Annotated in this window: 49 protein-coding genes and 1 pseudogene (1 of these 50 running past the window's edge); 12 read left to right on the top strand and 38 right to left on the bottom strand. The window is 38.5% G+C overall.

Translation table 11 applies throughout. From position 1 onward, the window contains the following. On the bottom strand, nt 1-577 hold the 5' end (the start) of the coding sequence (locus tag AC25Y6_RS15035; RefSeq protein WP_488143593.1) for an aldehyde dehydrogenase. It extends 908 nt beyond the left edge of the window; the window shows 577 of its 1,485 coding nt (coding positions 1-577); its start codon is at nt 575-577; its stop codon lies beyond the left edge, outside the window. A gap of 597 nt (nt 578-1,174) precedes the next feature. Beyond that, on the bottom strand, nt 1,175-2,068 hold the full coding sequence (locus AC25Y6_RS15030) for an NERD domain-containing protein (protein WP_488143592.1): 894 nt from the start codon (nt 2,066-2,068) through the stop codon (nt 1,175-1,177). A 181-nt stretch (nt 2,069-2,249) separates the two neighbouring features. Between AC25Y6_RS15030 and AC25Y6_RS15025 the strand changes: the two genes are divergently transcribed. Together AC25Y6_RS15025 and AC25Y6_RS15020 are read left to right on the top strand one after the other, a co-directional pair. Next, a complete protein-coding gene (locus AC25Y6_RS15025; RefSeq protein WP_488143591.1) occupies nt 2,250-2,447 on the top strand; it encodes a hypothetical protein in 198 nt (65 codons plus the stop codon). 121 nt (nt 2,448-2,568) lie between these two features. Beyond that, nucleotides 2,569-2,787, top strand: coding sequence for a DUF2922 domain-containing protein (locus tag AC25Y6_RS15020; RefSeq protein WP_488143590.1), 219 nt, complete (start codon nt 2,569-2,571; stop codon nt 2,785-2,787). A 240-nt stretch (nt 2,788-3,027) separates the two neighbouring features. Here AC25Y6_RS15020 and AC25Y6_RS15015 read toward each other — a convergent pair whose 3' ends face one another. The 6 genes from AC25Y6_RS15015 to AC25Y6_RS14990 form a co-directional block, all read right to left on the bottom strand. Continuing rightward, nucleotides 3,028-4,674 (bottom strand): DUF2075 domain-containing protein, encoded by a 1,647-nt coding sequence (locus AC25Y6_RS15015; protein ID WP_488143589.1) that lies wholly within the window; start codon nt 4,672-4,674, stop codon nt 3,028-3,030. An 844-nt stretch (nt 4,675-5,518) separates the two neighbouring features. Then, entirely contained in the window at nt 5,519-5,707 is a 189-nt protein-coding gene (locus AC25Y6_RS15010; RefSeq protein WP_488143588.1) for a hypothetical protein, read from the bottom strand. Continuing rightward, nucleotides 5,704-5,874 carry a hypothetical protein gene (locus AC25Y6_RS15005; protein ID WP_488143587.1) on the bottom strand — a complete coding sequence of 57 codons (171 nt, stop codon included), beginning with the start codon at nt 5,872-5,874 and terminating at the stop codon, nt 5,704-5,706. Before AC25Y6_RS15005 ends, AC25Y6_RS15010 begins: the two co-directional genes overlap by 4 nt. A 1,006-nt stretch (nt 5,875-6,880) precedes the next feature. Next, complete coding sequence (locus tag AC25Y6_RS15000) at nt 6,881-7,672, bottom strand: putative hydro-lyase (protein ID WP_488143586.1); 792 nt, start codon at nt 7,670-7,672, stop codon at nt 6,881-6,883. A gap of 26 nt (nt 7,673-7,698) precedes the next feature. Beyond that, on the bottom strand, nt 7,699-8,916 hold the full coding sequence (locus AC25Y6_RS14995; RefSeq protein WP_488143585.1) for an NRAMP family divalent metal transporter: 1,218 nt from the start codon (nt 8,914-8,916) through the stop codon (nt 7,699-7,701). Further along, complete coding sequence (locus tag AC25Y6_RS14990) at nt 8,917-9,693, bottom strand: LamB/YcsF family protein (RefSeq protein WP_488143584.1); 777 nt, start codon at nt 9,691-9,693, stop codon at nt 8,917-8,919. A 281-nt stretch (nt 9,694-9,974) separates the two neighbouring features. Between AC25Y6_RS14990 and pxpB the strand changes: the two genes are divergently transcribed. Beyond that, a complete protein-coding gene (gene pxpB / locus AC25Y6_RS14985) occupies nt 9,975-10,709 on the top strand; it encodes a 5-oxoprolinase subunit PxpB (protein WP_488143583.1) in 735 nt (244 codons plus the stop codon). Further along, entirely contained in the window at nt 10,706-11,698 is a 993-nt protein-coding gene (locus AC25Y6_RS14980; RefSeq protein WP_488143582.1) for a 5-oxoprolinase subunit C family protein, read from the top strand. The genes pxpB and AC25Y6_RS14980 overlap by 4 nt, the downstream gene beginning before the upstream one ends. 88 nt (nt 11,699-11,786) lie before the next feature. Here the strand turns inward: AC25Y6_RS14980 and AC25Y6_RS14975 are convergent, their stop codons facing one another. Then, nucleotides 11,787-12,545 carry an IclR family transcriptional regulator gene (locus tag AC25Y6_RS14975; RefSeq protein ID WP_488143603.1) on the bottom strand — a complete coding sequence of 253 codons (759 nt, stop codon included), beginning with the start codon at nt 12,543-12,545 and terminating at the stop codon, nt 11,787-11,789. A 1,560-nt stretch (nt 12,546-14,105) separates the two neighbouring features. Here AC25Y6_RS14975 and AC25Y6_RS14970 point away from each other — a divergent pair. Beyond that, a complete protein-coding gene (locus AC25Y6_RS14970) occupies nt 14,106-14,747 on the top strand; it encodes an SDR family oxidoreductase (RefSeq protein ID WP_488143602.1) in 642 nt (213 codons plus the stop codon). Nucleotides 14,748-14,888: 141 nt separating this feature from the next. Here the strand turns inward: AC25Y6_RS14970 and AC25Y6_RS14965 are convergent, their stop codons facing one another. Then, nucleotides 14,889-15,596, bottom strand: coding sequence for a DUF421 domain-containing protein (locus AC25Y6_RS14965; protein ID WP_488143581.1), 708 nt, complete (start codon nt 15,594-15,596; stop codon nt 14,889-14,891). A 125-nt stretch (nt 15,597-15,721) separates the two neighbouring features. Here AC25Y6_RS14965 and AC25Y6_RS14960 point away from each other — a divergent pair, with 125 nt between their 5' ends. Next, entirely contained in the window at nt 15,722-15,955 is a 234-nt protein-coding gene (locus AC25Y6_RS14960) for a hypothetical protein (RefSeq protein WP_488143580.1), read from the top strand. Nucleotides 15,956-16,784: 829 nt separating this feature from the next. Here AC25Y6_RS14960 and AC25Y6_RS14955 read toward each other — a convergent pair. Further along, entirely contained in the window at nt 16,785-17,033 is a 249-nt protein-coding gene (locus tag AC25Y6_RS14955; RefSeq protein WP_482100576.1) for a hypothetical protein, read from the bottom strand. A gap of 1,263 nt (nt 17,034-18,296) precedes the next feature. Between AC25Y6_RS14955 and AC25Y6_RS14950 the strand changes: the two genes are divergently transcribed. Next, nucleotides 18,297-19,442 carry a YsnF/AvaK domain-containing protein gene (locus tag AC25Y6_RS14950; RefSeq protein ID WP_488143579.1) on the top strand — a complete coding sequence of 382 codons (1,146 nt, stop codon included), beginning with the start codon at nt 18,297-18,299 and terminating at the stop codon, nt 19,440-19,442. A 334-nt stretch (nt 19,443-19,776) separates the two neighbouring features. On the opposite strand, the gene AC25Y6_RS14945 is transcribed toward AC25Y6_RS14950, so the two are convergent. Then, on the bottom strand, nt 19,777-21,078 hold the full coding sequence (locus AC25Y6_RS14945; protein ID WP_488143578.1) for a DUF4179 domain-containing protein: 1,302 nt from the start codon (nt 21,076-21,078) through the stop codon (nt 19,777-19,779). A gap of 16 nt (nt 21,079-21,094) precedes the next feature. Next, nucleotides 21,095-21,568, bottom strand: a complete 474-nt coding sequence (locus tag AC25Y6_RS14940) for an RNA polymerase sigma factor (RefSeq protein WP_488143577.1) — start codon at nt 21,566-21,568, stop codon at nt 21,095-21,097. Nucleotides 21,569-21,935: 367 nt separating this feature from the next. Between AC25Y6_RS14940 and AC25Y6_RS14935 the strand changes: the two genes are divergently transcribed. Then, nucleotides 21,936-22,709: a VCBS repeat-containing protein gene (locus AC25Y6_RS14935; protein WP_488143576.1), complete on the top strand. Its 774-nt coding sequence runs from the start codon at nt 21,936-21,938 to the stop codon at nt 22,707-22,709. 121 nt (nt 22,710-22,830) lie between these two features. On the opposite strand, the gene AC25Y6_RS14930 is transcribed toward AC25Y6_RS14935, so the two are convergent. Then, nucleotides 22,831-24,975, bottom strand: coding sequence for a transglycosylase domain-containing protein (locus AC25Y6_RS14930; RefSeq protein ID WP_488143601.1), 2,145 nt, complete (start codon nt 24,973-24,975; stop codon nt 22,831-22,833). Nucleotides 24,976-25,483: 508 nt separating this feature from the next. Here AC25Y6_RS14930 and AC25Y6_RS14925 point away from each other — a divergent pair. Together AC25Y6_RS14925 and AC25Y6_RS14920 are read left to right on the top strand one after the other, a co-directional pair. Then, nucleotides 25,484-26,413 carry an ABC transporter ATP-binding protein gene (locus AC25Y6_RS14925; RefSeq protein ID WP_488143575.1) on the top strand — a complete coding sequence of 310 codons (930 nt, stop codon included), beginning with the start codon at nt 25,484-25,486 and terminating at the stop codon, nt 26,411-26,413. Beyond that, nucleotides 26,397-27,254: an ABC transporter permease gene (locus tag AC25Y6_RS14920; RefSeq protein WP_488143574.1), complete on the top strand. Its 858-nt coding sequence runs from the start codon at nt 26,397-26,399 to the stop codon at nt 27,252-27,254. The genes AC25Y6_RS14925 and AC25Y6_RS14920 overlap by 17 nt, the downstream gene beginning before the upstream one ends. A 293-nt stretch (nt 27,255-27,547) precedes the next feature. Here the strand turns inward: AC25Y6_RS14920 and AC25Y6_RS14915 are convergent, their stop codons facing one another. From AC25Y6_RS14915 to AC25Y6_RS14875, 9 genes are all read right to left on the bottom strand, one after another. Beyond that, nucleotides 27,548-28,249 carry an ABC transporter ATP-binding protein gene (locus tag AC25Y6_RS14915; RefSeq protein ID WP_488143573.1) on the bottom strand — a complete coding sequence of 234 codons (702 nt, stop codon included), beginning with the start codon at nt 28,247-28,249 and terminating at the stop codon, nt 27,548-27,550. A gap of 11 nt (nt 28,250-28,260) precedes the next feature. After that, complete coding sequence (locus tag AC25Y6_RS14910) at nt 28,261-29,037, bottom strand: ABC transporter ATP-binding protein (protein WP_488143572.1); 777 nt, start codon at nt 29,035-29,037, stop codon at nt 28,261-28,263. A gap of 18 nt (nt 29,038-29,055) precedes the next feature. Further along, on the bottom strand, nt 29,056-30,294 hold the full coding sequence (locus AC25Y6_RS14905; RefSeq protein ID WP_488143600.1) for a branched-chain amino acid ABC transporter permease: 1,239 nt from the start codon (nt 30,292-30,294) through the stop codon (nt 29,056-29,058). A 57-nt stretch (nt 30,295-30,351) separates the two neighbouring features. Next, complete coding sequence (locus AC25Y6_RS14900; protein ID WP_488143571.1) at nt 30,352-31,338, bottom strand: branched-chain amino acid ABC transporter permease; 987 nt, start codon at nt 31,336-31,338, stop codon at nt 30,352-30,354. A 338-nt stretch (nt 31,339-31,676) separates the two neighbouring features. Further along, nucleotides 31,677-32,873 carry a branched-chain amino acid ABC transporter substrate-binding protein gene (locus tag AC25Y6_RS14895; RefSeq protein ID WP_482104020.1) on the bottom strand — a complete coding sequence of 399 codons (1,197 nt, stop codon included), beginning with the start codon at nt 32,871-32,873 and terminating at the stop codon, nt 31,677-31,679. Nucleotides 32,874-33,440: 567 nt separating this feature from the next. Next, on the bottom strand, nt 33,441-34,943 hold the full coding sequence (locus AC25Y6_RS14890) for an NCS1 family transporter (RefSeq protein WP_488143570.1): 1,503 nt from the start codon (nt 34,941-34,943) through the stop codon (nt 33,441-33,443). A gap of 189 nt (nt 34,944-35,132) precedes the next feature. Continuing rightward, the gene (locus AC25Y6_RS14885; protein WP_488143569.1) at nt 35,133-36,920 is read right to left on the bottom strand and encodes a hydantoinase B/oxoprolinase family protein; all 1,788 of its coding nucleotides are present in this window, start codon (nt 36,918-36,920) and stop codon (nt 35,133-35,135) included. 16 nt (nt 36,921-36,936) lie between these two features. Beyond that, entirely contained in the window at nt 36,937-39,072 is a 2,136-nt protein-coding gene (locus tag AC25Y6_RS14880) for a hydantoinase/oxoprolinase family protein (RefSeq protein WP_488143568.1), read from the bottom strand. 481 nt (nt 39,073-39,553) lie between these two features. Next, nucleotides 39,554-40,891, bottom strand: coding sequence for an ArgE/DapE family deacylase (locus AC25Y6_RS14875; protein WP_482100564.1), 1,338 nt, complete (start codon nt 40,889-40,891; stop codon nt 39,554-39,556). A gap of 179 nt (nt 40,892-41,070) precedes the next feature. Here AC25Y6_RS14875 and AC25Y6_RS14870 point away from each other — a divergent pair, with 179 nt between their 5' ends. Further along, nucleotides 41,071-41,988: a LysR substrate-binding domain-containing protein gene (locus AC25Y6_RS14870; protein ID WP_488143567.1), complete on the top strand. Its 918-nt coding sequence runs from the start codon at nt 41,071-41,073 to the stop codon at nt 41,986-41,988. Between the two features lie 226 nt (nt 41,989-42,214). Here the strand turns inward: AC25Y6_RS14870 and AC25Y6_RS14865 are convergent, their stop codons facing one another. The 15 genes and pseudogenes from AC25Y6_RS14865 to AC25Y6_RS14795 form a co-directional block, all read right to left on the bottom strand. Continuing rightward, a complete protein-coding gene (locus tag AC25Y6_RS14865) occupies nt 42,215-43,177 on the bottom strand; it encodes a 3-hydroxyacyl-CoA dehydrogenase family protein (RefSeq protein WP_488143566.1) in 963 nt (320 codons plus the stop codon). Nucleotides 43,178-43,293: 116 nt separating this feature from the next. Further along, nucleotides 43,294-44,640 (bottom strand): MFS transporter, encoded by a 1,347-nt coding sequence (locus AC25Y6_RS14860; protein ID WP_488143565.1) that lies wholly within the window; start codon nt 44,638-44,640, stop codon nt 43,294-43,296. 184 nt (nt 44,641-44,824) lie between these two features. Then, entirely contained in the window at nt 44,825-46,168 is a 1,344-nt protein-coding gene (locus AC25Y6_RS14855) for an MFS transporter (protein WP_488143599.1), read from the bottom strand. Between the two features lie 68 nt (nt 46,169-46,236). Continuing rightward, a complete protein-coding gene (locus AC25Y6_RS14850) occupies nt 46,237-47,259 on the bottom strand; it encodes an amidohydrolase family protein (RefSeq protein ID WP_482104012.1) in 1,023 nt (340 codons plus the stop codon). Nucleotides 47,260-47,372: 113 nt separating this feature from the next. Continuing rightward, nucleotides 47,373-48,383, bottom strand: coding sequence for a VOC family protein (locus AC25Y6_RS14845; protein WP_488139274.1), 1,011 nt, complete (start codon nt 48,381-48,383; stop codon nt 47,373-47,375). A gap of 71 nt (nt 48,384-48,454) precedes the next feature. Beyond that, nucleotides 48,455-48,673, bottom strand: coding sequence for a 4-oxalocrotonate tautomerase (locus AC25Y6_RS14840; protein WP_482100616.1), 219 nt, complete (start codon nt 48,671-48,673; stop codon nt 48,455-48,457). After that, on the bottom strand, nt 48,674-49,462 hold the full coding sequence (locus AC25Y6_RS14835) for a 2-keto-4-pentenoate hydratase (protein WP_488143564.1): 789 nt from the start codon (nt 49,460-49,462) through the stop codon (nt 48,674-48,676). 12 nt (nt 49,463-49,474) lie between these two features. Next, nucleotides 49,475-50,500, bottom strand: coding sequence for a 4-hydroxy-2-oxovalerate aldolase (dmpG, locus tag AC25Y6_RS14830; protein WP_488143563.1), 1,026 nt, complete (start codon nt 50,498-50,500; stop codon nt 49,475-49,477). A 20-nt stretch (nt 50,501-50,520) separates the two neighbouring features. Further along, nucleotides 50,521-51,402: an acetaldehyde dehydrogenase (acetylating) gene (locus AC25Y6_RS14825; protein ID WP_482104007.1), complete on the bottom strand. Its 882-nt coding sequence runs from the start codon at nt 51,400-51,402 to the stop codon at nt 50,521-50,523. A gap of 20 nt (nt 51,403-51,422) precedes the next feature. Next, nucleotides 51,423-52,211 (bottom strand): 2-keto-4-pentenoate hydratase, encoded by a 789-nt coding sequence (locus tag AC25Y6_RS14820; protein WP_482100555.1) that lies wholly within the window; start codon nt 52,209-52,211, stop codon nt 51,423-51,425. Between the two features lie 16 nt (nt 52,212-52,227). Next, nucleotides 52,228-52,377, bottom strand: a pseudogene (locus AC25Y6_RS14815) (aldehyde dehydrogenase family protein); the annotation flags it as partial. 2 nt (nt 52,378-52,379) lie between these two features. Continuing rightward, a complete protein-coding gene (locus tag AC25Y6_RS14810; protein WP_482100554.1) occupies nt 52,380-52,628 on the bottom strand; it encodes a ferredoxin in 249 nt (82 codons plus the stop codon). 94 nt (nt 52,629-52,722) lie between these two features. Beyond that, nucleotides 52,723-53,763: an NAD(P)/FAD-dependent oxidoreductase gene (locus tag AC25Y6_RS14805; RefSeq protein ID WP_488143562.1), complete on the bottom strand. Its 1,041-nt coding sequence runs from the start codon at nt 53,761-53,763 to the stop codon at nt 52,723-52,725. Nucleotides 53,764-53,850: 87 nt separating this feature from the next. Then, nucleotides 53,851-54,330, bottom strand: a complete 480-nt coding sequence (locus tag AC25Y6_RS14800) for an aromatic-ring-hydroxylating dioxygenase subunit beta (protein ID WP_482100552.1) — start codon at nt 54,328-54,330, stop codon at nt 53,851-53,853. Continuing rightward, entirely contained in the window at nt 54,327-55,598 is a 1,272-nt protein-coding gene (locus tag AC25Y6_RS14795; RefSeq protein WP_482100551.1) for an aromatic ring-hydroxylating oxygenase subunit alpha, read from the bottom strand. The genes AC25Y6_RS14800 and AC25Y6_RS14795 overlap by 4 nt, the downstream gene beginning before the upstream one ends. 874 nt (nt 55,599-56,472) lie before the next feature. On the opposite strand from AC25Y6_RS14795, the gene AC25Y6_RS14790 reads away from it, so the two are divergent. Beyond that, nucleotides 56,473-57,363 (top strand): LysR family transcriptional regulator, encoded by an 891-nt coding sequence (locus AC25Y6_RS14790; RefSeq protein WP_482104003.1) that lies wholly within the window; start codon nt 56,473-56,475, stop codon nt 57,361-57,363. Nucleotides 57,364-57,671: the final 308 nt, after the last annotated feature.

The raw sequence follows: 57,671 nt of genomic DNA, 5'->3' as shown, positions 1-57,671 counted from the left end.
CAGATGGCTTTATAACTACTGTACAGCCGGCTGCTAAAGCTGGGGCTAATTTCCAAGTTAATAAGAATAATGGAAGATTCCACGGCTGGATTAATCCAACGACTCCAATTGGACGACGATATCCGTAGTTAATCGCATTATGCGTATCATCTTGGTATGCTTCTGTTCCTACAGACGTCACGTAATCCGCATAGAATTGGAAGTTTGCTGCTGCACGAGGGGCATCAACATGACGTGAAAATTTAAGGTGTTTACCTGTATCCAATGATTCTAATTGGGCGATTTCTTCTTGTCTTGCTTCAAGAATATCTCCAACTTTACGGAGAATATTTGAACGTTCCTTTGTACTCATTTTTCCCCATGGTCCTTCTTCAAAAGCACGTTTAGCAGCCTTAACAGCTAAATCAATATCTTCCTTGCTTCCTTCTGCGATGGTACCATAAACTTTTTCAGTTACTGGGTTCACATTATTGAAAGTTTTTTTATTATTAGATTCTACAAATTGACCGTCAATATAATGTAAGCAATCAAAAGGTTTAACAATTTTCCCAACGATTTTTTCTGCCTGTACGACCATTATTAAATTCCTCCCTATAATTAAGAATATTCATATTATCCACAATCTTATGGTATCAATCAATTGTTTCATATGCAAACCCTTAGTTCCTCTATGTGGAACACACTGAAAAAACGCTTAATAATCTTTTTATAGATACATACACTTCGCCCGATTTTTTTGGGGGCGCCTTTAAGTATCTAGGGTCCTCATTGACAATAACGGAAATGCAGTTTATATAGAAAGACACGAGCGTTGCATTAATAAATGCACAAGATTAAAAACACACATAATCTTCAAAAACTAAATGAAAACAAAACAAAAAGTCCTTTATAATGGTTTGTACAGGTAGTTCCTGTACAAATCCAATAAAAAGGACTCACGCATGGACAAGAATACACTAAAAACTTAAAAAGAGGTACCTGTGCAAAAAAACAACCAACAATTCACCCAATTGTATAAAAAGCCAATATAGATTATTAAATCAACTATCTATCTAATCTCCGATTCATAAATATGTAATCGGAATGAATTGTCGGAATATTTTAGCGCACAGGTACTTAAAATTAGTTATAATCTATCTAGACTTGGTATCTTATAAAACCAAACACTCCACCGCTACTGATCCACATTTACACTCTCCGTATTCCGACAATCAGGATAATTACTGCAACCGTAAAACTTTCCGTATCTACCTGTCTTCAAGGTCAACTGCCCATTACACTTCGGACAAGCAGTATATAATGGCGAGGCATCATGCTTGGATATCTTTTTCGTACGGCTCGTATGTGAACGTTCCGTCTGTTTGGCATTTTTCGCTTTTCGAATCGATTGCATGTGCTCAGCCTTAAGAAGTTTCCTTTCTTTTTTATCTAGAGCCAAAAGTTCCGCGAGCTTTTCATTGATCCCCTTCACGGTATCCTCACTAATGTGCTGCTCCTTGTACTGACTGATTGTTTTTAGAAGATCAGGGAACTGAATGACATGTGCTGAGGTGAAACCCTTATTGAATTTAAAAGTAGAGTTAGATGAAAATGCGATGATGGAGCTGACACCCTGCATTCCTTGTTGTCCTATGTAGGTAAGAAAAGCTTGAACATGGCCGTAATTTTGCCGGATTGGATTGTACATTTTTGTTTTCCGTTTATATATAACTTGTGTCCAATATGGTTTAAACTCATCACCAAAAATCCAACCGCTGTAATGTTTCGTTTCGATGACAAACACGCCATAAACGGAGGTCACAATATGATCTACTTGCGTCAGCCCCCGCTCACCATTCGGAATATAAACATCATGGAAGACAGTGTATGCATCCCCTAATTTCCGAAGCTTCGTCTGTACAACCCACTCCCCATACTTCCCTTTGATAACCGGCATTTTCCACTGCAGGATGATCCACAAAATCACGAATAGGACGACAACGAGAAACGCACTTGACGTCATAACCATCTTGATTGTAGCCAAAATCCCCTCATAAAATCCCGATATCATACTATTGTCTGCATTCATAATATCCCCCCAAGTTCATCACTCAGTTGTCGCACCCACGTCAATGTGTCTAATCTTCCAACTATTACAATAATGCCATATAACATGAAAATAGTCCCATAAAAATAGGTACCTATGACAACCATAGGAATACCCAAACCGAATCGCTTCGTCCAGTTTCAGGATACTTTCTTCAGCATCCATGCCCTTTGGAATATGGGACGATACAGTCATTAAATTGTCCATCACCCAGACGTCGCTCCCCTATAATGGTCAAGGTAAAGGTGCGCTTGCTTTTTTTGATGATAAAAAAGTTTCTTCTCTATCTATTTTCAGTGCGCCCGAAGATACAATTTCGGGCGCTCCCCCCACTTTTATGGTTTGCCCATGTGCAATTTAAACAAAGATACATCTTTGAATATGTGATACTATCGGTCTTTTTTTGACGAATATTAATTATTTTTAAAAAAGTTTGATTAACTAATTCAACAATTAACTAATCGGGAAAGGAGGAATAAAAAATGGCTAAAACACTACAGTTGAATTTCAACACAGCAAGCGGAAAAAGGGTGAGTTTGTCAGTAGATGAACCCCGCGCAGATTTGACGCCGCAAAGCATTGAGGCGGCGATGCAGGAGATCATTGCTGCGAATGTATTCCAAATTAACGGCGCTGGACTCGCACCAATTGTTAGCGCTTGGGTTATCGAGCGAAATGTAGCAGAACTTGTAAACGGCTAAAAAGCCACAACGACCGGTTTACTAGTTTTCGGACTGGGGACCGGTTTTTTAATTTTGTGGTGCATAGGCAGCCAACACTAACACTAAGTAGTTTTAGATGGCTCTTGTGTTTTTGATGTTCTAACTAATGTCGTAATCGTGTTTAGGAATAGGCAATATTATGATGATTGACACTGATTTCCCCCTGGACATTCCCTTCAGAAACCAGCTATGACATAAGACACAGCTTTCGTCGGGTATCTAACCATTTAACATACTTTGATATTCTAAAAGCTTGGATCTTAATGCAGCATCACTTGCAAACAAATATAAACCTTTTATCCCACGTTTCATCAGTACATTTAATGAGTTTAAAATAATACGTTCCTTTGCATTCTCTACATTATCTACTCCCTCTGTTCCAACGAACGCTCCAACATCTTTATAAGCTTCTGTTTTAATAACTAATTCATCATTTTTTTCGTCGTATTTAACTGATGGCCCTATTATTACACCGACATACTTTAAATCGAAACCTTGTATTGTATATATCGATCCAGCTTCTTCAACTGTAGATGTATTCTCTGCCCATGTATATTTACTGTTAGTAATATTCCAGGGTATGTGATATTCACCACTATCTTCTTTAATATAATGAATCTCACCATCTTTTTTATGAGGATAATCGAAGGTTGAAACCACTCTACTTAAACCGTGCAACTTATTTTTTTCTTTAATTTTTTCATGCATCTCTTTAGCAGTTTCAAATATCTTAATTTCATATTTTTCATCTCGAGGTAGTGGCATTAATCTTTTTTCCTTGAAATGATTAATCCAATCAATCACTTGATCATTAGCCTGCATGCGAAATTGATTTGTCAGTTCGTAGTACTCTACATTCGAACTGGATTTCATTAAATTATCAAGTGTGACTTCTTCCCATAAACTTTTTAGTTTTAATACCTGATCTTCGTCATAAACTATTACAACTACTTTGGCGAGCTTTAATAGTTCTTCTAACTGATTCCGACCATAAAAGTTATTATAAGCATCTTGTCGAGTCAATAATAAATGTGCTTCGTCTACTAGTATGACATCCGCTTTCTTGTTTATTTTTTTCAATCTATTTATAAGTGGTGTCGGTTTTTCGAAGTTTTTTGCTTTCAAATATTTTAGTTGTGATGCAATTCCCTTATATGTCTTCAACATCTCTTCATGATTAACTACTAAATAATTTTCTGTTTTATATAGCAAGGAAGCTCTTTCACTAGCATATTCTTGTAAAGTATTGAAGATGGAACTTAGTACAACACTTTTCCCTACTCCTGCTTCGCCCCGCACAACAAAGAGGTTCCCTTGATTTTCAGATGTTTTGCTAAAACAATTTTCACAGAAATTTAAGACCTTTTCTTTCAATTCTAGTTGTTCTAAAGACAGCTCTTTAAAGGGTGATAACTTGAAGATATCTTTATTTTCAATAACATGCTGCTTATGTTTTACAATTCCTTTTTTATAAAGCGCTTCCCATATATCTTCAAAAATAGATTGATCAAAATACATTTTATTATGATAGTTATGGCTAAAATCATTCATGGTCTTACTTTTATTTTGTAGTTTGTATTTTTCATCACCAAGAAAATAGTTAATAAGCTTTGTTTCCAAATGAAAAGTGGCTGAACGATTAAATTTTTCATGTTTAATTAGATGCATTTGTTGTAATTTTTTTCTATCTGTTGCATTCAAATGGGCACGCATTCTTTTTTTAAAGTACACAGTTTCGCCAATATAAGCTTCCTTGGCATTGTTCAATAAATATATCACCGGATAGTTCAAGTAGTAGTCTTGATTATTGATACCTTTCAAACTATCTTCATGAAATGACCAGGAATCTATCTCTATCTCTGACATTTACCTCATCCTTTTTGTTATCTATACAGCAGTTTCTCCAACATTAATGAGCTATATCGCTTTCCCACTGTTTTAATTCAACAATGACGGCGTGATTCTGCTCACTATCGTTAACGGCAATAAAAAATTCCACACGCTTTTAGGTATTCGGTATATTGAACACGATTGCTTCTGATACATCATTTTGAATGACTCCTACAAATTCCCCTTTTGTAAACTCATAGATGATCATTCACTCAATAGCCCGGTCTTGAATGGCGTACTCTCTGAATGTGTTCAACCTATATTTAAGCAACGTAGTGAATTTGATTCACATTTTAATATATTTATTATTGCAATAATACCATAGAACCAGGAGTCTAACAGGAAATTCATGTAAAAGAATTTCCATAATTTAATTTCAAACACCCAGTAGCCTAGCACGAATTAATTTTGTTCCTTTAAAGTGATATTATTACAGTATCTAAAAACAAAAAGGGAATGGGTTAGCGTGACAACGCGTTCTCTTTTGATTGCGTTAATTTATTATTTCCCGATTAATGTTCTTTGGAAATAGGAATTATTATCGCAGAATCTTCACCTAAATCCAGTTCTTTTATTGTTCTGACTCGTGCTTTTTGTCTACCCCTACATTGTTTTTTTAAGGTTTAATTCCTCCGGAGCCTTCTTCCACAGTTCCAATAAATAGAGTCGGTAAAGGCCGTAAAATTTCCATGCTGTCTGTGTTGATTGGTTTTCAAAGCGCATGATTTCAACCTATCCTACGGTAATTAGAGCAATGAAAAATTGGTTCCAGATCCCTTTAAGTGAGTCGATGAACAGATAATTTAGCTTGATATGCTGATTAAGCCACTAGGTCGGCCAGTTCCTTTGTATCCAACTTCGCAAGTCGACGACTCAACTGAGATCCACTGATTGAATCCAGTTCTAATAGGAAGGCACTTGATAAGATGAATGAACAGTTTTCCGTTCCCCACCGCCTAACAAAGTTCTTACAATGCCATCGCCTTTTTCCACCATCGCTTCCTGTCATTGCTTTAATTTCACAATAACTGCAGTTTTTCGGCCCTTTTTGTCATGGCCAGCGATTAGAAAATCAATCCATTTTTCAGTTGATGGCAACTTGTATTCAAGTAATATATGTGTGTTTGCTAATTCCAGATGTAGAGCAAAAAGTATTTTCTTTGCTAGATTTGCCATATATGATACAGTCTGGAGAAATGAATACGGAGTGTTTTTTCCCTTATGGTGAATATGACGATAAAGAAGCTACTATATTTAATGATGTAGACTATATAAAGAAAATCATAATGATATTTTCTTAAAACTGGGTCTCTCATTCTTTCATTCCTTTATATTAAGAAACTTTCTACTATCTAAAAAAACGAGAAATACAATACGTTCAAATAGTTTTCAAATTATTTAGCTTGAAGTGGTTTACTATACTCCACCACGGGTATACTTAGGTTACAAGGCGAAACTACCGAAGGATGAACCGAGTAGACGAGTAACCTACGGGGGAATCTGACGATGAACTGCACAGCCTTGGCGGAAAATTTGCTTTTCTGGCGATGTTTCACTTTTTAAGAACCGAGTGAGTGGGTTCCGAATTAATGTGTTGATCAAGCAGTAAGCGTAACGTTTTTTGTTTAAAGTGCAACTAGATACTGACTTCAATGAAGCGGATCGCGTACCAAACATCTTGCGACTGCATGGCCGAATGGCTAAATGAGTCAGCTCCATCAAACTGCACGGACGAGTTTTACGTATTAATCGTCAGCAAGAACAGTTTGAGCAAAAAAACTATCAAATTTTCCGAGTACCCCCCTTTTATTGGGGAATGGAAAAAGCATGATCCTCTCAATCTGAGGATCATGCTTTTTCTTTGATTTACCTAGGCTCCTTCATTTGCAGCCCTAGCTGTTTATTCAACTTCAAAATCCTATACTCGTAAGAATTGCAGTTATTGCACCTACTGCTGTTGCGTTCAATTCCAGCGCATCCTGCATCTTCTACTAACGCCGTATACTTTCGTAACAAGATGAGATGTATCATTTGGATTATCTCTATTTTTGATAACCTTATTATCACGGAAAAAGACATCTCGCTCAAATTAAAGAATTAAAAGAGATGCTTGCATAACCTATCGATAAATAAATGCCATACTTCGACACAGTCCAAAACCGTGGTGAAGTATGGCATTTTTTCACAAAACACTTAACTCATGGTCTTTTAGATCACTAATGAACATACAACCCGGTGCGTGCGTAATCATAATAGAAGGTTTACTTTCCATGGCGACAGCTTGTGGTGTGACACCGCAAGCCCAAAATACCGGAATTTCACCATCTTTAATCGTTACTGCATCTCCGAAATCAGGCTTTGAAATATCCCTAATGCCAATTTCACCTGGATTTCCAATATGGATGGGCGCCCCGTGGACATCGGGTAGATTAGTCGTAATTTGGATTGCTCGAATGGCTTCTTTAGGCGACATGGGACGCATACTAACGACAGTCGGTCCTTCAAAAATACCTGCTTTTTCACATGCGATATTCGTTTTAAACATTGGAACGTTACAATTCTCTTCGATATGCCGGATTGGAATACCATTTTCAAGCAGTGGTGTTTCAAATGTAAAACTACACCCCAATAAAAAACCAACCATATCATCTTCCCAGTATTCGGTTATATCTGTCACTTCCTCCGTAAAGACGCCATCTTTGTAAATGCGATACTTCGGAATATCTTTTCGAAGATCTGCCTCCTTCGCAATTTTACTTGGGTGGAAAGAGCCAGGTTCAGTAACGTCTAATAAAGGACAAGGCTTCGGATTTCGTTGACAAAATAGCAAGAAATCAAAAGCATGTTCTTTTTTTAAAATAACCAAATTCGCTTGTGTGAATCCTTTTGCCATTCCTGAGGTTGGGCCTGTAATTTCTTGTTTACGGATTAGCTTCCTGATTTCCTTTGGCGTTATCACATTATAATTTTCCATCTAGCGTATCTCCTTCAGCAGTTTATTCAAAATAGCAATGGAATTTGTTCAATAAGTGTGATAATCCCTAAAACACCCATGAGAACTACGACCACGGCTCCTCCAATTGTTAACCAGAGTGGATGCTTATAGTTACCCACGATGTCTTTCTTGTAAGCAGCTATTAATAGCGTTCCTAACGCAAGTGGTAAAATAAGCGCATTTAAGGCACCTACGAGTATGAGAACTGTTACAGGACGTCCGACCAACGTAAATGTAATCGTCGATATTAAAATAAACAGGATAATAATCCAGTTATGATACTTTTCAATTATTGGACTAAATGAACGAATGAAAGAAACAGATGTATAAGCGGCACCTACAACCGATGTTATGGCAGCAGCCCACATGATGACTCCAAACATTCTATATCCAAGCTCACCCGCAGCAAGTCTGAATACTGAGGCAGGTGGATTCTCTGGATCGATGGCAAGACCTTGGGAAACGACGCCAAGTACCGCTAAGAATAGTGCTATCCGCATGATACCTGTCACTGCAATACCCATCACAGAACTTTTGGTAACTTGGGGTAATGATTCAACGCCTTTTATACCAGCATCTAATAGCCGATGTCCACCAGCAAATGTAATATATCCACCGACAGTTCCACCAACAAGTGTCACAATGGCAAATATACTAATTTGTTCCGGATTAAATGTATTCACAATGGCTTCCCCAACTGGTGGAGAGGTACTAAATGCAACAAACACCATTAATAGCATCATCAAAACGCCGGCAATTTGCGCAACTTTGTCCATCGCTTTTCCAGCTTCTTTCACAACGAAAATAAAAATGGCAAATGCTGCACTAATGATTGCACCTGCAATCGGGTCAACTCCAAGCATTGCATTCAAGCCTAATCCTGCACCGGCGACGTTACCGATATTAAATGCAAGTCCACCCATTACAATGAATATTGCTAAAACGACACCAAGGCCAGGCAACACTTTATTCGCAATTTCTTGACCACGTAATCCAGAAACGGCAATAATTCTCCAAACATTCATTTGCGCGAAAACATCTAGGATAAGCGAAACTAGAATAACGAATCCAAAGCTCGCCGCCAATTGTTGCGTAAATACGGTCGTCTGTGTCAAAAATCCTGGACCAATTGAAGATGTAGCCATTAGGAATGCCGCACCTAACAATACACTTCTGGTCGCTTTGTTTTTATCTTTCACCAAACCTAACTTTTCCTTATCCATTTACCCTAAGACCCCCAAGTTAGAAATTGATGAAACAGTAATTTCATTACTGTTTAATGATTCCGTAATGTATTTTGCGAAATCAAGTGCATTCTCTCCATCTCCATGAATACAAATCGTATCTGCTTGCACCTTCACTTCAGTATTTTGCTGTGAGATGACTTTTCCTTCTGTCACCATTTTGACTACTTGTCTAGCAGATTGTTCTTGATCCGTTATTAATGCATCTGCTTGTGAACGCGAAGTTAACGATCCATCAGATTGATACGTACGATCTGCAAACACCTCATGCGCTGTGCGTAATTTAAGTTTCTCTCCCGCTTTGGTCAATTCGCTGTCAGCTAGTCCAAACAACACTAACTTAGGAGAAACATCATACACAGCTTGGGCAATCGCCACTGCCAGCTCACGGTCTCTTGATGCCATTTGGTATAAGGCTCCGTGTGGTTTTACGTGCTGCATCGTTTCATTATGTATTCTTAGGAACGCCTGAAGCGCCCCAATTTGATAGACAACCATATCGTAGCCCTCTTGTGGCGTAATCTTCATATCACGGCGACCAAATCCATTTAAATCGGGTAGTCCGGGATGTGCGCCAATTTTCACCCCATTTTCAATTGCAAGCTTGACTGTTTCCCTCATAACAGTTGGATCACCAGCGTGAAAACCACATGCAATATTTACTGACGTTATATACTTCAATATCTCTTGTTGATCACCAAGTTTGTAACGACCAAAACTTTCTCCTAAATCACAATTCACATCTACGTTTAACATACATCTTCCTCCCGATACTTTTTAGTTAACTACCTTTAAGTAAGCGTTTCCAAATGAAACTGTTCCGAATTAAGGAACTTAGGTTCTAAAGCGTAAACCAACTTTAACACAGATTTTTTTTTTTGAATACCTATATTTTGAATTGACGGAAATATTAGCATTTAAAAGATTTTATACTTGTTTTTTATATACTCCGACTTATAATGATATTATATCCGTTTTATAGAATACAAGTACCGAATATCGAAACTAGGGGAGCTGTTAATATTAACAAGCAGAAAATGGTAATTAACATAAAACCTTTAGGCGATTCAGCGTTAATTATTCAACTTGGTGAAGGCATCGATCCATCGATTCATGAAAGGGTAAAAAGCTTGTCAACATTATTAGATGAGCGCCCATTTGAAGGATTTATCGAGTCTGTACCTGCTTACAATAATTTAACGATTTATTACAATACGTACACCGTACATCTTTCACAGGTGAAGAACGCTACAATACATCAAGTAGTATTAACTCCTTTTGAAAAAGTAAGCACTTACATTAATGAATTAATCCAACACATTGGGGTTAAACAGTCTTTTGAACAAAGAACTGTAACCATACCTGTGTTATACGGTGGTGAATTTGGTCCTGACCTGGAATACGTTGCGAAGTACCATGGGCTATCGGTTGAGGAAGTTATTCGCATACATACGGAAAATGAATACTTGGTCTATATGATTGGCTTTGCTCCGGGGTTTCCTTTCATGGGCGGAATGAATGAGAAAATCGCTACGCCACGAAAGGATACACCCCGCTTAGCAATTGTTCCCGGATCGGTCGGAATTGCTGGTAAGCAAACCGGCGTTTATCCATTAGAAACTCCAGGAGGCTGGCAAATTATCGGACGCACGCCTCAAGTTTTATTTCTCCCCCTTACTTCTCCGCCGACATTTTTACAGTCTGGCGATAAAATCAGATTTTCGTCAATTTCTCTAGAAGAATATACAAGCTATGAGGAGCTGAAAAAATGACTGTGAAAGTACTAAAATCGGGGCTATTGACAACAATACAAGACTTGGGGAGATACGGCTCTCAAAAATATGGCGTAATTGTTAGCGGCGCGATGGATAGCTATTCTTTAAGAATCGCTAATTTACTTGTAGGTAATGAGGAAAGTGAAGGTGCCATAGAAATCACGTTATTCGGGACTTCCCTTCAATTCGAGAAAGACACGTTAATCGCTATTACAGGTGGAGATTTACTCGCTACGATTGATGGTCAAAATGCACCTTTGTGGCGCCCACTACTGATGAAAAAAGGAGAAGTATTGACATTCAAGTCTGCTGTTAAAGGAGCTAGGGCATACGTCTCTTTTGCTGGCGGCATTGCAATTCCGAAAGTAATGGGAAGCAAAAGTACATATCTCAGTGCAGGTATCGGTGGATTTCACGGAAGAGTTTTGCAGAAAAATGATTCATTCCAATGTGGAGAAATGAACGATATGAATCAATCTGTCATTCAGAAACTTAAAGCGATAAATGGCAACCTTACTTGGTCAGTCAATTATAATCTACTGATTAACCTCCATCAATCACAGGTAATCCGCGTTGTCAAAGGGACTGAATTTAGTCGATTTGATAGTAGGAGTCAAAAAACACTATTTGCTGATCCGTATATATTAACGACACAAGCCGATCGGATGGGCTCTCGATTAAAAGGTTCTCCGCTTTCATTAGAAAAAGAATTCGAATTACTGTCTGAAGGCGTCACATTCGGAACGATTCAAGTTCCTTCAAATGGTCAACCGATTATTTTAATGGCAGATCGGCAAACAACAGGCGGCTATCCAAAAATTGGACAAGTCATTTCAGTCGATTTATCAAGTTTGGCACAGCTACAGCCAGGTGCAGCAATACATTTTGTGGAATCCTCACTCGAAGAGGCAGTAATTGAATTATTTAAGAAAGAACAAATCATCAATGAAATCAAAAAAGCGATTCACTTTAAGGCAATGTACTAACGAAGGGAAATGGCAAATTGAAGACAATAGAAGGTATATAACGCAGAAAATCCTCCATTACCAGAAGTGGTAAACGGAGGATTCTTTTTCATCTTTTCGTATGGCCGATGTGGGTTGAAATTTCTTGGGCTGCTTTTTTTACTTTTCTTGCAAAGATAGCAACATTCTCGTTTTGATAATTGGCTTCAATCCCAGCAATACTGATCCCGGCAATGATTTCACCTTTATGATCAAAAATTGGTGCTGCAATCGCGGATGAATGATTCTCCAATTCAGAATGACTCATTGTATAACCATCCTTCCTTGCCTGCTTGATTGTTTCAAGTAAAAGTTCTCTGTTCGTTATTGTACCTGCTGCAAGAGGTTTTAGTTCAACTGATTTGATATATAAATCAATTTCTGAGTCCGGTAAGTAAGATAAAATAACCCGCGAGCAAGCGCCAGCATATAAAGGGCTACTTCTGCCAACTTCAGTATATAAGCGGACTTTTTGGTACGTATCGATTTTCTCAATATAAATCGCTTCATCGCCTCGTTTAACAATTAAATTAATTGCTTCTTTTACATCATTATGTAAGTCCTGCATAATCGGATAGGCTATTTTCCGAATATCGAGCCTACTAGAAACAAGATTACCAAATGTTAGAAAAAGGAGACCTAGTCTATATTTCAAGTCAATTCCCTTCTCTACAAACTCCATTTCTTCTAAAGACATAAGCATTCGGTAGACAGAAGTTTTTGGAATTCCTGATAAGTCAATAATCTCTTGGAATGATAATTCTGCATGGTCAATAAATAAATTTAATATATCCATCGATCGGACAACAGTTTTATTTTTATTACTCATTTTATCTGCTACTGTAAACATAGAAAAACCTAGAAGTTTTCCTACGCTAGACATTTTCCTGCCTCCATGTGCCTCACCATATCAACTACTAGCTATCACAACTGGTTTAACACTCCACAGGAATAAGTATGCTTTCATATATTTTAGATGTAAACTGGCTTTAGGCTCACAATCGATTTTAATATTGTAATCGCCACAAATAAAAACTCGATTTGACATTGACAATACGAAGTTTCAATCGAGTGCCGATCAACCGATTAAAACCCGATAAGGATGGCTTCTTAGTGTCTTATCCCATCACACCAATTTATATACTGAATATATAAATTACCACTATTTTCTAGTCTAACGTGCATCAATTTAAACAACCAACAGTTGTTTTGCCTGCTCTTAGTGCAGAATCCACCTCACTCTCAGTTTATATTTCATTCATAACTTCTGCATGATTTACTTTATTTTCGTTTTAACTTTTTCCACTTAATTATTAAATCGTATTTAGCATGGTTTCCAAAACAAAGTGATTACTATAAATTCTGATTTTTAACAGCCCAATTATGAGCCTAGAAATCGCTTTAATTTACATATACTTCTTTAGGGTTTCTACTATATAAGTGTAACACCTAAAATTGAAAAATCCATAACAGCTTCGTCTAATGTAGGTTACCAGAACAACATTACACTGAGATTCTATTATGAGATACAAAATAGTGAAACCTACCAGTGTGAAACAACGTAAACAAGACACATACCTGAATAAATGATTTGGTTTTATCGAATCGCTGAGCAAGAGAAATCCCTTTAGAATATGAGATTTACTATACTAGCAAATAATTTTCAAATTATTTATTTTAAAATGGTTTACCCTACTCCACCACGGGTATAGTTAGATTACAAGGCAGAACTACCGAAGGATGAACCGAGTAGACGAGTAACCTACGGGTGAATCTGACGATGAACTGCACAGCCTTGGCGGAAAATTTGCTTTGCTGGCGATGTTTCACTTTTTAAGAACCGTGTGAGTGGGTTCCGATTTAATGTGTTGATCAAGCAGTAAGCGTAACGTTTTTTGTTTAAAGTGCAACTAGATACTGACATCAATGAAGCGGATCGCGTACCAAACATCTTGCGACTGCATGGCCGAATGGCTAAATGAGTCAGCTCCATCAAACTGCACGGACGAGATTTACGTATTAATCGTCAGCAAGAACAGTTTGTGCAATTGAAAAACTACCAAATTTTCCGAGTACCCCCCTTTTTATTGGGGAATCGAAAAAGCATGGTCCTCTTAATCTGAGGATCATGCTTTTTCTTTGATTTATCTAACTTCCTTCATTTGTAGACCTAAAGGGGTTTCCACTTTCCTGTCGTCGTATTGATATAAAAGACGAGCCAATGTTATTCTTGATTGGTACCCAACAAGGGATTCTATTGATACAATCAAGCCATGTGCTGAATAACTTAAAAAAACGGAAAGTTCAATTAAGGAATGATGAAATTCAAACAATTGATCCTATCTTCCGCGAATCATTACTCAGCACAATAGAGAGGGAGTTGTTCATTGTGAAAGTTTTTGTTGTTGGAGCAAACGGACAAATTGGTCAACATCTTGTACATCTTTTAAAAGAAAGTCATGAACATACAGTAAGGGCTATGGTGCGTAAGGAAGAGCAAGCAAAGGCTTTTGAGACAATGGGTGTAGAAACAAGACTTGCGGATTTGGAAGGAAGCGTAGAGGATATTGTTGAAGCTGCGAGAGGCTGTGATGCCTTTGTCTTCACTGCGGGATCCGGTGGACATACTGGAGCAGATAAGACAATCTTAATCGATTTGGATGGCGCGGCTAAATCGATAGAAGCTGCTACAATACTTGGCGTCAAACGATTTATTATGGTGAGTGCAATTCATGCTAACAAAAGAGAAAACTGGAGCAGCTTACATTATTATATGGTTGCCAAACATCACGCAGATAACATCCTTGAACAAAGCGGCTTAACGTATACGATTATTCGTCCTGGAGGTCTTCTAAATGAACCAGGTACCGGAAAAGTTTCAATTGCCGAAGACTTACCTACTGCATCAGTTCCACGTGAAGACGTAGCCAAGACGATTCTAGCAACGTTAACGAAGGAAAACACTTTTAATCGTTCATTTGATCTTGTGTCTGGTGAGGATCAGATTACGGAAGCAGTAAATAGGGTTTAATTAAATTAAAAAATTTTAGTTTATAACAAGGTGTTCTACAGTCTTCGGATATGAACCTGCAAATAAGAACTCGTTAACCAGTAAGTATCTCCATTATTCAAAGCGCCATAAAACAGTTTCGACTGATTTATGGCGCTTTTATCATTTATTTTCGGCTCTGCTATCCACATATAAACTTCCATCAGCTTGAATTTCTGCATAATAGACTTGCTCGATATGTCCGATACCCTGTTTTTTCAACTGCTCGTACAACCACTCTTCTGTTAAACTCATTTCTTTTAAATTCTTTTTGACGACTTTATACTCAGATATGATTTCCGTTGGAATATATTTCGGTTGGGGTGCAGGTGCGTTCACATCTTTTTTCGTAGCAGGTTCCTGCCCCGCTTTTTTCAAAACACTTAAGTTCCCATTCGTTTCCAAAATGGCATAATCGACGTCTTTAATTGAAAAAATCCCTTGTTCCCGTAGCATCATGTTCAAATCATTAAGACTGAGACGTGATTTTTTCATGGATTTTTCAATTAATTTCCCGCCATGCATGACAATTGTCGGCTCGTCGTCAAGAATGACACGCATTTTCTGTGATTTGAGTGTAATAAAACTCATGAGCAATGTCAGCAGCGCCCACCAAACCATCGCTAAGAGACCATCCAAAAAAGGGCCCCCTGATTTACTAGCAATTTCAGCAGCGATGGAACCGATTGTTATGCCTGTTACGTAATGGAAAAATGTCAATTGGGAAACCTGTTTTTTCCCCATAAGGCGCGCAAGTATGAGCAGGACAAAAAATGAGAGCGTTACCCTTATTATCATTTCCCAGAAATCCAATTCCCACATTTCGCCCATATCCTAAACACCTCCGTATCATGAGTGTTCCCTACATTCTTTAGTATATACGAAAAAAAAAGCCTCAAACGGGTAACTACATTCGAAGGATTGCGCCACTTTTTACTTCATAGTGAGAGGTACTTGTGCTTGACAAAGACAAACAATTCACAAACCCGAATAAACATACAAAAAAACCAGACATTATCCAATTTGTCTGTTCTTTATTCTATCATTATTCAATTGCATATAATATTCTGAGTATTTTCATGCACGGCGTACCTGAAATTATTTATAGAATTGTATTGTATTTACTGAATAGTTCCGCGCAAAGCTACTTAAAATTAACGATGGCAACTCCAAAGAAAACGACGCAATGACTTGTTTTCTTTCATTACGAATACCATGCCAACAACACTCCATTCTATTATTTTTCCGTCCAGAATTTACAGATAATTTCATATTACTCTACAATTATTGTAATACTGTTAATTTAATGTAAAAATACGTAAAGTGATCTAATATCACTCTTGAAGCACTTACTGAAGAAATGTAACTGAATACTAAATGGGGCATTAGATTTGAAGTTGTATAGCGATTTTGGAAATTAATTGAAATAGGGTTCGAAGATTTAATAGAACTGCATGAATATATTTCAAGTTTCCTATCCAGCCGGTCGGACTTGTTGTAGAAGATAAATATTTCAGAATGACTGGCCTCGACGTACACAGAGTGAAAATCCGGTTGCTGAAGACGATTGCGGAAGTTATCTCTACGCTGAAAATGGAAAGACAATATATCGTAATTTGAAGATTGGAATATTTTGAGGAACTAGCTGAAGTCGCAAAAGTACTGAATAGTGCCACGCACAGGCGCCTAAAATTAGTAGCATTGAAGCATTTAATGTAATGAATACAAAAAAGCCTTTGTTTTTCAGTCAGTTCATCCGACTCAACAATAGGCTCTTTTATCTCTTTATTCGGTTTCATCCTTTTCGAAATGGTTGCTTCCTTTTGTTTTTTGGCTGCATCTTTCTTAGATGGACCTCTTATCCAAGCTTCACATCATGCTTTTCAGCTAATGCAGCAAGTGTTATTTTTGTGGTTTCCCACTCTCTGTGAATCTCTTCCCAATTAGGCACATCACATCACCGTCCACCTCCATTATTTTTAGCCATAGAAAAAGCACCTCTGGATAAGGTGCTAAATTTTAATAATTCAATGTAGACTCAAACTCTTGAGCTTCCTCTTTATTTAAAGAGATTCCGATACTTACAACTTGGTCTTTTCTTATTTGATTTTTAACATAGTCTTTAGAAATAAAGTGATACCACATTTGACTGTGCTCATTAGTAATTTCGTCAATTATTTGTTTTTTACTTACTGCATTTTTAAAAAACAAGTAGTTTTGTCCGTTCTCCAACGATAAATGCACTTCATAAGATTTTATCTTTCTCACCTCCCCTCAGACTAACATTCGTCATAGAAGGTGAAAATCCTTTAAGTTTATTTATTTTAGGCATAGAAAAAGCACCCCTAAGGAAGCTTTCGTTCACTCTTTCCCGACATACTTTTCGAATTCTTCATCATCCAACTCTAGTATACCCTTTAATTCTAGCATTTTAATTTCATTAAATATCTCATCATCTCATCAGCTTCATATTTGAATTCTTCTTTTGTAGTGAGATCATTCTTAACCAACACTTCTATAATTGTCATATCAATAGCTTTTGATTTAAATTCCTTCATCGAGTTGAATTTCAATAGGCGATTTAGAAAGGTTACGTTTAGCGACTTCTGAATCGACGAGAGTGTCGGGATTCTTTTCTTTCCATCTAGTCAAACCTTTTGTGAAATTGCTATCCAAACGAGGTTGTAACACTTTCTTTCCTGCATCCGTATCTAGGAACCCTTCCCCCCCTCAACTGTAGGCGTTGAAAGTTCTTCGAGGTACTTTTTTACATCGGCGTTATCTTTATTGGCTAAGAGCCATGCTGTGATTTCTTCTAAATTAATTGATAATTCCTCCTTGTGCCCTTATAGTTCGCGTCCATAAGAGCACAATAAATAAGCTTCTTTTAGGTCTGTGCTCAAAGACCGGTTGCATAACGGAGCAACGAACCGAGATAGCGGATCACTTCCTCACTAAAATATAATCGCGTTTAACAATATATCCGTGAAGCAAAATGACCCACCTCCTTTACCGTAATTTCAACCACAGTAACAATATCATTATACCCGAGGCGAATAGGACTGCACCAAAATAACCACTCCTCTGATTCTATTTCCCCTTAGCCCATTCCTCATAACTCACATACGGAATCACACGACTAGGTGGCGTATACTGTTCAATCATATCCGCTAGTTTCTACTGATACTTGTCAGATTCAAAAAATACATTCTTGGAATTTCACTTACTAAATTATAAGTTAATAGATTTAACTCAATTTCTAAATTTCCGATTTCGATTTCAATTTCAATTTCCAATGCACGATAATTTTTTCCCTTTTTTACATACCCCGAGTCTTTTATGCAATAAAAAACCAACCATTTTTTCATTTCAAGTTTAGTTATAGAAATGAGCGTATTCTCCTCTAAGTATTGTAAATTATTACATTATTCATTTTTTAGTTGTTTCAAGTGAAGATCTCTCGGGTAGTTATATAATACATGTGAATGTTATTACTTTTCATATGTAGTATATTTTGGGAGGATGATAGATATGGAAAAAAGAATTGTTGGGAGCTTTAATTCAGATGAAGAAGTCTTGTATGCAATTGAAGGATTGAAACGTCAGGGGCATCGTGATACAGATATCATGGTGGTAGCAGAAAATAAAAGTGCCATTCCATTAGTCACTTCTCGCACTGGAGTCATGGTAGAGGCAGATCAACAAGTGAGTACTATAGCAGGTGTTATGATGAACAGCTATTTTTCCATGTTGTCAGCAGGAATGGGCCGCACACAGGCTAATTCCCTGTCCAGCAAGCTAATTGAAAGGGGCCTGCCAGAATATACAGCAAAACAGTGTGAAGAGGTAATAAATAAGGGGAAAATAATATTGCTGGTTGATACGAATACAACTTACGACAGTCCTGTCTATAAAACACAATATGAAACTGAAAACTCAACAGCTGTCCGACTCCATGAAGAACAGCTTGAAATTACAAAAGAGAATGTCCAAGTTGGAGAATTACAGCTCCGTAAAGAAGTAGTGGAAGAACAGAAAACCTTTCATGTTCCACTATTTCGAGAAGAAGTATATGTAGAGCGACGTCCTGTCATAGATGGAAAGTTAGATGGCAGCCCTTTTAGAGAGGATGAAATTATTCGCATCCCCATTATGGAAGAAAGAATAGAGGTAACGAAAAGAGCTGTAATTGTTGAAGAGGTAATTATAGGCAAGAGAAAAATTCAAGAAACAAAACAGGTACAGGATACCATTAGAAAAGAAGAAGCTCGGATTGAGCGTTCAGTCCCTACGGCAATCGCAGCAGGGAAACTAGTTTACCAAGACACAGTAGGGCACGTAGAAGATATTACAGTAAGCCCTAATATTTTGATCGTGGAAGGCAATCCCGATATTGAAAGCATAATGGCGGCGGAGGACAAAAAGGAAGAAACCCGCGAAAAACGCACAAGCTCCCTCGCTGTACCAGGAGAGAAAAACAAACCAGTATCAGCTGTCAGTAAAAAGGACGAGGTAAGCGGGACACTAACAGATTCTCCTGTTAGTAAGGAAAGTAAAAGTTCCGAACCAATTTCAGCAGCTACTGTAAAAAAGGAAGAAGCAATCCACAACAACGAAAATTCCTCAATCGATGAGGAAAATAAAAATAATAAAAATCAAATAAAAAAGAAAAAATAATAATTCTCAGTAATAGGTTTGGAAAGGTTATGCGTTTCTTAGATATTATACAAAAAAAGGCTGATTTCAAAGATCACTTAAAGGTGACCTTTTGAAGTCAGCCTTTTTTAAAAAGAGGTACCTGTATCAGTCACTCAGACAAACAATTCACGTTTTCAAGTCATTATACAAAAAGTAAAGAAAAATCGCATAGGTACCTAAAAGGAATTTGAAAATTAAAAATTATGCCTCTATGAGATTTCATTTACTCATAAGAGACATCGATTTTATTATGTTTTAAAACCTGATAAATTGATAGCCTATATTCGATTGGTGAGTAGGGTAAGAAAACTTATTAATCAAGTGGAATATCCACTTCTGCCTTGCCGTCTAAATACAGCGGATAACTATTAATATTGAAGCGAATTGGATTCATTTCATTATCAAAATCAAATGTATAGACTGCTTTGATATAAGGTACTTCTCTGCTAACATGCATTTCGATTAGACTACTACTTAAATCATTACCTTCTCTGTCAACTATTTCAGACAATAGTTGATAATCGCCAGTTGGATAAGTGACTTCCAATGTATTCCGTGATGGTACTTGCACATCGCTATCCAGTTCACTCGGCATATACAACACTTTCTGTTGCTCAAAATCTACCTCGATATAATCCGAGCCTTTTGGAAGTGCTTCGATTCTCTCCATCACTAACGTTAGTTTTTTCGGCTGCCTGAAGTAATTGCTTTGCATGAATAGACTCACATCGCCGTCACGCAATAGATTGCCTCCCCCACCGCTATTTCTTAGTTGACCCCAATCTTCACCATGCTCATCAATTAACCGAACCGATGTAAATTTTAGTAATTGCATTGTATTTTGTTCGTCGGCTGCTAATCGGATTTCTGCACGTAACGGCGAAATTTTCAACTGTTTGATGTTGATTTTTTGACCATCTACGACAACAGATTGGTTCACTTCATATACTTTTGGTTGTTTAATGGGCTTGGTGAGTGTGAATGGCACGGCAAACTTTGTCTCAGCTGCATCACTCAAGTGTAAATTAAATTCAAATGACCTATTGTCATATGATAAATCATCGGTAGACGTAATTTCCAGCTTGTCTTCCTGTACCGTCCTTTTACCAGAACTAGAGACAATGTAAGGATTTACGACACCAAATGGAATGCCTTGTTGGGATACCTCTAAAGAAGTTATACTCACTTTGGAAAGATCAAATGGGGATTCAACCTTATAGAAGATCGTCATACCCGAATGATCAGCTACGACATTCTGTAGAGTTAAGGTATAGTCGCCTTGCGTTACTACAATACCGAGTTCTTCATAGTATTTATTTTCAACAATGTCACTGATTCCTTTATCAAAAGCAATCATGCCAACGATAGGAGAAAACCCTGGAATTTTGGCCACTGCCTGTGCAAACACAGGCGAAACGCGAATCGACGTCACAAACAGTAGCAGTACAATAACAGCTACACTGGCGACTGAATACAGACGACGCTTCCTCTTCCAGGTCAGCCGATGCTGCTGCACTGCCTTTACACGTGCTTGGTGTAAGGCTTCTTTTGGGATTTCAATCGCATGTAATTCATCCGTCAACTTCTGCCAGTCCTGCTCATTCAAGTTGGTCATTTATAGTTCCTCCTTTTCAATGAGTACGCGTAGTTTTTTTAACGTCGTGTGTAGCCTTGATTTCACAGTACCTTCGGGATTGCTTCAACTGTGCAATGTCCCCGTTCTTCATATCCTGGAAGTATTTTAAATAAACCAATTCCTGTTGCTCAATTGGCAAACTGGAAATTATATAAGCGATTTCGAATGGGTGATGATCTACCGATGCAATTTCTACATTATGATAGTAGACAAATTTCTTTTGCTTCTTTTTCATATCTAAACAAATATTGATGATAATTCGAACTAGCCATGTTGCTATGTGCGATGGTTCTTTGACGGTATGCACCTTTTTTAAAGCTCGATACGTCAGCTCTTGTATAGCTTCAACAGCATCCTGCTCATTTTTCAAATACGCATAAGCCGTACGATATAGCGTATCTTCATGTCGTGCCAACAGCTTCACTAACGCCCGTTCATCACCCGCAATGGCCCTTTTCGCCAAATCCATCTCCTTACACTCACCCCCTGTTACTAATTAGACTGTACAATATGACCAATCGTTCATTTTTTTACGATAAAAAACGGGTTCAACTAAATGTAGTGAACTCGCTGCTTAACTGCCTCTATTAGTAAGAAAAAAAATGAGTGAAACCACTCCTGAGACCATCTAACCTATGGAATTAAGGAAGAGGCTTAAAAGAGGTACTTGTGTCAAACGAGAAGACAAACAATTCACACATCTAAGTAATTATACAAAAGATAAATACAAAGCGCATAGGTATTGATTTACTTTGTATTATTATAGCATTGAGTTGTATTTACTAAATAATTCCGCGCACAGGTACCTAAAAACTTGTGATTTAATTTGGAGGGAAGTGAAAATCAACAAGCTACTATCAGCATATATTGCAATGAACAACGATTGTATTTTAATAGGAGGGATTAATTTTAACGGAAATACTACATTGTTGGACTGGAAGACAGGGGATGTCAACGGAGATGGCATTTTAGATACCGTCTATTTATATGGTAATGTCGATGGACCACCAAGTATCTTTGCCGACAACATTACGCTTGTGATTCGAGATGGGTGGTCAAATAAAAGTACAACCGTTCATTTCAAAAACAACGCGGGATATAATGCTAGGTTGTTTCTTGGCGACTTTAATAAAGATAATATACCTGACATTATGGTGAGTATTGATACGGGCGGGAGTGGTGGATATGGCATCTTTTATATCTATTCCTTCAGAAATAACATTTTAAATGAGCTGTTTAACTTTGACAAATACAATGGAGAATACACATTCCAAGTAAATTACGACGATTTTTATAAGGTTCGTGTTGAAAGTCACTCGCCTAAAAGGTTGTTCATTATAGACATTAGCACCAAAGGACCTGATTATTTATCACAGTATTACGACGCTAATGGACTACTTAAAAACCCAGTAGTAGGTGGGGTTCTTGCCCTAGGAGCTGTTAATCCAATCATTACAAATAACAAAAGCTACAATTATGACTTAGTAGCTCTACAGCGTATTATTGGCCCAACAAATGCAGATACGTTAGGTTACGTTGAAAACCTCCTGTCATGGAATGATACACAATTTCAATCAAATCGCTTGTCTGTATCAGTACCATTTGATTGAAAAAAGCCCTTCGGAATTTAGGAATGATCCTAGTTTCCAAGGGCTTTTCAATGAAAGAATGTTAAACATTAAATTGTAGGAAAGCTTTCCTTACCTCTTCAGGACAAGTAATCATGTCTCTCTAGTCATCTTTATCCTTTTTGTCTTTGTCTTTATCTTTGTTTTTCTCCTTATTTCTCTTGTCCTCCTTATCCTTGTTGTTTTCTTTGTCTCTGTCTTTACCCTTATCTTTCTTATCTTCTTTATCGTTTTTGTTTTCTTTATCTCTGTCTTTGCCCTTATCTTTCTTATCTTCTTTATCGTTTTTGTTTTCTTTATCTTTCTTCTGCCCGTTGTCTATCATTTTACTTGGTTTCTTTTTCTTCTTTTCAACCAAAGGTAAAACAAAGTCCTTGTTGGGCAATTCACTCATGGATTTAGTTACTATTTCTTGGAATATGGTTGTGACTGTGACACCACTAGTTGCTGTCAAGTAATGGTCTTGATCTGTTTTATCATACCCTAACCAAATCGCACCAACGAGGTCTGGCGTATATCCAACAAACCAGTGATCCTTTGAACCAGCTACACCAGGGAAAGGTAGTTGTGTCGTACCGGTTTTTCCAGCTACGTCTAATCCGGGTATCTGTGCATTTTTAGCTGTTCCGTTTTCCACAACATCTTTTAGCATATACGTCATCTTTTGAGCAACTTCCGGTTCTGTAACTCGTTCAGATTTCCCACTCCAACTTCCAACTATTTTTCCTTCAGCATCCTTTATTTCTGAAATGGCATGAGCTTGCATCATTATTCCATCGTTAGGAAATGCGGAAAATGCCTGGGCCATTAACAAGGGTGACGTTCCTCGGTGTAAGCCCCCTAGTGCTAGTCCGAGATTATGATCTTCTTTTTCTAAAGGAATACCAAACCGTTCAACTGCACTAAAACCCTTTTCAACACCCATTTCATTTAATAGCCAAACTGCGGGTATGTTATAAGAATTAATAAGTGCATCGTACATTGTGACTGTTCCGCGGTATTGTTTATCAATATTTTGTGGTTGATAACCGCCTATATTGATTGGTTCATCAACCAGCATATCTCCAAAGTCATAACCCTGCTCCAATGCAGATGTGTATACAGCGAGTGGTTTTAATGCTGATCCGGGTTGCCTTATTAAATTTGTCGCGTTATTAAATCGTTTGTAAGTATATTCTCCTCTTCCTCCGACTAACGCACTAATCCCACCTGTTTTAGGATTAATGAATATGGATCCACTTTGAATCAGTTGATCAGGCTTGCTATCTGGAAAATTGTTTTCATTCTGGAATACTTCTTCCGTAGCGTCCTGAATAACAGGATTTAGTTCCGTATGAATGTGAAGCCCCCCAGACAGCACTTCATTCTCAGTTAATTTGTACTTATCTACTGCTTCCTGGATTAGATAATCAACATAATATGGATAATTCCCTTTATAATCTACCGTCTCTTTATCCGTTAATACAATGGTTTGAGTTAGGTTTTTTTCAAAATCCTTTTGACTGATGTATCCTTCGCTCTTCATTAATGACAGCACGATATTTCTTCGGTCAACCGCTTTTTCCATGCTTTTATAAGGCGATAAGTTAGACGGGGCTTTGACTATCCCCGCTAGTGTAGCTGATTCGTTTAATGTTAGTTCACTAACATCTTTACCAAAATAAACTTGTGCTGCTCGCTGAATACCCCATGCGCCTTCACCAAAATAAATTCGATTTAGATAGCGTTCCATGATTTCATCTTTTGAGTACTTTCTCTCAATTTTCTTAGTAAATATAAGTTCTTTGAATTTACGTGTATAAGTGCGTTCCGCTGTTAGAAATACATTTTTCGAAAGTTGTTGCGTAATTGTACTACCACCAGAAACGACTTTACCTGAAACTAGATTTTGCAGGAATGCTTTGGTAATACCAAAGTAATTAATACCGTTATGCTTATAAAAATGTTGGTCTTCTGTAGCGACAAAAGCTTCAATGAGTTCTTTTGGAATTTGATCCAGACTAACTCCTTCAATTTTAGAGTTAGAAACTTTACTAGCTACGTCGCCATTTATATCATAAATAAATGTTGGCCTTGGTTCTACAATATCCAATTTACTTACATCGCTAAAAGATATTAAAATAGTAAATACCAATAGACCAAACAAGATAATGCCTATAGAGACTACTAATAGTCTACTAATGAGTTTTTTTGATTTAAACCATTCTTTAATGCTGCTTAATCGTGTCTTTTTTTTCCTACGTTCCATTCTACCCAAGCTAATACCACCCTCTATATTGTTGCAAAAAAATCATGAAGCCATAAATTACACAGACTTCTTGACAATGCATACCTAGTATCCAACACTAAACTAAAGCCAATACGATATCAATAGTGTCAATGTCGCATTCGGTGCTGCTTACAGATGCCTTTGTCCATGCGCATGCTTGAAAACAATAAATACGATCCAACCTTACAATTGGCTTTTAGATAATTTATTCCATGTTGACCCAAAAGAGACGGAACAATATTAATCTTCAGATTGCAATGAGTGTAGGGACAGAGAATTCTGTTACACTTGTTAATATATACAAAAAGAGAACTATATTTCTCTAAATAGGTATACAGCCGTATGAGTTTGAATAATTAATAGAAGTTATTGCTATTGATTTATTTGACAATACATTTATTTCCAATCGGAATCGGATTCATTGTCGACCCAGCGAGTGCAAATCGAATGAATACAATTATTCAAAACCGAAAAACGGAGGGATTTCATGAATAAAATCATCGAAGTGAGTGGGCTGTCAAAATCATTTGGGAAATTAGAAGCTGTGAAGGATATTAACTTTCACGTTGAAGAAGGTGCTTTATTTTCATTTTTAGGTGCAAACGGCGCAGGTAAATCAACGACCATATCCATTTTATTAACGCTATTGAAACAAGATTCAGGCGAGGTGAGAGTAAATGGATACACCTTAGGAAAACAAGACGATAAAATTCGACAGGAGATTGGCGTCGTCTTCCAAGACAGCATATTGGATCCTTTGTTAACAGTCGAAGAAAATTTACAAGTTCGAGCATCGTTTTATGGAATGTCGAAGGAAGAAAAGAATAAGGCAATTCAACGAGTAACGGCTATCACAGATTTACATTCATTTATCAAACGCCCTTACGGAAAACTATCTGGCGGTGAAAAAAGAAGAACTGATATTGCGCGGGCACTCATACATACGCCCTCGATTTTAATTTTAGATGAACCGACAACCGGCCTTGATGCCGGTAGCCGAAAAAATATTTGGAACACGATTTTACAACTTCAAAAAGAAACAAAAATGACTGTTTTTCTAACGACGCATTATATAGAGGAAGCCGCCAATTCTGATTATGTGGTTGTGATGAAAGCGGGAGCAATCATTGCAAAAGGAACACCTGAACAACTAAAAAATGACTATGCATCTGATCTTTTAGTCATCACAGCAGTCGATGAGAGAGTGATGAGGAGTCTATTATCCGAAGATGAAATTGAATATAAAGTAGATAAATCGCTATTCTTTGTACCGCTACAAGAAACAAAGTCGGCAATTCCAATACTAGTGAAACATGCAGATGATATCTCTTCTTTCGAAGTCCGAAAATCAAGTCTAGATGACGTGTTCATCGCGATAAACGGAAAGGACGTGAACAGCGATGATGGCATTCACTAAAAGGAATATTTTATTATACTTCCGTGACAAAACGACAATCTTCTTCTCGTTTCTTTCGGTTATTATACTCATCGCTTTGTACGTTCTTTTTCTAGGAGATTTAACGTCAAAAGGACTTCCTGACTTTCCTTCAAAAAAATTATTACTCACCTCTTGGTTCATTGCAGGAATTCTCGCGATTACTTCGATGACGACTACTTTAGGATCTTTTGGCATTCTAGTAGAGGATCGGACACATAAAAGGTTTATGGATTTTTATGCCTCCCCTATTTCTCGTGCTAAATTGGTTGGCGGCTATATATTAAGTGCATTATTTATTGGGTTTATCATGTGTACATTTACATTAATCGTTGCGAACGTCTTTCTTTTCCTATCTGGCGAGGGACTGTTGGCTTTTGACAAGACAGTCTTATTGGTTGGTGTCATACTATTAGCAGTTGTCTCAAGTGGCTCAATGGTTCTGTTTGTCGTCTCATTTTTCAAAACAACAAATGCTTTTGCCGCCGCAAGCACAGTCATTGGCACGCTGCTCGGTTTTTTGGCAGGCATCTATATTCCAATCGGTACGTTACCCGACTACCTTCAAACAATCGTAAAATTATTCCCAGTTTCCCATTCTGCCTCGCTGTTTAGACAACTTTTAATGGAAAATTCATTGGTCGAGGCTTTTGCAAATGCACCTCCTGGATTAAAGGAAGATTTCTTATCCAATATGGGCGTCGTTTATGAAATGAATGGCCAAACAATAACGAAATTGATAAGCGTACTGTATTTAATCGGTACAACGATTGTCTTTTTCATCCTTTCACTTATCGTTATGAATAGAAAAGAGAGAAGTTAATCCATCACATTCATTAAGAGCATGTTTTAATCAGTCTTTTTTCAAAACATGCTCTTTCTATATGTTCATTCTTTGTTTCTGTTGCTAACAGTTCCCTTTGGATTTGATCTTTCAGATGGATTTCTCGTGAGATGGCTGCTGCAGCGTTGCTCGGTCATCGCTTAGACGTTGGATTTCCTCGAATGCCACTTTAAAAAGATACAATTTCCACCAGTACCGAACACATCTCATCCAACACAAAAACGCTTGGATATTTAATATCTAAGCGTTTTTGAAATCTTACTAATGTAATACTATGCCAAGTATGCTTCTCGGACTTCTTCATTAGTTATCAAATCATAGCCGTTTCCTTGAAGTTTAATTTCTCCTGTTTGAATCACATAACCTCTATGCGCAATTTGCAGCGCTTGATAAGCATTTTGTTCCACAAGTAAAATCGTTATGCCTTCTCGATTTAATTCCTTTATGATTTCAAAAATTTGTTCCACAATGATTGGAGCTAGTCCCATTGAAGGTTCGTCTAGCATTAATAATTCAGGTTCCATCATGAGTGCTCGCCCGATGGCAAGCATTTGCTGTTCTCCTCCGCTCATCGTCCCCCCTTTTTGTTCAATACGGTCTTTCAATTTAGGGAAATAGTGAAATACTTTTTCCATTCTTTCATTGATAACGTTTTTATTCTTTACAGAAAATGCGCCCATTAGTAAGTTTTCCTTTACCGACAGTTTTGAAAAAATTCTTCTACCTTCGGGAACATGAGCAATTCCTAGTAAAGTCGTTTCATGGGCAGGCTTGTTTGAGATTTCCAGTTCATTATATAAAATTTTGCCAGTCTTTACTTTCACCAATCCGCTTATGGATTTGAGTGTGGTTGATTTTCCAGCACCGTTACTCCCTATAAGTGTTACAATTTCTCCCTTTTCTACTAACACGTCAATACCCTTTAAGGCCTGTATACCACCATAATAGGATTCAACATTTACTAATTGAAGCATATATTGTCCCCCTATCCCGTTTGAATAGCTCCCGATCCTAGATATGCTTCTATAACCTTTGGATTATTTCTGATGTTCTCAGGCTTACCTTCCGCAATTTTTTCGCCATGATCCAATACAACGATATGTTCAGAGATTTCCATGACGAGCTTCATATCGTGCTCGATTAAGAGAACGGTTAGATTAAACTCATGTTTCATGCTCTTTATGAGCTGAGTAAGATTTTTTGTTTCTTTTGGATTCATCCCCGCCGCAGGTTCGTCTAATAATAAAACCTTTGGATTGGCAGCAAGGGCTCTTGCGATTTCCAGCCTTCTTTGTGCGCCATAGCTTAGATTACACGCTTTTTCATTTAAAAGATGAGCCAGTCCTACATATTCCAATAAATTATACGCGGTCATTTCTGACGCTTTCTCTTCCTTTCGGATGGCAGGAAGATTTAATAAAATACCCATTAGACCTGCTTTTAAATGGGTATGCATACCAACAAGAACATTTTCAAGCACTGACATTTCATTAAACAAACGGATATTTTGAAATGTCCGTGCAATCCCTTTTCTCGAAACGTCATGTGGTTTTAAGCCATTTATTTTCTCATTTTCAAGGAGAATCATGCCGGAAGTTGGCTGATACATACCAGTAATCATATTAAAGAACGTAGTTTTTCCAGCGCCGTTTGGTCCAATAACTGCTGTAATTGAGTTTTTCTCTACTGTCATTGATACATCTTGATTTGCTGTTAGACCGCCAAACTTTTTAGTTAAATTTCGAACTTCTAAAATAGACAATGACTGCACCTCCTTTTGCTACGGTTTCTCATTTTCCGATTGTTCCGGCGTGGTTACTAACTTGGCTTTCACATTTACTCCTTGTAAGTCCTTTTCGATAAATATACGGTTTTTTGCTGGTAAGAGTCCTTTTGGTCTATATAAAGCAAACAGGATTAGTAGTGCGCCAAATATAAACCTTTGCATTTTAGCTGGTGATAATGCGTATGGTATAGAAATCACGCCTGACAAATTTAGTTGATTCAACCAATTTGTCATTTCCGTCAATACTTGGAGATTCAGAATCGTCATAACAGCCGCCCCTAGAATAACGCCTGGGACACTTCCCATACCCCCGAGAACCACCATTACTAATATCGTAATTGACTCAAGTAGTGTAAAGCTTGTAGGATCTACAAATGCTTGTTTTGCAGCAAAGACAACACCCATCATCCCTGAGAAGGTAGCACCAATCGCAAACGCCATTAGTTTTGTGCGAACTAAAGGGACACCCATAGCTTGTGCAGCTATTTCATTTTCCCTAACCGCTTTCCACGAACGACCTATTTTGGAGTGTTCAAAACGACGAACTGTAAAAATCGTGAAGAATAACAGAATAAGCACAATGTAATAGAATTGACTTGGATAAAGGAAATCAATTCCAAACAATCTAGGTGGAGTGACAGAAGAAATCCCCATTGCACCATTTGTAATATTAACGGGGCGATCTAGATTATTAAAAATAATTCTAATAATCTCTCCAAAACCTAACGTAACAATAGCTAGATAATCTCCCTTAACCCGAAGAACTGGTATTCCAAGTAGAATTCCAAACAATGCAGCTACCAAGCCGCCAATGATAATGAATAGCCAGAAGCTTTCTCCTGATAAAGGGAAAGTTCCAAATGGCATAAAATTAGAGGCTTGCGCTGTCGCAAAAATACCATATGTGTATGCCCCAACTGCGAAAAATGCGACAAATCCCAAATCAAGAAGACCAGCCATACCAACTACAATATTTAACCCTAAAGCCATAGCGATATAGATACCAACGAGTGTGGAAACTTCCATATACGATTGATAAGCATCTCCATTACTAGCAGTGAACGGAAGTAAAAACACGAGCACAAAACCCGCTATCAACCATTTTGTGAGATTACTAAACTTTGTGAAATATAATAGTAATAATGAAGCTAATAGAAGGAGAAACGCGGTAACTGACTTCTGTGCCGTAAATAAACTTAGTGATGTAACCCCGATGTAAATCAGAAGAAAGATTCCATGCGCAAGTTTGTTTTGTTCGTATTTTTTCCATAGAGTTTTCAATCTTCTCACCTACACTTTCTCAGTGACCGGTTTGCCTAATAAGCCCTCCGGTTTAAAAAGTAACACGATGATCAATATTGCAAATGCAAACACATCTTTGTATTCGGCACCAAATACGCCTCCAGTTAAAATCGTTAAATTAGCAGATGCAAACATTTCTAATACCCCAAGTAGTAACCCGCCAATCATTGCGCCACGGATATTTCCTATGCCGCCTAATACTGCTGCGGTAAATGCTTTCAACCCGAGAATAAACCCAATATAAGGATCTATTGTTCCGTATTGTACAGCAAATAATACCCCTGTTGCGCCGCCTAGAGCAGATCCTACAAAAAAGGTTATTGAAATAACTTTATTCACATTTACTGACATCAAGGAAGCTGTTTCTCGATCTTGCGCTACAGCCCGCATCGCCATTCCCCATCTTGTCCTATTCACAAATATATCTAGAGCAATCATCATTACAACTGCCGTAACTAGCACAATAATAAATGATGTTTTTATAGATGCATCGTTAAAAATGGAACTTATGGATGAAGTTTTAATCAAAACCTGTTCTGTAAAAAGACTAGGTCCCGTTACAATATAGTTTCCTTTTGTTAATTCCGCTATGAATCTAACGATATCCTGTAATAAAAATGAAATACCGATAGCTGTAATTAGCGGTATCAATCTAGGTGCATTGCGTAAGGGTCTATATGCTAATCTTTCAATACCCATTCCCAAAAAACCTGTTAGGAAAGCAGTTACTATGAGGACAATCATTAGCATAACAATGGCAGGAAGCGCCGAACCCCATCCAGTTCCTGTCATAAATATTAACAGGGCTGTCCCAATAAAAGCTCCTGTCATAAAGATCTCACCGTGTGCAAAGTTAATTAATTCCAATATCCCATAAACCATTGTGTACCCTAAAGCAATGACTGCATATACAGTTCCTAAGGCAAGGCCATCAATCAAGACTTGCGGGATTGTTTGTAGTATTTCGTTCAGCATAAGTTACCTCCTTGTCCCAGGTGTATAGAAATAAAGGGTACTATCACTTTGAAAAGCGCAAACGCCTTTTTAGGAAAAGGCGCCTGGAGCTAGACAATTAGAAATGCGTAAGGCTCCGCACAGCTCCGACAGGCATAAGACGATAAAGGAAGGCAGTCTAAGATCGCGACGTCTTGTCGCAACAAGGAGGGATGAAGTTCAATCCCTCCCCACTGCATACCTGCATCCTTGCAGGCACGCAGTGGCGTTCTTTGCCACGTAGCCAGTCTGACTTATGACCCGAGGAGTTGGCGCATGAAGCTAGCCAGTCAAAAATGAATCATACCCTTCCAACCTACTTACTTTTCAACTTCACCTTCTAATTGCGGTGGATAACTAGCTTCTTTGTAATTAAAAATAAACACTTTTGCATACTCATTGTCGCCAATATCGTCAAAGCTTACTGTTGTCAACACACCTTGATAATCTTTTATACCACGAACAGCATCTCTAACTTGTTCGCGTGTCGGCAATTTATTGTTATTTTCTGTAATTGCATTCTCGATACCTTTTAATACCACACCCATTGTGTCATAGCCGTAAACTGAGTACGCTTCTGCATCTCGATTGTTTATTGCTTTGTACCTTTCCATAAACTCTTTCCCATCTTCTGATTCAGCAGGATCTCCTGCTAGCGTAGTAATATACGTGTTTTTAATTGCATCTCCGGCAATTTCAACAAGTGTAGAAGAATCTAATCCATCTCCACCCATAATCGGGATATCAATACCTTTTTCGCGAGCTTGTTTTATTAGTAGCCCACCTTCTGCGTAGATTCCCCCAAAGTATACTAGATCTGGTTTTTTAGAGAGGATTTGGTTTAGAACTCCATTAAAATCTTTCTCTCCAAGCGTAATCCCTTCAAACCCAATAATTTCTGCTCCTGCGTCCTCAGCACCTTTTTCGAAGGCTTCCGCAAGGCCTGTACCGTATGCAGTTTTGTCTTGAACGATAAAGATTTTCTTTGCTTTTAATGTATTAACCGCAAAATCAGCCCCTGCTGGACCTTGAGAATCATCTCGAGCAACGATACGATTCACTGTTTTTAATCCTCTATCCGTAACTTCTGTTGCTGAGTTGGCTGGTGAAACCATTGCGATACTGTATTTTTCATATACTTCTGAAGATGGGATAGCAACGCCTGAGTTGAAGTGACCGACAACTGCGAATATAGATTTATCTGCACCTATTAATTGAGCATTGGCTACTCCTTTTTTAGGATCGGCTTGGTCATCATAAGGCACCAGCTGTAACTCAAATCCTAATTCTTTAAACTTTTCTTTTTGGTCGTCTAATGCGAGCTGTGCACCTAGCTTAATGACTTCTCCAATTGCAGCACTGCCTCCTGATAGTGGTGTCTGTGTGGCGATTTTAATAATCGGTAAATCATTTTCTCCATCTGATTCAGCTGTTTTTTGCTTTCCCCCACAGCCAGCTAACACTCCTGCCACCAAACCTCCTGCTAACAATAAAGCTAAAGATTTTTTAAACTTCATGTTGACCCCCCATTCTTCCTAATTGAAGTACAAGCCTTTGAATGATTATATTATTCAGATACGAGAATTAGGACAGAATATTCATCTTTATTTTTTAGGGACTTCGAGCCTGACACGAAATCAATTGAGAAATTATCTTGGAGAATAAAAGAGGTAAAAAAACTTTAAAGACAACATCATGTCTAAGATTTAGCAAATCCAATTCATATTTACTTTCATCATCACAACGTACTAATACCAACACATCATCTACTAGTCCAATTCATCGGGGGTTCCCAGGTGGTCAGCAATTAGCTGACCAAGGAATGGCCCGCGCTCGAAAACAGTCTATCGGACTGGGTAGATCGTATTTACAGAAAGCTGAAAGACCTTGGCATCCGAGGTGGTCAGATTTTTGATCAGATGCGCTAAAGGCTTGGAATGACAACGGTTTATCGTTGAAATAACGGTAGCCCCTTACTGTATCGTAAGGGGCTACCGTTATTTCAACTACTACAGGCAATGGAGTAGTTACAAAATCATAGACAAACTGTCCCTAGCAGAGACAGTTTGCTTGGCAAGTGGAAATTAGCTTAGATCTACCGCATTCTGGCTGGGTGATAATGAGTCATCTGTTTCATCAACTGGGTTACCATACTTTTCACTTACAAATCCACCTTGAGTATATACCCAATCCTGATGTACACTCGTTGATAAATATTTGTCATCATAGTTTGAATCAATCTCGGCTTGAGGATATTTTGGTATAATCCAGAATTTCATTAATACGTAATAGATAACAAATCCTAGCGGAAGCCCGACAAGATATGCAATTGACAAAAATTTAATTGCGATAGCACCCGCTACTACCCATGCAATTAGTCCAGCAGGATTATATCCTTTCATATAGCGAAATTGCCCATCTTTTTTATATAAATCTGGTATATTGACTCTTCTACGCCGGATTAAGAAGTAATCACATATCATGATCCCCCCTATTGCCGATAGTGCTCCGCCATAGAAACCGAGAAATACGTATAAATGTTCCAATATCAACCATGGCATAGTAGCAGTGCCAACAACTCCCGCTAAAACGACACCCATTTTATAACTTATTTTAGGTGCAAGCGCATTTACAAATGCAAGTGTAGCCGGAATTAAGTTTGCAGCATTATTTGTTGACCATTGAGCAATTATAACTAATCCTAATAATGCGATTAGAATTAAACCACTTTGGTTTTCTTGAATAATCGTAATTGGATTCCAATTACCAGTCGCAATAAAGGCAACTGCTCCAATAAACGCCATAAACGTTGAAAGGATAGGTAATGCAATAATCTGAGCAGCAAAAATGTTTTTATTCCGTTTAAAGAATTTTTTGTTTCCTGAATTAACTTTAATAAAACGTGAGATATTGGGAACATCGACTGCTAATGCTGCCCAAAGAGATAAATTGGCCATGAAGATTAAAAGTAAGGAAGTATTCCCCTCACCAACAAATGTCCAAATATTGTGACCACCCATTTGAGCAAGACCATCCAAATAAAAATACATCCAAACCGATATACCAATTAATATTGGTGCAGCCAAACTAGCAAACTTTTCTACAGCCTTAATACCTAGCATCGTGTTAATTACTTGTACTGCAGCAAATAAAATATACCAAACAATCCAATTATCATAACCTGTCAGATATTGAAAGATACCATTTAGAGCAAGGGCTCCTAGGTACGTTTGAATTCCAAACCATGCTGCTGCAACAATTCCGCGAGATACCCCCGGGAAATGGGTACCATATATTCCAAATGGTGCGCGAAGATAAACTGCAAACGAAAGGCCGTGTTCTGTTCCAATATCCGCTGACAATAACATGACAATACCAATCGTAAAATAAGCAAGTAAAATAGTTAGCATACTAATGATAATTGAATGTGAATTAACTGCATCCCCGCCAAATTGATAAGCAACAATCATAACAACGATACCGACCCAAATGAAAAAGTAGCCTAACATACCAACTGTACGCCTATTATTTGTTATAGGAAGGATGGACTCTTCTATTAAATGGTTACTTTCGTTATTTTTGCTCATTAATCGTTAGCCCTCCTGGTATTGGATACTTTTATAGAAGCTAAATGGCGGTTTTAGGTATTTTGCATTCTAGATGCTTAGTTCAGATCAACTTTCTTTTGAAAATCCCCTTAATTTATAATGCTTCAAAGAATGGATGATTTTTTAGCAATCACCCTTCCTTTGAAGCATCTTTATCAACATGAAATTTTAGTGAGTATATAACTCTACTTTACCTCTTTGTGCTCGCAGTTTCTTTCTAATTTCTTTTGAGCCTTCTACATCGAGTTTTCTATTATTAATGATGACCCCGTAATCCCTTAGAGCCGTTTCTGCCGAGACATAATCATCCAATACATCTTCATAGACTTGTTCTGCTGGTCTGTCTAGCGGATCACCATAGCCGCCAGAGGATGGGACCGAAACCATAATGGATTCTCCTGCTTTAAGCGTATAGCCGTTTAATTTTGAACTAAGATGTTCTGGGTTTGTATCGGGATTCTTAATGAGGCTTGCGCTAGTGCCCGGCAATCCTCCTTTGAATCCCCATGGACGTACAGTATGTTTATCCCCCTCCATTGTCATAAATCCATCAGTTAACATACGATTTTTACGGACGATTCCAAGACCTCCACGCCAGCGACCTGCACCGCCCGTATCTTCACGCAATTCATATCTATCACAAACCATTGGTACATGCATATCGAGATCCTCTATCGGGTTGTTACGAGTATTCCATGAGCTGAAGTCCATTGCATCCATTCCATCTTTTCCTGGACGACCGCCATAGGAACCTTCGTTAACTTCAATATAAACCCAGTAGTCGTGATTCTTATCTAGGCCTGCATAGGAAGCAAATTGGATATTGGCTGAGCTACCTGCACATGTTTGTTCTGGTAGTACTGGTGCTAACGCTTTGATGATCAAATCCGCAACTGTATTTACCTGATTGGCTCGACTGAATGTAGCAGCTGGTTTAATTGGGTTAAATATACAACCTTCTCGAGCTGTTACGGTAATCGGACGGAAAGTCCCATGGTTTGGTGGGATGAATTCTTCATGTACAGCAGTATCTAAGAATATAGAACGCAATACACTGTAAACGCTTACACAAAGGGCGCCTGAATACGACGCATTGAATGCCGTAGGTGTCTGATCCGCCGAGCCGGATACATCTACTTCTAATTCGTCCCCTTCGATATTAATTTGTACATGTACTCTTAGTCGTTTGTCCAAATTACGACCGTCGTCATCTAACCATGATTCTGCTTCATATGTCCCATCTGGAACCTTTGCAATCTGTTGCCTCATCACACGCTCTGAATAGTCCATTAGCTCTTCTGAGGCCTGTAGCACAGTATCTTTTCCGTATTTATCCATCAATTCAACGAAACGTTTAACACCGAGACGGCAACCAGCTACTTGAGCTTCTAAATCTCCCAGTACTTCACGAGGTGTCCGCACATTTTGGCGCACAATCTCAGCTACTGTCTCATTTCGTACTCCTTTTTCATAATACTTTATGCCATTCATGATCAATCCTTCAGCATATATATCAGGAACGTCAACCATTAATCCAGGTTGTGCTCCGCCGATGTCCAGATGATGTGCTGAAGTTCCTGCATATCCAACTATCTCGCCATCATAAAATATCGGTTGACATAGTGCGATATCCGGTGAGTGTGAAGCACCAGCATATGGATCGTTATTCCAAATGATATCGCCTGGATTTATATTATCTCCCAAGACACTTTGAAATCCTTTGATATACCCCGGTAAACATCCTAGTTGCATTGGTGTTGAATCAGCTTCCGCGATTGTATGGCCAAACTTATTAAATACACCCGCACCTAAATCTTCTGATTCACGAATAAGCGAGGAGTATGCCATCCGTTCAATTACATGGGCCATTTCTTTCGCAATTGTATGAAGTGCACCGCCAATAATTTGCAGTGTTACAGGATCCATTTTTCCCCTGTTTTCATTTGTCAACGTCATGTCATTACTCTCCCCTTTATATACCAATTTTTTCTAGCTGTTGCTCTTTTTCTACTGTTATGTTTTTAGCTGCTACTAAAAGTGTACCGTAAATTGAAACAGTAGCTTCCCAGTTTGGTGGGATTAATGTTGTAGAATCGCGTTGCACGACAACTGCTGGTCCGCTTACTACATCAAAGGCAAGTAGCTTATCTCGTTTGAATCGTGGTGTTGGTATGCGTTTTATTTCCCCATCTATTTCAAAAACAGTATCACGTACGTATGCGATGGCCTCTTTAGGGTTATCCCTATTTCCTTTTTCCAATTTAGGCAATTCCATAGGAGGTATATTACCAGTTCCAATGACACGTAAAGTTATAATCTGTACATGCGTATCTGGGAAATGATGTCCATACTCTTGTTCATGTACCATATGGAAGTTCTTGTGAATTTCCTTCATTGAGTCTTCTGTCAGTTCCCCTTCTGGTAATGGAACGCGTAATTCTATTCCCTGACCGACATAACGACATTCTGCAATTTTTTCAATGCCAATAAACTCTGAGTTAATGCCATCCTTTTTCAATTGAGTTTTAGCTTGATTCACTAGTCCATCAAAATCGATATTGATTTTAGCAATGAGCTCTTCAGAAATGTCCTCTGAACTCGCTACGCGTGATTTTATGAAATCATATTTAAGGTTTCCTACCAACAGACCTATTGCCGCGGCGACTCCTGGATAAGTTGGAACAACTACTGATTTGGAATCGACCGTGTCAGCCAAGTCAACGGCATGTAATGGACCTGCCCCTCCTGCAGCAAACAAAGAATACTCCCTAGGATCTGTTCCTTTTTTAACAGAGCTTGCACGGATTGATAATGCCATATGGCTATTGATGATCTTAAGTACGCCTAAAGCAGCTTCTTCTGTGGTCATATTCAGCTGTTTGGCAAGTCTTTCCATCGCTTTAAAACTTAGCTCTGGATCAATATTGAGATCACCACCGAGAAATTGTTCTTTATCTAGTCTACCTAACACAATATTAGCGTCAGTTACACAGGGATCTTGACCGCCTTGATTGTAACAAGCTGGACCTGGATTTGCACCCGCGCTTTTTGGTCCTACTCTGAAAGCGCCGCCAGCGTCAACGTATGCGATTGACCCACCGCCAGCACCTATTGTTTCTACATCAACCATTGGAGTGAGCACTGGTGAACTATTAACAGTAGCATCAAGAGAATTGACAAGCTTAGCTACTCTATTTGGAATGACTGATATGTCAGCAGAAGTCCCACCAATATCTACACTAATCAAGTTATCGATATTATCTAATTCTCCCCATCTGACTGCGGCTAAGACACCTCCAGCTGGTCCTGATTTCAGTAAAGTGACAGGTGTTGCAGTTGCCATCTCAACGGATGCCATTCCTCCAGATGATTGCATAATGTGTAATTTCCCCTTGCTACCAATACTTTCTAGTGATTTTACCAAATGGTCTACATAACGACTTACCTTAGGCGCTACATAAGCATTCATAGCTGTCGTACTAAACCGTTCGTATTCTCTAATTTGCGGGACTACTTCACTAGATGTAAAGCACTGCACTTCTGGCCATAATTCATTTACAATTTCTTTTGCTCTACGTTCATGAACATCATTAATGAACGAGAACATGAAACAAACAATTACCACGTCAACACCTGACTCTTTCAGTTGTTGAACAGCCAAACGCACATCTTCTTCATTTAAAGCTGTCGTAATTTCACCATTTGGAGCAGATAATTTCTCTGTAATCGGAAGCCTATTGCGACGCTTTACCAATGGTTCTGATTGCCATGGTAAATCTTGTTGAATCGAAAAGTTTTCAACCTTTTTGTGACGTGCAATGTGTAAAATATCCCTGTAGTTTCTTGTGGTTAACATGCCTACAGTCGCTCCGTCTCGTTCAATTGTAATATTTGTAGCGACTGTCGTTCCATGAAGAATATAATCTACATCGGAAAGTGGTATATCTGCATTTTCACATATTTCTTTAATGCCTTTAACTACCCCAATCGATTGATCTTCAATTGTGCTTGGTACCTTATGGACAGTGAATGTATTTGTTTCTTCACTTATTATTATTAGATCGGTAAATGTGCCCCCAACATCAACTGCAAGTTTAGCCTTAGCCATTATGTGCACCCCTTTTTTGAGTAGAATCAAAATTGAACTATTCCAGTATTTTTTTCAAGCCATGAAAAGTACGAACAGGAATTCTTCTTTAATTCAATTGCAGAATATAAGGTAGAAATCTACGAAGCTAGTCCTACCCATAAAAACAAGTTTGGGTTGAGTCGGTATCAAGTACCTGATTCTCCTCCTTACGTTTAGTTGGCATACCTTCTTTCCCATTCGCTTATATTTGATCCTTCATTAATGTTATTCGATTTTACGACACCAATTCCTGCACGTTTATTTTTTTCACTTCCATTAGTTACAAAATTCCCTCAATTATAAAAAAAGAAAAGTGCCTTCTTCAAATCCGAATTTATGAGAATAATTTCTCAACCTTTCACAGACCAGAAGAATGCACTTCAATAACACAAGGACACAAATTATTGAACTATCTTTCTTGAAACTTAGACTTTTTGCGAGATTACATCATTGACGGTTCTTAACCAACTTCTTCAAATCCACACCATTCAAGGATGTTTAGGACGTTAATTTCAACACATTGAAGCCACTCTTCCAGGTTTAACCATTCATCAGCACCATGTAAATTACCGCCAGTTGGACCGTAAATGATTGTCGGAATATCCAAGTGTAGAATTGATAAGCGAATATCACTAAATGTAGGCATTCCTAGAATCTCAGTGTCTTTCCCAGTAACTTTGTCAATATTTGACTTAGACAATGTCACAAGGGGATGATCGGGACTAATTTCCGCTGCACTTGTTTGCCATTCCCAACTAATTACAGGTGGATGTTCAGTTAGCCATTCATCTTTAGCTGCAACTTTATTAATCGCTGCTACAATTTGTGCTTTTACATCTTCTAGTTCCTCATTTGGTGGGTAACCAATTGTTCCCGTTAGTTCACATTCGGCTGGAACTTTATAAGCCCAATCACCAGCGCTTATAATAGCTGGCGTTAAGTTAGTAGAACGAACTGGCATGTTTGAAGCTTCAAAATATCTTTCAAAAGGTGCGTATTTAATCGTTTTAGCCCGCTCTTCATCTAACTCTATTAACGCTTCATATATCTTGATAGCCTTACCAATCGCATTTACACCAATTTGTCCATTCAAATTATGTGCAGCAAGCCCTTTGACTTTAACTTTAAAAATAAGTCCTCCAGCACAGGCGATCTGAGGTGCTAAGCCCGGAGTCAGTGGGTGTGGATAAATACAAGCATCTGCCTTAAATCCTTCCTCTTGCAATCGTTGCGTCATTGCAACGGCACCTGCAGCGCCTCCGACTTCCTCATCCACTACAGATATTGCCGTAATGTCTGCATTGGGTTTTAAACCTAAGTTATGGATAATTTCTAATGCCGCAAGGATAGATCCAAAACCACCTTTGTTGTCAGCGGTTCCTCGTCCATACATGATGCCCTTATCAATTACCCCCTCAAGTGGCGGATAACTCCAATGAACAGGATCTCCTACAGGAACAGTGTCTACGTGAGTAAACATTAATAAGGATTTCCCTTTACCTCCCGAACCTGCCCATTTTCCAACCACATTTGGTCGACCTTTAAAGCCAACCTCCCGCTCAACTTCTGACTCTGTGTATTCGGGGTGATTTCGAACCGATTCATCTGCTTCGAACGTATCAACATCAAGGCCAAGGCCGACCATTATCTTGCGAATATGTTCCTGAACAGGCCCTTCATATCCTGATTCACTTGGGATTTGAATTAATGTCTGGAGATCGGACACTAGCTTTTCCCGATTTTCTTTTAAATAAGTACTAACTCTTTCTTTTACATCGCTAGATATCGCTGTTGTCATTTGAACATTCCTCCACTACTTTAATTTCAAAAACAGAAATCATGTATATGTCTCACCCGTAATATACATTTAATTCTGAATCTTTGATACAATTAGCTTATAATAGAAGAATGCAAATGTCTAATACTTGTTTTAGTAGACTTTAATACTTTAAAGATATCAAGGGGGAATCATTACTTATGGAATTACGTCATTTGAGGTATTTTATTGCTGTAGCAGAAGAACTTCATTTCGGAAGAGCGGCTATCCGCCTACAAATTTCACAGCCCCCATTAAGTCAGCAAATTAAACAACTTGAAACTGAATTAGGTGTATTGCTTTTTACACGAACGAGACAGCGTGTAGATTTAACCACAGCTGGGAAATCTTTTCTAATGAATGCCTATAAAATTACGAATCTTGCCGTTCATGCGTGTGAAGAAGCGAAAAGAGTAGATCAAGGTGAATCTGGGCAATTAATATTAGCCTTTACAGGAGCAATTGCCTTTGACCTACTCCCAACAATTCTTAGGGCATATAAAGAAAAGTATCCAAATATAAATGTCATTTTAAAACAAATGACAACAGCAGATCAAATTTTATCTTTTAAAAGAAAAGCGATTCATGTTGGTTTAGTCGTCATGCCAGTAACAAGTAAATTAGTAAACATTGAACTATTGTATGAAGAGCCATTTGTTGTGGCATTACCAAAAACACATCATTTAGCTCAGCAAAAAGGCGAAATCAATTTAGTTAACCTTCTTAATGAACAATTCATTATGACGCCAAGAAATTCAGGTGAAGGATATTATGATTCTATTATTAATCTTTGTCAGACTGCAGGCTTTAGTCCAAAGAAAACGCAAGAAGCGGAAGAATTGCATACTGTTGTCTCCCTCGTCGCTTCGGGGATGGGGATTGCCATTTTGCCTTCATCCATTCAATTTGTAAAAAACGATGATATCGTCTATTTTCCAGTAAAGCATGATTTTCCGACATACAATACTGGCGTAGCTTGGAGTAAAACAGAAATTTCTCCAGTTGTGCATTCCTTTGTTTCATTTCTAAGAGAATCAATTATTCCCGATTTAGCTAGTGAAAATGGTCAGAAAATATAACTTTAAAATGTTTTTTGTTATTCATTGTAGGTGAGTTAGTCTATTATAAAAATGATAAGTTCCTATATAAGCAACACATTTCTCCAGAAAAAATATGGTATATGGGTTACTAATTAAAACCCATATACCATATTTTTTTGCCCAAGTTTATACCTACTAGAACATTTCGAAAGTTTTTCAATTGGTCAAAGAGCTAGTTCGAAGCAAAAATCCATCGCCACACTTATCATTTTGAAGCTGAAACAGTTTTATTCTTGTTCTCTTTACTATTCTGTAACTTTAGAAGGTCTAGGAAATGATCGTCTCGTGTATGGATCGCTTTTTCACCATGGTCATCATAGTTGTAAAAACCTTGATTCGTTCGAATGCCATGTTGCTCATTATCCACCATTTCTGTTAAGAAGGAAGGCACTTCTCTTGTATTCGATAGATCTTCCATAATGTTTCCAACCATCGCTTTTGTTGTTTCCAGACCGGCTAAATCCTGACTCTCCATTGGACCGCAGAAAGCCCATTTAAAGCCCATGCTTCCTTTCATGGCGATGTCGATATCTTCAGCAGTAGCTACTCCCATTTCCATTAAGTGGAACGCCTCGCGAAGCATAGCTACTTGAACACGGTTGACGATAAAACCTGGAATCTCTTTTTTCAGCACGACTGGAGATTTTCCGATTTCCTTCATTAAATCGTAAGTTGTGTTTATAATGTTTTCATCAGTCTTCTCGAATTTAACGATTTCCACAATTGGTACAAGTTGTGGCGGGTTAAAGAAGTGCGTAATGATAAATCTTTCCGGGTGCTTTGCCCTTTGAGTTAACTCTTTCAATGGAAAAGTAGAAGTATTAGACGAAATAATCGTTTTATCAGAGACAACGCTCTCAATAATTTCATAAATATCTAGTTTGTTTTCGAGAACCTCTGGAATGGATTCAAGAATGAAGTCAGCATCCTTAATAGCTTTAAGCACATCTGTTGTATAGGTGACACGGGCTAATGCCTGTTCCATCTCATTATTGGTCAGCATGTCTTTTTCGACCATAATTTCCAAACTGTTTGTCATGAGTTCTCGTGCTTTTTCCAGGGATGTCTCGCGTCGAGCTTGTATATGTACATGCATGCCTGCTAGTGCAAATAATTGAGCAGCACCGTGCCCCATAATTCCTGCTCCAAGTACTGTAATGTTTTTCATTTGAATACCCCATTTCCTCTGTATTATTTTTATTCATTACATCGTATCGCCAGTTCATCTACCTTTATTAGTAAAGCAGGTTTGGAGTCTCAAACCTGCTCGTCTTAACTAAGTAGCTATAGGTTATCCGTAATAGAACTTGCCTGCACGTCAGAAACAGTTAACTTTTTAGGTTTTCTATCAATCAAGAAAACCGCCAATGCTGCAATAACGCCTGGTAATGCAAAGACCATAAAATTGAATTGTAGAGATAAAGTTGAAGCCAGTAAAAAACCTCCAAGCAGGGGACCTACGATTCCCCCGATACGTCCAATTCCTAAAGCCCAACCTAAGCCCGTAGAACGAATGGAAGAAGGATAGTATTGAGAAACATAGGAATTGGCAAGGTTTTGAGAACCAATCGTTGTAGCCCCGGCAATAGCCACTAGTACGTATAAAAGCATCATATTACTTGTAAATCCTAAACTCATAATCGTAATCGCCGCAACAATATAGAACATAATAAGCGCTTTTTTAACGCCCCAAAGATCAGCTAACCAGCCCATCATGATGGCTCCGACTGTTGCCCCTACATTCAATGCAAGCAGAAAGCTTAAACTAGATCCAAGTGGAAACCCTGCTTCATTCATTAATTTTGGCAACCACGTATTTAATCCGTATATCATGAGAAGTGACATGAAATACGCTATCCAAAACATGACCGTCGAAGATGCCCTGCGTTCAGTGAATAGAGATTTCACTGGTGAAGAAGACATTTCAGTGCCATTCATAACAAATTTTTCGCGTTTCTTTGGACTGTACAATGGATTGACTTTAACGAGTAATTCTCTCACTTGTTTATATTCTTTCTTTTTCATATGTGATCCTACTGTGTCAGGTAGTGAACGTGCTAAAAACGGGAGAAGCAATAATGGCATAGCACCAAAGAAAAATACGGATTGCCATCCGAAGTACGGGATAATCACCATACTAAGCGTGGCAGCAATAACTCCTCCGATTGAAAAACCAGCCATTATGGTAGCAATCATACGACTACGCGTTCCTTTTGGAGAATAATCACTTACGAGAGCGATGACATTCGGCATAACCCCACCTAATCCTAAACCTGTTATAAATCTGCAAAGTCCAAATATCTCGGGACTAGGAGCGAGTCCTGCAAATAGCATAAAGAGACTGAAAATAAAAGTACAGATTAAAATTACCTTTTTCCTGCCAAATCTGTCTGCCATTGTTCCGAAAATTAATGCCCCTAACATCATTCCAATTAAAGCATAACTACCAATCATGCCTGTCTCAACTGCTGATATATTCCACTCATCCATTATGATTGGCACGACAGCCCCATAAACTGTCAAGTCATAACCATCGAACACCATGATCACCGCACCCCAAAAGAGCAGCATGCCGTGAAACTTATTAAACTTTGCTTTTTCAATGATTTCTTCAGCATTGGTAATTTGCATAATTTAGCCCCCTTCACTACTGTTTGTAATTTACCCAGGTAGCTTTCTAGATCCTTCGTCATCTACTAAAACAATCTTCCTTGTTTCGATAGATAGGGAATTCTAAAAAAGTCCACGTAAAGTGGACTTTTCAGCGTACACTAAGTAGTTACCACGCCTGACATTTCGCTTTACTTTATTCTTTTTACAGATTTTTGGCTGACTTATATATTTCAGGAGATATTTGTGTCGATTGTATCGAATTTTTCTTTTCACGTACTAAGGAAATAGCAATTGCGGCAATAATTCCTGGAATAGTCAATACCAAAAAGTTTTGTTGGAGCGGCAAATTAGCAGCCAATAGAATCCCTCCGAACATTGGGCCAACGATTCCACCTAATCTACCTACACCAGATGCCCACCCTATACCTGTTGAACGAATTTCAATAGGATAATATTGTGAAGCGTAAGAATAGAGGATAATTTGTGTTCCGATCGTTGTAGCACCCGCGATTGCTACAAGAACATATAGCACAAATGCATTGGGATGAGTTCCCATTAAAGTTAAAGAGACTACATTCAAGCTGAAATAGATGATCAACACTTTTTTAGTATCCCAACGGTCTGCCAGCCAACCGCCTATAAGCGACCCTAAAATACCACCTACATTTAACACTAAGAGAAACGTTAAACTTGACCCTAAAGCATACCCTGCTTGGGACATTAACCTTGGTAGCCAGGTACTTAATCCATAAGTGATTAATAAGCATAAAAAAAAGTTGGTCCAAAATAATAAAGTACTTGGAGTCCGTCCATTTGCAAATAATTTTTTTACTGGAATACCCGTTCTAGAAGGAATGACAATCTCATACTTGTCATCATCCTGAGGCGTATATGAAGGATCCAGTTTGGATAATAGCTGACCGACCTTTTTCTTTTGATTTTTGGCGACAAGAAACCCAAGTGACTCAGGTAGAAATTTGTAAATAAACGGTATGGCGAGTAGGGGCAAAGCACCTACTAAAAACATTGATTGCCAACCAAAATTAGGAATAAGGAAAATTCCTAGTCCTGATGCTAAAATCCCGCCAACTCCATAGCCGCATAACATTAGCGTAACTAACGTATTTTTCATTTTTCTTGGTGCGTACTCGGTCATTAATGCTACTGTAACCGGGAACACCCCTCCTAATCCTAAACCTGAAACAAAACGATAGATTCCAAATTCCGTAGGGCTATTGGCAAATGCAATTAGACCCGTGAAAGAGGTGAAGAGAAGCATACAGAAAATTATAATCTTTTTACGTCCAATTTTATCAGCCAGTGGTGCAAAAATAAATGCTCCAAACATCATACCAATTAGAGCATAGCTTCCTATGGTACCTGCTTGAACGGATGTTAACGACCATTCATCCATTAATACAGATACAACAGCACCATAAACCACTAAATCAAATCCGTCACAGACAATGATAAAAGCACACCAAAACACAATAAGGGCGTGAAAACGGTTAAATTTTGAATTATCTACGGTACGGCTAACATCGATTGAACGCAGAATTTTTTCCTCCTCTATAAACGCTAATGTTATTCAGGTGCCTAATAAAGCATTGGAATTTATTTAGAAACAGCCATTTCATGCAAACCTAAAAATTTAAGCGCATTTTGCCCTAGAATTAGTTGAGCATCTTCCTCTGACAATGATGTCAATTCGTCTACAACTCTACCTGATGGCGCTTCACGTAGTAAGAACGGGTAATCTGATCCAGCAATGATTTGTTCCGGACCAAATCGTTCAATCATGTATTGAAGATTCCTAGGGTCGTAAACGAGAGAATCATAATATAATTTCTTTGCATAATGACTCGGTGGATGCACAGTATTTCTGATTTCCGGCCAAACTTCCCAAGCTTTGTCCATTCTAGGCAATAAATACGGTAAAGAACCGCCGCCATGCGCAAAACATATTTTCAAGTCAGGGAACTTGTCCATCATGCCACTCATAATTAAACTACCTGCTGCAAGTGCCGTTTCAGAAGGCATTCCAATACTATACATAAAGTTATGTCTCGGCATTCTCTCTCCGCCTAATGTCTTCCATGGGTGAACGAAAAGTGGAACATTCCATTTCTCCGCAGCTTCAAAAAATTTCTCCATGGAGCTGTCATCCAGATTTAGATCATTGACATTGGAGCCAATTTGAATCCCTTTTAACCCTAATTGATTTACCGCTCTATCCATTTCTGCAATCGCAATATCTATGTCCTGCAAAGGGACTGTACCCAAACCGATAAACCGATCAGGTGTCTCATTGACCACTGAAGCGATAAAGTCATTTTGTACCTTCGAAAGTTCTAAACCAGCTTCAGGATCCGACCAATAAGCAAATGTGACAGGTATCGGAGATAAGACTTGAATATCGATGCCTTCTTTGTCCATATCCGCAAGGCGTTTTTCCACATCCCACGCCTGGTCCGTTATTTTCCGGAAGGATTTACCTTTAATCATAATCTCAGCACCACAATCGCATGTCCGATTCATCGTCGGCCAACGATCATCTCCGTACTTAGCTGCCATATCCGGGAAAAATTCCGGTATGATATGCGTATGAAAATCAATACGTAAATTCTTTTTTGACAACAAAAACATCCCCTTTTCATTAAATCTTTATAAAAATGGAGTGAGGTAGACATATAACTCTATCTACCTCACTCGTAAAACCCTATTTTTTTCTACATCTCAAGATCATTGAATTACAGTAATTTTGTTCCGTACTTGAAGTAACTTTCTGGAGCAACGCTACCCCATAGGTCAAGACCCAATAGTCCAACTTCTGGATTCCATTCGATTGGTTCCCAATCTGGTGCGAAGATCAAGAAGCCACCTGTCCAAATTTCTACACGGTTTCCAGAAGGTTCGATGACATAGATGAACTGTGCACCACTTGTACCATGTTTACCTGGGCCCCATTCGATTTTAATATCATTTTCAGCCATTAAGTTCGCTGCTCTGATAAGCTCGTCTGGTGAATCCAAATAGTAAGCCAAGTGATGGAAAAGTGCGCCATCCTGATTTGCATTACGCATTAAAGCAATTTCGTGTGCAACATTTGTACGGCTCAACCATGAACCGATACGAACATCTTCCTGATTTTGAACATAATAACGGTGGTGAATGCCTAGTAATTCACTCCACCATTTCTGCTCTTCTTCCACATTATTCACCATAAAGTTGACATGGTCAAAGCGGCGTGGTGATACCCCTTTACCTGTGTATTTACTAGGATGACTTGGTAGTTTCGAAGCAATCTCTGGATTACTCGTCCGGTCATACTTTTCTTTCTCCCAATACAATTCAACTGGTAAACCTGCAGGAGATCTAAATTGAATCGAATCACCCTGTGCTTTTTTCTCTCCAGCTTCAATCCATTTGTGGTCTATGCCCATATCCTTGAATTGTCTTTCAAATGCTTTCAAAGCTTTTTCCGAACTTACGCGCCAGCCGACTTGTTTAACGCCAGATGTATCTGACTGTTTAAGGATAAGTGTATGATGATCGAAATCTTGCCAAGCTCTTAGATAGACTCTGTCGTCTTCAGTATCAGAAACATAAAGGCCCATTACTTCTGTGAAAAACCACAATGATTTTTCTAAATCAGTCACGCCAATTTCTACGTGCCCAAGATGTGCAATACTTCTTGTGTACTGTTCTAATTCTTTCAAAAGTGATTGTTCCTCAACAATTTTGTCAGCTGATATACTCATAATTTCATTTCCCCTATCCAATGTTTTATTTTTTTAATAAAAGAATACGCTCAATTTAGTAAGACTATATTTTATTTCGTTTGTTCCGAAATCGGTTTTCCGGATTTACCCCAATGCGTTTTAGGTATCTCTGTAACGAGTACTCTAATATTTTCTACTGGTGCATCCAATGTTTCAGAAACCGTTTGCGTAATATTTACAATTAATTCAGAAACTTTCTCTTTCGGTCTACCTTCTATAATACTTACCTGGATTAACGGCATACTTGAACACCTCTCTTGCTTTAGAATTTATTCGGTTACAGTAAATGATACTTCGCCAAGACCATCAAATTTGCCTCTTACTACATCGCCTTTTTCAAGTAACACGGCACCTGTGATTGCACCTGATAGAATGACGTCGCCTTTTCGAACTTTGTCGCCTTTTTTAGCAAGCATATTGGCGAGCATTGCAATCGCATTCGCAGGATGACCGAGAACAGCCGCTCCAGCTCCTGACTCTTTCAATTCGCCATTAATCGTTAATGTAGCGCCGACTAGATCCAGTTCAAATTCGTCTGGACTTTTCAATGTCGTACCAAACACGACTCTTGACGTGGAAGCATTGTCTGCCACTACATCAGGCAATGTGAAATTGAAATTTTCATAACGGCTATCGATAATTTCTAGCGCCGGAACGACCAATTCAGTTTTCGCCAACACTTGAGCACCTGTCACGCCAGGCCCTACAATGTCTTCCCCAATTACAAATGCGATTTCCGCTTCCACTTTCGGATGGATCAAATCGCTAAGGGATACTTCCCCTCCGTTGTCGATTAACATATAATCGAAAACGTATCCATAAATCGGTTCATTGACATTCATTTGGTCCATTTTTGCTTTGCTTGTCAATCCCATTTTAGGACCAACAATCTTACGGCCTTCAGCCAATTTCATTGAAACAAGCTCTTGTTGAACGAGATACCCTTCTTCAACTGTTAATTCGGGCCTCAATCGTGCTGTCACTTTTTCTATTTCACGCTTTTCTACTTCACCAGCAACCAAATAACTAGCAATTTCTTTCACTTTTGTCGCTTCCATTAAATAGCCCCCTTATACACCAATTGCGATTTTTTTCTTCGCTAGTTCGGCTGCCACATCCATGATCATGTCTTCTTGGCCGCCAACTACTTGTAACTTGCCCAATTCCACTAAAATTGACCGAGAATCAATACCGAACTTTTGTGCCGCCTTTTGTGCATGCAACAAGAAGCTTGAATAGACACCCGCATAACCAAGTACAAGACTATCTCTCGTAATTTCTTGTGGTTTTTCTAACATTGGTGCAATCAATTCTTCTGCAATATCCATCATCTTGAATACATCAATTCCTGTTTTAATGTTCATCTTTTCGAGAACAGCTACTGCGACTTCTGTTTGCGTATTGCCTGCTCCTGCTCCAAGACAACGAATACTGCCATCGATTCGCGTCGCACCTTCTTCAATTGCGACAAGTGTATTAGCCAACGCGAGTGACATATTATTATGGGCATGGAATCCGATATCTACAGACAAATTGGCTTTCAACGCGCGAATTCTTTCTCCTACTTGATGCGGTAAGAGTGCACCCGCCGAGTCAACAACGTAGATTGAATCCGCCCCATAGCTCTCCATTAATTTCGCTTGTTCCACGATTTTTTCGGGTGGAGCCATATGGGACATCATTAGAAATCCGACTGCTTCCATTCCGAGCTCTTTCGCTAACGCAATATGCTGATGCGATACATCGGCTTCTGTTACATGCGTTGCGATTCGTGCCATTTTTGCACCAAGTCCCGCCGCCTCTTTCAACTGAGGCATTGTACCAATTCCTGGTATGAGGAGCACTGCAATTTTAGCTTGCTCAACAACGGAGGCTGCTGCCTCGATCAGTTCCATTTCATCTATCAAAGACAAACCAAATTGCAGTGAAGATCCACCAAGGCCATCCCCGTGCGAAACTTCGATATACGGCACATTCGCGCCATCCAATGCTTTCGCGACATTCGTCACTTGTTCCACCGTAAATTGGTGACGGACGGCATGACTCCCATCCCTTAACGCTACTTCTGTGATCAATACATCCCGCGTTTCTGCCATTGTTTCTTTCATCTCCTTTTTCACACGACTGCGTTTTCTACTCTATGTTTGGCCCATGCTTCAGCCACTTCCACTGATGCTGCCGTCATAATATCGAGGTTTCCAGAGTAGACTGGCAGGTAATCGCCAGCTCCTTCTACTTCGATGAAGACTGTGACAGACGACCCATCAAAAATGGGCTCTTGTCTGATTCTATAGCCCGGCACATACGCTTGAACTTTTGTTTCCATTGCTCGAATAGAAGCGGTTATTTCTTCCTGCTTAGCTTCACCTTCCACCAATACATGAACTGTATCTCGCATTAGAATTGGTGGTTCTGCAGGATTTAAAATGATAATGGCTTTCCCTTTTTTGGCACCGCCAACTTCTTCAATGCCGCGGGAAGTTGTTTGCGTAAACTCATCAATATTTGCCCTCGTACCTGGACCTGCGCTTTTACTTGAAATTGTCGCTACAATTTCTGCATAATCAACAGGCTGTACTTGGTGAATCGCATTGACGATCGGAATCGTAGCTTGACCGCCACATGTGATTAAATTGATATTTTCAGCATCCAAATGATCAAGTAAATTGACCGGTGGAACAACGATTGGACCGATTGCAGCAGGTGTCAAATCAATTACTTTAATACCGGCTTCTCCTAATAGTTTTGCATTACGGATATGTGCTTTTGCAGAAGTTGCATCAAAGACGATATCTGCAAGCTCAGGTCTTTCCATAAATCCATCTATTCCATTATCAATCGTGACATAGCCTAATTCCTTGGCTCTTTTCAAACCGTCCGATTTAGGATCAATACCAATTACCGTCGTTAATTCTAGAACTGTAGATCTACTTAATTTCATCATTAAATCAGTTCCGATATTGCCTGAGCCTAATACGGCCACTTTTACTCTACTCATGATATTCTCCTTTCCTTCTATTAAAAATGAACACTTACTTCTCCCAAATGGGCAAACTTAACTGTGAATGCGTCTCCTTCTTTCGCTTCTACCGCTGCTGAAAGTGCGCCTGAAAGAATTACTTCTCCTGCAAGAAGAGGGATGTCGAAATCCGCCAATCGATTGGCTAGCCACGCAACACATTTTGCCGGATTTCCGAGTGCGGCTGCGCCTACACCCGTATTGACGATTTCACCATTTTTCGTTAGTACCATTCCGATCAATTCAAGATCGACATCTTCTAGCTTTGTCGGTTTCCCGCCAAGGACATAGAAGGCGGATGAAGCATTATCGGCAACTGTATCCGGCAACTTAATCTTCCAGTCTGAAATTCTACTATCTACGATTTCAATCGCAGGCAATATGTAATCCGTCGCTTGTAAGACATCAAGCGTTGTCACATTTGGCCCTCTTAAATCTTTCTTCAAAACGAATGCGATTTCACCTTCCACTTTCGCTTGAAGGACTCTTTGTTTCGGGACAGCACTTCCATTTTCAACGACCATACTATCGAGCAGATGTCCATAATCTGGTTCATCGACTCCAAGTAGCGATTGCATTGCTTTTGACGTTAGTCCAATTTTCTTTCCTACAATCTTTTGGCCTTGTGCTACTTTTCTCTCAACATTTTCTAGTTGGATAGCGTAAGCTTCTTCAATAGTAAGCTTCGGCTCAACTGAAGTGAGTGGTGATATGCCAATTAGCGTCTCTTCTGCTTCTACTAATTGATCAGCAAACTGTTTACGTTTCGTTGCAACTTCAGTAGTCATCCCTCTACACTCCCTTTTATAACTTAATTGTGACGTTTGATAGTTCCGAGAAGAATTCAAGGCTATGTGAGCCACCAGTTCTTCCGATTCCACTATGCTTCATCCCACCAAAAGGTGTTCTCAAGTCACGAAGGAACCATGAATTTACCCAAATAATCGACGCTTTTGTTAACTGGCCACAACCTTTTCACAATTAAAAGGTTCATCCGCCATTAATATTGAATTCGATGGACAACTTTCATAAGCGTCTTCTAAGTCTTCTACCAAATCTTCCGATACAGGTGTATTTCCTATGTTGTCATCTAGGATAGCAAAGGAAATTCCTTCATCATTATAATCAAATAAATCTGGTGCTGCTGCACCACATGCACCGCAGGCGATACATGTATCCTGATCAACCGTCGTGTATTTGACCATTTTGACATCTCCTCATCTAGTTTTTGGTTTACGCACTATTTGCCATACTACCTCTCTCGGAAGCATGCAATTTAGTAGAGTTCATAACGACAGCTTATAGTGATGAAGTTGCGCCTACTTTTTCTCTTTTCGATTGTTCTTTATCATCCATTATGGTTGTACTGTGCGGAGCTTGAAATCTCACTGTAGGATCTATAAACACTTTTGCATTGCTTACAGCTATAGGCGATTCACCAAATCCAGTCGCAATCAACTTCACTTTTCCTTTATATGTGCAAATGTCTCCAGTTGCGTAAATACCGGCAATATTCGTTTCCATATTGGAATTTACAACGATAGAGTTCTTCTCGATTTCCAGTCCCCAATTTCCAATAGGCCCCAGAGAGGAAACAAATCCATAATTGACAAGCACTGCATCTGCTTCAATTTCAATTATTCCATCGCCCTTTGCTTCTTTGATGATTACTTTTTCAACTTCCTCATCACCCACTAGTTCTATTGGTATATAAGGAGTTAACACTTCAACTGTGGATCGTTTTAACAACTCAACACTATGCTCGTGTGCACGGAACTTATCCCTTCGATGAATAAGTGTGACCTTTTCCGCGATTGGCTCAAGCATTAATGCCCAATCCAGCGCGGAATCCCCACCACCAAATAGAACCACTTTTTTACCGGCAAATTCATTTATATTTGTAACAAAATAATGAACGTTTTTATCGGCAAATTTATCTTCACCTTCAATATTCATTTTCTTAGGTTGAAATGCGCCGTTTCCAGCAGTAATAATGATTGTTTTTGAGTAATGAATGTCTGTAGATGTCGTTATTTTAAATACATCATCTAGCCCTTTTTCAACAGTCTCCACAGCTTGTCCCAGACAGGTTGTCGTTTCAAATTGCTTCATCTGCTCCGTTAGTCGATCAACTAGCTCCTGAGCCCCTACTTTAGGGAATCCAGCAATATCGTATATATCCTTTTCCGGATACAGAGCTGAAAGTTGTCCTCCTAGTTGTGGTAGGCTTTCAATGATTTTTACAGATGCTTGACGCATACCCGCGTAAAAGGCAGTAAATAATCCAACTGGTCCTCCACCGATAATCGTTATATCAAATACTTCATCCTTTTTATCCATATCCATCCTCCTGAATAGCTTTAAAAGCACTAAGACGCGAGTGTTTAATCCGAAAACTTAGTTTTTTATAGAGGGAAATCAAGACCTTTATAAAATCAGACTTATTTTCCCGTGAGGTCGTAAACTATCAAGTTTTAGTGTCACTTTCTTTTCTTGTATGATAATTTCATTATCATTCACAACAAATTTGTAATCGATAACCCCAACGAAACAGTCGAGCACATCACGTTTTGTTCGATAGGTAGAGAAATTGCATCTGACACTCACTTCATTACCTTCTTGGCTTTTGATCCTTACATTGTGGATGTTCCTTACCGTTTTTGAATGTGGATATTCTACATGTGCTTCTTTTTTCAATAATCTTTTCGCTCTCTCTTCTAATCGAGCTCGGTTATCGTCTATATAAAAAATTGATTTTGCTGGATCTGCATCAGGATTGCCAAGTGGTGGGACTTGGTAAATACCATCTATTGAAAATAATGCGGCCCACTCTTCCAATTGCCATTCATCGAGAAGTTCTGCCTCATGATATAGAAAGTCCGTAATTTCTTGACGTGTAATTGTCATATCAAGGCCTCCTCTTTCGCTTCTACTTTCGTTATTACTTTATTCCATTGCCTCCAAAAACTACGCATTTGCTCTTCGTCCGTAGCATGTGGTTGTTCTCTGTTCATTCCTTTGGATATATCATTCCATTGAACTTCTTTATTGTTCAGGTAACCTTCCTGACACAGTTCAAGTGCTTCATTATCATCCGGAGTAGCAAAGCCGCCTGGCCCTAGGAATTCAAGGAAATTATCGTTTCTTCTACGTCTAAATTTGTCACTTTCGCCTACAGGTGCTAGTGAATAACCAGTAACCTCCATATAATCGGGTTCAACCGGATAATAAGTCCGAGCAGTAACAGCCATGATGTCGTTAATCACTAAGTTAGGGAATATCAAGATGTTGCGATTATAGTCTGAAATTCTTTCAGCTCTTTCCTCACCGAATCTTTCAACTAACTTATTCTTAAGTTCGTTTATTTCTTCTTTATCTTCTTCTTCCCAAGCGCCTGTCCAATAGGCGACTGGCCTTCCCCAAGGGGCTTTGTATTCAATAACTGCATGGCCGTTTCCTAGGTCTTTGCCCGTTCCTTCAAGGACTACTTTTTTCACATTAGGATCCTGTGCCGCTTTAATATCAAAGTAGGTTTTATGTGTCGGCATCCCATGATACAGATCGACACTGTTTTCAGAGATTAACTTCCAGTTTGCACGTACGCTGTATTCCTGTGGATCATCTAGAACTTCCATTCCTAATTCTGATTGATCGGCAACTAGGTCAATGTATTCTTTTGCATTTCCGAGATAGTCTTCTAAGGAGATGGCTTCATTATCAAAGTTTACAAACATGAAACCTCGGTAACTTTCAAGACGTTTAACCTGTGTCATGTTTTTGTCGCCATCACAGTTAAATGAATCTGGAAAACCATCTTTTCCTGGCATTCCAACTAATGTTCCATCATTCTTAAAACTCCAAGCGTGGTAGAAACATCTAAATACTTTCGTGTTTCCTTCACTTTCGCGGCTTATTAAAGCGCCACGGTGCGGACATGAATTATATAGCGTCCTGATAATCCCGTCACTGCCACGTGTGAATAGCAAGTTTCTTCCGCCAATTTTCCTTCTCTTAAAATCTCCATTTTTCGGTAGTTCTGTTTCATGTCCAATATACAACCAACACTTACTAAAGATTTCATCTCTTTCTGATTCCAAAATTTCAGGGTCTGTAAAAACGCTGCGGTGGACTGCAAATTCACATTCTTGTTTGTCTTCACGAATATAACTCTTCATTAAATTTCCTCCTAGGTATAAATCGTATTTAAACTTTAGAGAGTACAATTCAACAGCTTTTGCTAACGGGGATACTAAATTGATTCACCCATCCACGAATCAAATGGTCTACCTTTTAAACTCTGACTTCCCCAATGATACGAATCACTTGCCCCTAGATGAATTTCGCTCTATCTGTAGCTGAAATTCTATTTGATCTGCAACTTCTTCTATAAGAAGTGTTACATCTATATTGAACTTCTTTTTCTCCTCGCATAGAAAACGCTTACAAATATTCTCTATGTAAATACTTGGATTCCCCTCAGTACTTTGAGGACACTTCCGTTAACTATCAATATAGATTTTCATCGTCAATGCTTAAATCTTGATTGACACTGGTCTCACACCTTCCCATTCATAATCTCACCGCTTTTTAGCTAGCCCTTCTCTAAGTAATTTTGAAAGTTTATGTATACTTTTGTCCAATTACCAAGGAATAGCGACATCATTTTGCCAGCGCGAGAGCTCATTAAATAGTCTGTATATTTGACTTACTCTTAGTATATGGACTACTCTGACTAAAGACCAATCGAATATTTTTTGTGTTTTAAGTCTTTTTTAAGATATTTTCTATACATCATTTCTAGGGAAGAAGTGATTTCACAAGAATGGATGATGCGTGAGAGGTTAAGTGTAGAGGGATAAAGTCAACTTGCATGTGCCTTTGTAATTGATATAATAAGGTAATACGGTTCCATAAAATTCCCCAGAATGCATTTATTGGCGAAAATACAAACTTAGGGTCTTTTAGACCGGATTTGAGTTTGATTTCGGAATACACCAATTTACATTATGCTCTTATGATTCTATTATTTAAAAGGAGTGATTGATTAATATGGACCAAACTCAATTAGAGACTTTCCTGGCAATTGCTGAACATAAAAGCTACTCAAAAGCTGCGAAACTATTAAACGTCACCCAACCTACAATAACCGCGAGAATAAAAAACTTAGAAAATGAACTGCTTTGTCAATTATTCGAAAGAGTGGGAAGAGACATTATTTTATCCAGAGAAGGAATTGTTTTCTTCGAATATGCCACAAGCATATTAACTTATATAAACCATTCAAAAGAAGTGACCAGCTCCTCCAAATACCCCAACATAAGAATAGGATTTTCACCAGGTTATTCATATTCATTCATCATAGAACTATTATCTTCCATCATAACCATTGAAAATTTGGGCATAAAAATTATTGAGGGGGAAAATTCCAATACTTTAAATCAGCAAATCTTATCTGGTGAAATGGACCTCGTTTTCACTAGAAATGTTTTGTCACATAAACCTGAAGTTGTCTCTGAATATCTATTCGATAATAAATTAGTTGTTATCATCGGGAAAAACCACCCCCTTGCCAATAAGGAAGTGATCACTCTTGATGATTTAGAAAATGAAACATTGATAAGTTATCAACGTAATTCCCCCCTTTGGACAGAAATTGAACAACAACTAATCGGTATCCCCAATATAAAACGTATTGAAGTTGATAATAATGAAATGTTAAAAACAATAGTCGAAAATGGTTTAGGGATTGGGATTACACCATCACTAGGAGTCGACGCATTGAATGAAAGCGCTTTAATTGTGAAGCATATTAAAGAGATTGGAAATATCCCAAATGATGTCTATGTACAATATAGAAAGAACTCAGTAATTGCAAAACCTATTAAACAAATCATATATTCAATTATTAATCATGAATTGAATAAAACCACGTTAGTTTAATGGATATAGTATCGTTGAAATGAATGCAAAAAAATAGAATCAGCCATTCCTACATGGCTGATTCTAGTATTTTTACTGCAAAATATGTTGTTGGAGACTTCACCTACTCGGATGAATATTATCTACACCAAACTATATATGTTGATCAAACGAATACGGGAATCCACTAAAAAGTTACGAAACAAGTGAATGAATTAGATTCTATGCTAATACCGCTTCGGTGCTTTGTGAATGCCTCCGAGAGCACTGAAAAAGTCCGATTCCCTTCAATCCCGTTGATTTCCGTTCCGAGCGGACGCTTTCCGCGG

It is taken from the genome of Sporosarcina sp. Y1004, assembly GCF_057669665.1.
The sequence above is the reverse complement of the archived record's forward strand: the minus strand, read 5'-3'. Positions and strand labels throughout refer to the sequence as shown.

Coding starts and splice junctions, on each gene's coding strand:
- AC25Y6_RS15030 (WP_488143592.1), bottom strand. CDS start 2,068: ATGAATGCAGACAATAGTATGATATCGGGATTTTATGAGGGGATTTTG.
- AC25Y6_RS15025 (WP_488143591.1), top strand. CDS start 2,250: ATGCCCTTTGGAATATGGGACGATACAGTCATTAAATTGTCCATCACC.
- AC25Y6_RS15020 (WP_488143590.1), top strand. CDS start 2,569: ATGGCTAAAACACTACAGTTGAATTTCAACACAGCAAGCGGAAAAAGG.
- AC25Y6_RS15015 (WP_488143589.1), bottom strand. CDS start 4,674: ATGTCAGAGATAGAGATAGATTCCTGGTCATTTCATGAAGATAGTTTG.
- AC25Y6_RS15010 (WP_488143588.1), bottom strand. CDS start 5,707: ATGACAGGAAGCGATGGTGGAAAAAGGCGATGGCATTGTAAGAACTTT.
- AC25Y6_RS15005 (WP_488143587.1), bottom strand. CDS start 5,874: ATGGCAAATCTAGCAAAGAAAATACTTTTTGCTCTACATCTGGAATTA.
- AC25Y6_RS15000 (WP_488143586.1), bottom strand. CDS start 7,672: ATGGAAAATTATAATGTGATAACGCCAAAGGAAATCAGGAAGCTAATC.
- AC25Y6_RS14995 (WP_488143585.1), bottom strand. CDS start 8,916: ATGGATAAGGAAAAGTTAGGTTTGGTGAAAGATAAAAACAAAGCGACC.
- AC25Y6_RS14990 (WP_488143584.1), bottom strand. CDS start 9,693: ATGTTAAACGTAGATGTGAATTGTGATTTAGGAGAAAGTTTTGGTCGT.
- pxpB (WP_488143583.1), top strand. CDS start 9,975: ATGGTAATTAACATAAAACCTTTAGGCGATTCAGCGTTAATTATTCAA.
- AC25Y6_RS14980 (WP_488143582.1), top strand. CDS start 10,706: ATGACTGTGAAAGTACTAAAATCGGGGCTATTGACAACAATACAAGAC.
- AC25Y6_RS14975 (WP_488143603.1), bottom strand. CDS start 12,545: ATGAGTAATAAAAATAAAACTGTTGTCCGATCGATGGATATATTAAAT.
- AC25Y6_RS14965 (WP_488143581.1), bottom strand. CDS start 15,596: ATGGGCGAAATGTGGGAATTGGATTTCTGGGAAATGATAATAAGGGTA.
- AC25Y6_RS14950 (WP_488143579.1), top strand. CDS start 18,297: ATGGAAAAAAGAATTGTTGGGAGCTTTAATTCAGATGAAGAAGTCTTG.
- AC25Y6_RS14945 (WP_488143578.1), bottom strand. CDS start 21,078: ATGACCAACTTGAATGAGCAGGACTGGCAGAAGTTGACGGATGAATTA.
- AC25Y6_RS14940 (WP_488143577.1), bottom strand. CDS start 21,568: ATGGATTTGGCGAAAAGGGCCATTGCGGGTGATGAACGGGCGTTAGTG.
- AC25Y6_RS14930 (WP_488143601.1), bottom strand. CDS start 24,975: ATGGAACGTAGGAAAAAAAAGACACGATTAAGCAGCATTAAAGAATGG.
- AC25Y6_RS14925 (WP_488143575.1), top strand. CDS start 25,484: ATGAATAAAATCATCGAAGTGAGTGGGCTGTCAAAATCATTTGGGAAA.
- AC25Y6_RS14920 (WP_488143574.1), top strand. CDS start 26,397: ATGATGGCATTCACTAAAAGGAATATTTTATTATACTTCCGTGACAAA.
- AC25Y6_RS14915 (WP_488143573.1), bottom strand. CDS start 28,249: ATGCTTCAATTAGTAAATGTTGAATCCTATTATGGTGGTATACAGGCC.
- AC25Y6_RS14900 (WP_488143571.1), bottom strand. CDS start 31,338: ATGCTGAACGAAATACTACAAACAATCCCGCAAGTCTTGATTGATGGC.
- AC25Y6_RS14895 (WP_482104020.1), bottom strand. CDS start 32,873: ATGAAGTTTAAAAAATCTTTAGCTTTATTGTTAGCAGGAGGTTTGGTG.
- AC25Y6_RS14890 (WP_488143570.1), bottom strand. CDS start 34,943: ATGAGCAAAAATAACGAAAGTAACCATTTAATAGAAGAGTCCATCCTT.
- AC25Y6_RS14885 (WP_488143569.1), bottom strand. CDS start 36,920: ATGACGTTGACAAATGAAAACAGGGGAAAAATGGATCCTGTAACACTG.
- AC25Y6_RS14880 (WP_488143568.1), bottom strand. CDS start 39,072: ATGGCTAAGGCTAAACTTGCAGTTGATGTTGGGGGCACATTTACCGAT.
- AC25Y6_RS14875 (WP_482100564.1), bottom strand. CDS start 40,891: ATGACAACAGCGATATCTAGCGATGTAAAAGAAAGAGTTAGTACTTAT.
- AC25Y6_RS14870 (WP_488143567.1), top strand. CDS start 41,071: ATGGAATTACGTCATTTGAGGTATTTTATTGCTGTAGCAGAAGAACTT.
- AC25Y6_RS14865 (WP_488143566.1), bottom strand. CDS start 43,177: ATGAAAAACATTACAGTACTTGGAGCAGGAATTATGGGGCACGGTGCT.
- AC25Y6_RS14860 (WP_488143565.1), bottom strand. CDS start 44,640: ATGCAAATTACCAATGCTGAAGAAATCATTGAAAAAGCAAAGTTTAAT.
- AC25Y6_RS14845 (WP_488139274.1), bottom strand. CDS start 48,383: ATGAGTATATCAGCTGACAAAATTGTTGAGGAACAATCACTTTTGAAA.
- AC25Y6_RS14835 (WP_488143564.1), bottom strand. CDS start 49,462: ATGGAAGCGACAAAAGTGAAAGAAATTGCTAGTTATTTGGTTGCTGGT.
- dmpG (WP_488143563.1), bottom strand. CDS start 50,500: ATGGCAGAAACGCGGGATGTATTGATCACAGAAGTAGCGTTAAGGGAT.
- AC25Y6_RS14825 (WP_482104007.1), bottom strand. CDS start 51,402: ATGAGTAGAGTAAAAGTGGCCGTATTAGGCTCAGGCAATATCGGAACT.
- AC25Y6_RS14820 (WP_482100555.1), bottom strand. CDS start 52,211: ATGACTACTGAAGTTGCAACGAAACGTAAACAGTTTGCTGATCAATTA.
- AC25Y6_RS14810 (WP_482100554.1), bottom strand. CDS start 52,628: ATGGTCAAATACACGACGGTTGATCAGGATACATGTATCGCCTGCGGT.
- AC25Y6_RS14805 (WP_488143562.1), bottom strand. CDS start 53,763: ATGGATAAAAAGGATGAAGTATTTGATATAACGATTATCGGTGGAGGA.
- AC25Y6_RS14800 (WP_482100552.1), bottom strand. CDS start 54,330: ATGACAATTACACGTCAAGAAATTACGGACTTTCTATATCATGAGGCA.
- AC25Y6_RS14795 (WP_482100551.1), bottom strand. CDS start 55,598: ATGAAGAGTTATATTCGTGAAGACAAACAAGAATGTGAATTTGCAGTC.
- AC25Y6_RS14790 (WP_482104003.1), top strand. CDS start 56,473: ATGGACCAAACTCAATTAGAGACTTTCCTGGCAATTGCTGAACATAAA.